Raw genomic sequence first — 57671 nt, forward strand, 5'->3', positions numbered from 1 at the left:
CTACGACGGGGTGTGCGACGTCGAGGACGCGGCGCACGCCTTCATCCGATTCGTCAGCGGCGCCACGCTCGCGCTCGACGTCGCCTGGGCCGGCAACTTTCCCGAAGCGTCGGTTCCGGCGTCCTCGATGGGATTTTTCGGCGATCGCGGGGGGATGGCCTTCGAACTGTTCGGCGACCACGTCGACCTGACTCGCGAGGTCGACGGCGCCGTCGCGGACGAGCGGATCGACGCCCCCGAGACTGACTTCTACTACGACCAACTCGTCGACTTCCTGGAAGCCGTTGCGACGCGCCGCGTCGCCGGCGCCAGCGGCGCCCACGGCGAGAGGGTTCAATCGATCGTCGAATCGATCTACGCCGACAGCATCGACCGCGGGTGACGTCCCGCCGAGCCGGGGCGCCGTGTCACGCTTCCGGTTCGTCGCCGGCCATGAGTTGCCTGAGGCGTCGCATTGCGCGCAGGTAGCGCATGCTCGCCGCTTGGGCCGAGAGGCCCAGGGCTTCGGCGGCCTCGCTGTTCGAAAGATGCTCGAAGTGCCGCATGACGACGATCTCCTGATCGTGATCGTCGAGTTGGCTGCACGCCTCCTCGAAGCGGCGCTGCAGTTCGTTCCAGGTCGCAGCCGCAGCGGGGGTCAGTTCGGCGTCGCTGAGTTGCGCGACCAGGTCGACCGACGAGTCGTCGCCAGCCGCGGCCACCAGCGGTTGCTCGCGATCCATGCTGCGCCGAGCCGTCTGGCGATGCCGTCGATGGGCGTCGATGAGCCGGTCCTTGGCCATTTGCCGCAGCCACAAGTGGAACGGCATGATCGGATTGGCCAGATAGTCGCTCAAGCGGCGACTCGCCTCGATCATCACTTCCTGCACGATGTCGCTGGCGTCGACGCGGCGTTTGAGCACGCGATCCATGCGCAGGTCGATGAGCCGACGCACGGCCTCGCGATGACGATCGAGCAGCCGGTTGACCGCGTCGTCGTCCCCATGCTGGGCGCCGGCGAGAAGCTGCTCGGTTTTTTCTTTTTCGGGCCACATGGCAGGCGAGCCGTTCAGAACAATCGACGGGATGCAAGCGTCGCTAGCTTCGTCAGGTCGCGGCGGCGCAAATTCCAGTATCGCCGTTCGCCAGCCGCCGGGCAACGCACGCCGGCAGCTTCCTGGGCGAAAGTCCAGCCCCAGGATGCGCTGGCCTACAGATCGACTGCTTTGGCGCATCTCTTGCCGATCGGTTGCGTCTCGTCCCGGGACGAACGGCGGCCGAAGCGGACCGCTCCCGATCTCCGGGGCGTTACCGCCCTGTGCGCCGCGCGGGATTGCCCTTGTGGGGCCGTTCTGCGGTTTGCTACAAGCCGCGCCGCCAGTCGGGATGACGCTGCGCACAGTGCGTGCGCGGCGGTTGCGTTCCTCCTTGCGGCGGCCCTGCGCGGGCTCCAGAAGGACCTTTCATGCTTCTCGATCGATTTGCCTCGTTACGCCTCGTTCGTCCCAGCCTCGCGCTGGCGATTCTCGCCTGCGCCGGGGTCGAGACGTTCGCCCAAACCAACGCCGGACGCGGCGCCGCGACCCCCTCGCGACGCGATCGAGTCCGCACGGCCGACGCCGCAATGACCGACGCCGACAAGGCCGCGGGCCGGGCGCTCGACTCGCTGTTCGCCGACCGCCCGCCGGCCGACCCCCTGGCCGACGCCGCCGCGGGGGCGATGGGAGTCAAGCAAAGTCAGGCGCTGCGCCGCAGCGGGTTCGAGGGGACGCTCGTCCACAACCCCGACCAGTCCGACGGCAATCCCCCCTACGCCCTGACCGATCGCTACGGCGGCATCGTGCGATACGTCGAGCCTGTCCCCGGGATCGAACTCGACCGGTACGTGGGGCAGACGGTCGGCGTGCTGCGCGACACGGGGCACACGCTCCTGGCCAGTCAACTCAATTTGCCGCGCACCGCAGGCTCGCGTCCCGCGGCGCTCGGCGGCGTGACGCTTGCGCAGCACGTCGAATCGGTCCCTCCCGGGATGGTCGTCGAAGAGGGCGCCGAAATGTTGTCCATGCCCGAGGGAGAGGATCCGCTCTACTTGGACGACGGACTCGACTTCCACTCGCATCGTATGCACATGGACGGGGGCTGTCCGCAGTGCGGCAGCATGATTTGCCCCCCGGGGGGCTGCGGATTCGGCGCCCGGCCGATCTTCTACGCCCGCGGCGACTACATGCTGATGTGGGCCAAGGGGATGCAGATCCCCCCGCTGGTGGTTCGCGGCGAAGTCAATGACAACAACACCCCCGCCGTTCCCGGCGACGACTTCTTCGACAACGCGTTCGTCGTCTACGGCAACGAGGAAATCCTCAAACGCGATCGGAGCGGCGGCCGAGTCATTCTCGGCTACTGGCTGGACGACTACGGCCAATTGGGGATCGAGGGCGAATACCTCGGCCTGGGCAACGTCTCCGAACGATTCACCGACGGCGGCAACGGAACCTTCCCCATCGTCGGCCGGCCGTTCATCGACGCCACGACCGGGTTCGACGCGGTCGAGGACGTGTCGTTCCCCGGCATCATGGGGACCGTCACCGTCGATTCGGAGAGCCAGTTTCAGTCGGCCGGCATTCGGCTGCGACGAAACCTGTGCTGCGTCTCCGGCTGCGGGCCCGATTGCGGCGACTGCGTCGGGTGCGGCAGCGCCGTCGGTCACGGCGGGCTACTGGCCGATCCGTTCTTCCCGATGTTCGCCCGCGGCTCGCGGCACGTCGATTTCCTGGCCGGCGTGCGATGGGTGCAGCTCAAGGAAAACCTGCGGATCGTCGAGGACCTGGAAGAAACAGCCACGCCCAACACGACTTTCTTGCTGACCGACAACTTTGCGACGAGCAACGAATTCTTTGGCGGCGAGCTGGGATTCATATGGGAATGGCGCGATCGCCGCTGGGCACTCGACGTGCTTACGAAGATGGCTCTGGGAAACAATCGGCAGCAGGTCGCCATCAGCGGCTCGACCTTGCGCGACCGCGGCACGACGATCGAAACGCTCAAGGAAGACAGCGGGTTGTTGGCTCAGCCATCGAACGTGGGAGTCTACGATCGCAACGTGTTCGCCGTGGTCCCCGAGATCGGCGTGACGCTGGGGTACGACATCACCCAACGGTTGAGGTTCAACGTCGGCTACTCGTTCATCTACTGGAGTCGCGTGGCCCGGCCCGGCGAGCAGATCGACCTGGAAGTGAACCCCGATTTCCTCGACTTCGACCCCGACGCGCCCCCGGTGATTCCGGCTCGGCCGCGGTTCGAGTGGCGAGATTCCGACTTCTGGGTCCAGGGCGTGACGCTCGGGTTCTTGTACCAGTATTGATCGACGCCGCTCGTCGACCGTCGGTCGCGACTGCCAAACGAACGAGGTCGCGGGGCACTGGGCGCCGCGACCTCGTGGTGTTGAATCGCTTTTGGGATTGCGCGTGCGCGCCGCTCACTCGGCCTTCTCGCCGTCCTTCTTTTCAGGCTCTTTGAGCAAATCCTCCAGCGCCCCTCCCGGCAGCTTGCCCGCGGCGATCAGTTCGGCATACGTGGGACTCTTCTCGTCCTTAGGGTTCGAGCGCATCTTGCCGACCTTCTCCAGCGTCGCGACGATCTTCTCGACGTCCTTGGCGTCCTTCTTGCGGTCGAGCAACTTGCCGAGCTCGACGCCGTATGCGTTCATGTTGTGCTTGTCTTTGAGCCCTTGGTGACAGACGCAGCACTTGGCTTTCTTCTTGACCAGTTCCTGAAATTCCTTGCTTTCGTGCTCGTCGACGTACTTCTTCAGGAACTCCTTCTGAAACTGCGGGACGGCCAGGGCGCGGTCGGTCGCCCCAGCGGCGACGACCAGCGCGACCAACGACAACATAAGCTTGCGCATCGTGAACATACCTTGCAGGAAAAACGGGCCGACCGGCTCGCGACTCTCGCAGAACCGCCCGGCAAGAGCGAAAAACCAGTAGAATCAGCCGACCGGGGGCTGTCAACGCGGGGGTCGCGGGGGGACGTTGAACCGGCAATTTGCGGAGAAATGCGGGCCCCCGCCCCACTCGCTGCAAGCAGGTTCGTGGACGACAATGCTACGTCATGTCCGACGCTGATCTTACGCAGCAACTCCCCGCCGAGTTCGTCGAGCGGTTGCAGAACATCGTGCCGCGCGAGCGGTTCGAGGCCGTGCTGCGCAGCTTCGCCGTCGCCAAGCGTCCCAGCGGCCGCGTGAACGCGTTGCGCGCGGATCCGCGCGCCGTTCTGGCGGAACTGCGCGCCGCGGGAATCGGGCTTGAGCCGGTCGCTTGGTTGCCCGAGGGGGCGACCCTGCCGGCGGAGCAAAAGCCGCTCCTCACCGCCTCGCCGGCCGTCCTCCAGGGGCGGTTCTATGTCCAGGGGCTCGCCAGCATGCTGGCCGCCCCGGCGCTCGCGCCGCAGCCGGGCGAGGAGGTGCTCGACTTGGCCGCGGCGCCGGGGGGGAAGACGCTCCACCTCGCCGCGCTCATGCAGGGCGTCGGGCGGCTGGCTGCCGTCGAGTCGGTGCGGGGACGGTTCTTCACGCTCCGCGAGAATCTGGCGCGAGCCGGCGCCGAGTTCGTCGACACCTATTGCGCCGACGGCCGGACGATCGGCCGCAAGACTCCCGAACGTTTCGACCGCGTGCTGCTCGACGCCCCGTGCAGCAGCGAGGCCCGGTTCCAATGTCGCGACCCGACAAGCTGGCAGTATTGGGGCCCGCGCAAGATCGCGGAGAACTCGCGCAAGCAGAAGGCGTTGTTGCGTTCAGCCCTCGAAGCGGTCAAAGTAGGGGGCGTCGTGCTGTACTGCACCTGTGCGCTGGCGCCCGAGGAGAACGAACTGGTCGTCGCCCACACGCTGCGGCGGTTGGCCGGAGCGGTCGAGTTGGCGCCGCTTGCCGTACCGGTCGACCACGTGCAACCGGGGCTCGCCGCGTGGCATGGCAAGTCGTTCCCCGCGGAGTTGGCCCGCTGCGTCCGCGTGCTGCCGACCGGCGACTGCGATGCGTTTTTTCTCGCCAAGCTCGTCAAACTCCGTTCGTTTGTTTGAGAGACCGACTCTCGCGGCGCGGCCGTCCCCTCGACCAACGATCGTCGCTCCAGGAGCGCACCTGCCATGTCTGACCGCATTTGTCTGTGGGCGGCCGCTGTAACGGCCGTTGCGATGATGACCCAGCTCGATCCCGCGTTTGCTCAGGCTCCCCAAGCGTCGCCGGAACTCGTCGCGGCCGCCGAAGCCCGCACGTTTGCCGACGGCGTCGGGGGGACGCTTCCCTATCGACTGTTGCGTCCGCTCGAGGTGACGGTGGGGGTCGAGTATCCCCTGTTGGTGTTTCTGCATGGAATGGGCGAGCGAGGGGACGACAACGTCCGGCAGCTCATTTGGCTGGAACCGCTGGCCGACGAGGGTCTTCGTGCTCGGCATCCGGCGTTCGTGGTCGTGCCGCAATGCCCGCTCGATACGGAGCCCGGTCCGCCCCGTTCGATGTGGACGCAGCGGCTGGATCTGAATCAGCCTCCTCAGGCCGCGCCCGAGCCGGCCCCCGCGATGAAGATGGTCATGGGGATCATGGACGCGGCGATCGAGGAACTGCCGATCGACGCTCGGCGGATCTACGTCGCCGGGCTGTCGATGGGGGGGTACGGCACGTGGGACCTTGCGTGGCGTCGCCACGAGCAACTTGCGGCGATCGTCCCCATCTGCGGCGGCGGCGACGTCGACAAGGCGAAGCTCATCGCCGACTTGCCGACTTGGGTCGTTCACGGCGGCGCCGACCCGGTGGTGCCGGCGGCCAATTCGCGTCGAATGGTCGCGGCGCTCGAGCAGGCCGGCGGCAGGCCGATCTACACCGAATTAGAAGGGGTCGGCCACGACAGTTGGTCGCCGGCGATGGAGAATCGCTTGCTGTGGGACTGGTTGTTCGCGCAGCGGCGCAAGTAGTTCGCCGGCGGCTTGTTGTCGCGGACGACTCAGAACTGCAAGAACCGCCAATCGACGTACAGCCCGAACCACACGACTGCGGAGATCACCAGAACGTTGATCGCCAGCGCCGCCGGCATGCGCCAATTGCGACTCTGTTCGGAGAAGAAATCGTTCTTGAACAGGAGCCACAGCGAGTAGAGGCTCAGCAGCGGAGGCAGCAGCCCGATGCCGATGACCGCAGCTCGCCAAGCGCGGATCAACTCGTCGGGCAGCGGGTCCGCAACGACTTCGTCCTCGTCGAGGTCGTCGTCGTCCCAGTCTTCAGAGAAATCGTCGTCGAGTTCATCGTCGGGGCCGCCGTCTCGCTCGTCGGCTTCCTCGGTTGGCCGCGATGCGTGCTGTTCAATCAGTTCGCGGGCTTCCTCGGCGACGTCGGCCGTGACAAGAAGGCGCACTCCCGCGACTCCCGGCCCCATGTGCCACAGCGTCCCGGCCGCGACTTCGCCGTGAGTGCGAACGACAAAGCCCTGCTCTTCCAGGAGTCCGCGCACCAGCGCCGCTTCGACGGGCGAAGCATAGCGGGCGACCTCGACAAGCGGTTGGGGCATGGGACGATCAGGCTGCGGTCGATTGACGTCCTGGGGGCTTCGCTGCGCTACGACCCCAGCCACCCTGCCACCCTGCCTGGGAACGCAACCGGCGTCACGGCCAGGCTGCGCGGGGACGGGTTGAATGCTGCGACTCATGGTATAGTAGCGGCATCGTCCTCGTCGATCGGCAAATCGAGTCGAGACCACCGATGCAGAAGCATTTCGTCGCCGGAATCGCCGTCTTGGCCTGTTGCATTTGGTCGTCGCCTCGCGTTCATGCCGCCCGGTGGTCGATCGCCTATCGCGGCACGTTCACGCTCGACAACAACGGTTTCAACGCCAGCGAGTTGAGCGGCATCGCCTTTCGCGGCCGGGTCGGCGGGCTGGAGTCGACCCCCTGCACGTCGTGCGGGTTCGTCGCCGTGCAGGATTCCAGCGCGAGCGTGCTGGCGATGAACTTGTCGTTCCACGCCAACGGGTCGATCGCATCGGCCGTCGTCGTCGGGCAGACGACGCTCACGGCCAATCTTGACTACGAGGGAATCGCCGTCACCGGGCTGTTCGAGCAATACGGCGGCGTCGCCTCGGCCGTCAATCGCGTGCTCGTCAGCGACGAAGCGACCCCCGGGATTCGCGAAGTGCGGCTCGACACCGGCGCGGTCGTCGCGACTGTGCCGATCCCCGCGGTCTATGCCCACGTTCGCAACAATCGCGGGTTCGAGGCGCTGACGACCTGGAACCGCTCGAGCGACGGTTTCCGCATGGCCGTGGCGAACGAGGAGGCGCTGACGATCGACGGCCCCGCGGCCGGACTTGCCGGCGGGACCGTCGTTCGGATTCAGACGTACGACGTGGTAGGCAACCCGACCTTCAATCTCAGCTACCAACCGCGGCAGCAGTGGGCCTACGTCGTCGACCCGATCCACGGCGGCGCATCCACCAGCAGTCAGACGCAAAGCGGACTCGTCGAGATGGCGGCGATGCCGGATCGTACGCTGCTCGCCTTGGAACGCTCGGCGGCGCTGACCGTGCCGGTGCTGCAGAATCGGCTCTACGAAATCGACCCGACCGGCGCCACCGACGTCGGCGGCGCGGCGTTTGAGGCCGGGCTCGTCGGCCAAAGCTACGCCCCGGTCGGCAAGGAATTGCTCTGGAGCGGGACGATTGGCGGGGTATTCGGCGAGAACCTCGAAGGGCTGACCCTGGGGCCGCAACTCGCCAACGGCAATTGGACGCTGGTCGGCGTGGTCGACAACGGCGGCAGCGGAGCGACGACTCTCGTTTCGTTCGAGGCGACGCCGATCGTCTCGGCCGACTTCGACGTCAGCGGCGCGGTCGACGGGAGCGATTTTCTTCTCTGGCAGCGCGACTATCGGGCAATTCCCCCGTGGCTTGCCGATCAGCGCCCCGGCGACGCAAACCGCGACGGCCAAGTCGACTCGGCCGACTTGGCCGTGTGGCATAGCGGCTTCGGCGCGGCTGCCAGCGTCATGAGCCGGCCCGTCCCCGAGCCGGGCGCCGCAGTGCTCGCGATTTTGGGAACGGCGCTCGTTGCGACGACATTGGAGAGTTCGGTCGGCTTCGTCATGCGGCGCGCGTGCGAGACGCGGGCGAAGTGAAGTCGAGCGTTGCAGGCCACTCGAGGAGCTCGGGCGCCGACGGCAGTTCCAATCGCTCGCGCAATCGCCGGGACCAGTGAGCGCCGAAGTTCGCGACTGAGTTGTACGCGACGAAGAAATCGCCGCGCGGGGTGAGACGGTAGGCGGTCGAAAGTTCCAACGCCTCCCGCAGGCCGCGGACCACGTCGTCGGGATTGTCGTGCCGGCAGACGACCCCGAGGTCGAATTGTCGGACCGACTCGCCGATCCAACCGGAGTCGATTCCCAGAACGGGCCGGCCTGCGGCGGCCGCGGCGACGACGATGCTCGACGAATGGGCGTGGCCGGGATAGAGCGCGGCGACGACGTCGGCCCCGTCGATTGCCGCGGCGAACTCGCGCGCGTCGAGATACCGATCGAGCGACTCGACCCGATCCGACTGCAGCAAATCGCGACCGTTGCGATGGAGCCAGTCGCGGACGGCCGGATCGGCCTTGCCGGCCAGGACGAGTCGCGTCCCTGTCGGAATGCGACGCAGCGCCTCGACCAGTTGCGGCACCCCTTTGCGAAGTTCGATCAGTCCCGCGACGACGATGATCTTGCCGTTCTCGCGCAGGCCGAGCAGTCGCCGTGCCGCGAGCTTCTCAAGCTTCGTCGCCGGGTCGACCGGGTCCGGCATGAGACGCACGCGCGCCCGCAGGCGGGGGTGAAGTCGCTGGATTTCGCCGACCGCGCGGCGATCAAGATGAAAGATCGTCGTCCACGGACTGCGAGCCAGTTGCATCACGTTCAGCCGCCGGCGGAGTCGTCCGCGCCAGCTTCCGTCCGGGAGGACGTAGCGTCCCCCGATCAGCAGCGTCTCGGCTTCGACTTGGGGCGCCGCCAGCCGCCGACGAATCTCGCCCGGCCACGACGCGAACCGAGCCAGCAGATTGCCGTACGGGACGTACACGTGCTGCGGTTCGGCGGCGCGAATCGCGGAACGCAGCCCGCCGTATGCAGCGGCGATCCCGCGGGGACCAGTCACCACCACGCGGCGCCGATTCCGATCCCACTCGAACTCGTCGAGCAGGTGCAGGCGAAACGCCGATTCAATCGCACCAAGCTGAACGGCAAATTCCAGCGACTCGGCGGCCTGACGACTGGTGGCCAGAGTCAGTTCGCAGGGGAGCTTCGCGAGTTCGCGCACCATGCGCGCGGCGTGGGCCAGGTTGTGACCCAAGAACTGCGGTTCGTAAATCAGCACCCGCATGGCCCGCCGCAGTGGCTGAAGATCGTGAGGTTTGAGCCGGACAAAAGCGCGGAACGATAGCACTTCGCCGCCGCACGCGAAAGGCGAGATTGCCTGCTTCGCAGGCATGAAGAGCATCCCCGGGCTCCTGCAAAATGGCTAGCCGATCTCGTCGCACGGAGCGGTAACACCCGCCCGCTTGCTAGCACCGGCGTGCCGAGAGCCGGGCATGGCCATGCCCTGGGCCGCCCTGGGCGAAACGTCGATGCGACCGCATCGAGTCGGCTACGTCAGTCGCGCTTCGACCCAGCAACTCGGGTCTTCTTCGTAGGGAAAGCTCGGCCCCGTGCTGAGCGTCTGCAGGCCCCGTTCACGGTCGAGCACCGCATAGGTGAAGCCGATCTGCGACTGCTGTTCGGGGTCGTACCCCCCGAGCGCGGCGGCCGCGGCGACGGCCGTGAGTTGGTATCCGACCGCCGACGACTTGGCGAGCGCCTGCAACTGACGCGGACGGACAGGCGCGGCGTTTTCCCGCGCGCGGTTGACGAGCAGTTGATCGGCAAGCGGCTGATCGCCGGCGCTTCCGCCGCCGCGCGGCAGGAAGACGAACCGATGGCAGTATCGGCTGGCGCGATGGATGTTGAGGGTGCAGCGGGTGTCGACCCACACCTGCAGCCCGTCGCTTTCCTCGAGTCGCGAGTCGCGACACCAGGGCAACTGCGTCTTGCCCGCGACGTGCACCTGCCACACAAGCCCCGCGGGGTTCCAGCCCATGCGAACCTCGGCGAACGGCTCATCGCCGTCGAGCCGCCCCAGCGCCGGCAGGGCGAACGATTCGTCGAGCACGAGCGAAGCGCCTTTGGTCGGCATCTCGAATCGCTTGACGTCGATCGAGAATCGAAAGATCTGCCGCGGGGGCAGGAGGGACGGGTCGAAAGGTTGAGACACGAGGGTTCGGAGTTCGGACGGCGGTTAGGGATTGGAGATCTGGGATGGTGCGTGTCGCTCTCTGCGGGCTCCTGCCTCGCGGACCATGGTTTGCATCTTACGCCCCGAGAATTCGAGCCTTCCTTACAATTGGCGCGAGATCAGACCAAAGTCAAGCGCCAGCACGAACGCCATGAGGGAGACGATGAACGCGAAGCCGATGGCGTGCAACGCGACGACGAACTTCTCGCTGGCTGGGCGGCCGCGGACTCCCTCATAGGCCAAAAACACCATGTGTCCGCCGTCAAGGATCGGGATCGGCAGGAAGTTGATAACGGCCAAGTTTGCGCTGAGCATCGTGAGGAAGGTGAGCAGTTTGCCCAGCCCGTCGAAGGCCGAGTACCCCGCCGCCTTGGCGATCGTGACCGGCCCCCCCAGCGCCGTGAGCGGCACCTGGCCGTCGCCGATTTTCTGCAGGAAGCGGTAAACCAGCCCCAACGAGCGAACCGTTTCGTCCCAGCCGCGCTGCAGTTGTTCGTCGAAGGTTGCGGCGATTCGCGTCCGAACCACCGGCGTGAAGCCCAAGCCGCGGTCGGGCAAGAATCGGGTCTGCGAGGCGACCGGGGTCATGTCGACGACGGCCTCGGTCTCGCCGCGCAGATAGGTCAGCTTGACGCCCGAACCCGGGGGAAGCAGTTGCATTTGGGCCATCAGCCCGGCCCACGAGTGTTGGGTCTTCTCATTGAAGTCGAACTTGATCTTGCCGATCTCTTTCGCTTCGGCTGCATCCTTGTGATCGGGAGGCGCCACGAACGCGGCCCGGACGAGGATGTCGCCGCTGCGGAGCCCGGCCTTGTCTGCGGGACTGCCGGGGGCGACCGAGTCGACCTTGTTCAAAACGCGATAGGCGATCCCCAACGCAGGCGCGGGGACCGGGTCGTCGCGCTCCAGCGGCTCCTCGATCCAAGCGACCGGCCGCAGCGGGACGACCTTCGAGGCGGTCGGCTCACGCCCCTCGGCGGCGCCCCGCGCGCTGCGGATCGTCAGCCGCACGTCGCGATTGTCGGCTGCCATTTGCCGCAGCACCTCGGGCAGCGCGATCGGGTCGGGATGCGTCAGCGGCGACGGGGCCGCGGGATCGGCCGCCGCGGGGTCGGCGATCTGGTCGAGGAAGTCGCCCGCTTTGATCCCGGCCTGCGCGGCCGGCGAACCGGATTGCACCGCGACGATCTGCCCCATCTCCATCGACAACCCGAACTCGACGGCCGCCTGCGGGGGAAGCGACGTCTCGACCTCGCGTGTCGACGATTCGCTCTCATCGCCCCTCGCATCGCCGGCCTTGTCCGCATCTTCTTTGCTCGGCTGGCGTCGCACGGTCAGGTGCAGCGTTTCGCCGGGCCGTTGCACCGCGATCGCGGCGAACGCGGCGAAGTCCGCAATAGGCTGACCGTCGACGGCGATTATTTCGTCCCCGCCGACGAGCGCGGGCGAAGCCTCGGAAGCGGCGCTCCCCGGGCGGGCCGGCATCTCGGCGGCCAGCTTGAGCGACCGCGGCGAAACGACGCCGATGCGAACCAACCCGCCCGAGACGCCCGCCTCGGGCTTGAGCGTCTCGGCAAACTCCTTCTCGCCGCGGCGGAGCACCATCGGCACTCCCGCGTCGAGATCGGCCAAGGTGACGGCGCCTTGCAGTTCGTTGTACGAGGGTTGCTCGATGTCTCCGATCCTGACGATCTCGTCGCCCGGCAGGATCCCCGCGCGCCATGCCGGCGAACCGGGCGCCGTTTGCGACACCTCGGCCGGCATGTACGGCACGCCCAAGCCGTAGGCGACCACCGCGAAGATGAACGCGAAAATCACGTTCATCACCACTCCGGCCGAGATGATCGCCATCCGCTGGGGAACGCTCTTGGCCATGTAGCTGCGACGGTCGACGAGAAACTTCTGTCCGTCGGGGCCGACGACTTCCTTGGCGTCGGCCGGGCTGCCATGGGCCTGCGACTCGCGGACCTGCTCGGCGTAGTTGGCCGGGTTGTCGTCCTGGCCGAGCATCTTCACGTAGCCTCCCAGGGGGAGGATGCCGATGCCGTACTCGGTTTCGCCCCACTTGCGGCTGATCTTGTAGCCGCCGATGTCGAAGCCGATGAAGAATTTCTCGCACTTGACGCCGCACATTTTGGCGACGGCGAAATGCCCCAGTTCGTGGACGAAGATGACGAATCCCAGGCCGATCGCGGCCTGGAGGATTCCCCACGCGTAGGGTCCGTACCCGCTGACGTCAAAGGCCGCGACGAGAGCCGCGCTCATGCACATACCCAACGTGATATCTCCTGGCGCGCCCACCGGTCGAGCTGGCAAAGCTGCTCGAGCGTGGGACGCGATTCAAATTGATGGGCCTTGAGCACGCTGCGGCAGGCCGGTACGATCTCGGTGAAGTGGAGATCCCCCTCCAAAAACTGAGCGACCGCGGCCTCGTTCGCCGCGTTGAGCACGGCGCCGGCCGAGCCCCCTGCCCGGGCCGCCTCCTCGCCCAGGGCAATCGCCGGAAACCGATCGCGGTCCGGGGGTTCGAACTCCAGCCGGAACGGCTGACGCCAGTCGATCCGCCGCGCGACCCCCGCCACGCGCTCGGGGTAGTGCAGCGCGTATTGAATCGGCAACCGCATGTCGGGGGGACTCATCTGGGCGACGACCGAGCCGTCGACGAACTCGACCAGCGAGTGGACGACCGACTGCGGGTGGATCACCACCTCGATCTTCTCGGCCGAGACGCCGAACAGCCAGCGGGCCTCGACGATCTCGAGCGCCTTGTTCATCATCGTGGCCGAGTCGATGGTGATCTTGGGGCCCATGGTCCAGGTGGGGTGGGCCAGGGCTTCGGCGACCGTGATCTGTTGCAGTTCGTGGAGGGGCCAGTTCTTGAACGGGCCGCCGCTGGCCGTGAGGACCAGCCGAGCGACTTCCTCGGTCGAGCCGGATTGCAGGGCTTGGAACAGCGCGCTGTGCTCGCTGTCGACCGGCAACAGTCGGCCCCCTTTCTCGGCCACGAGCCGGCTCACCAACTCCCCGGCCATGACCATGGTTTCCTTATTGGCCAGGGCGACCGTCTTCCCGTGTTCGAGGGCGGCCCAAGTGCTTTCGAGCCCCGCGCGGCCGACGATCCCGGCAAGCAGGACGTCGACGTCCGCGTGCTGGGCGACCTTGGTCAGGGCTTCGGGTCCGACGAGCAATTCGCAGTTGCGGGGGAGCTTCTTGCGATCGAGCCGGACGGCCGCCTCGGGGTTCGAGGCGATGATCCAGCGAGGGCGAAATCGCTTGGCCTGGGCCGCGAGCTCGTCGACCCGCGAGTGGGCCGACAGAGCGATCGCCTGCAGGGCGCCGCCGCTGGCTTCAATCACCTCCAGCGCGCTGGCGCCGATGCTGCCGGTGGATCCGAACACCGCAACGCGTTTGGCAGCAGTCGTCATGGCAGGTCGGCGTCCGTGCGAAGGGGGGATGGGTCGGTCGTGACCGCGCGGGGAGCCGTTGCGGTTCACGCCAGGGCGCCAGCGGGAGGGGCGTCGGTCTGTCGGGGCGGGCGTTCCGCGAAATCGGCAATATTGCCACAATCGAGCCCCCGCGGCGCACCAACTTCGCTGGGGCGACGTAGGAAGCGAGTCGCTCGCAATCGCATCCGTTCGTAAGCTGGAGGCAGGGGAGCAAGCAGGCCGACCGCCGACCGATCCCGTATTTTAGGGGTCTGTGCGGGGGGCGACAAGCGATCCTCTCCCCTGGGACGCCGCAGCGGCGCATGCTCGTTGTGACGCCGCAAGTGCTACCCTACCATTAAGATAGGTCGCTCTCGCCCGTGCGGCGAACCGTGCGACTGCCGTCCGCCTCGCCCTGACTCCCGCCGCTGCCATGGATCAACCGACCAAAGACCCGAAACGCTCGCCCGAGAAGAAGTCGGCTGCCCCGGGCAGCAATCTGCTGTGGTACCTGCTGGCGATCGGGGTCGTGGCGCTGTTGTTCGCCACTGCGTTCAACAACGTCGATACGCTCACCCTGTCGATGAGCGATCTGGAAAAGCTGATCGCGGCCAGCAAGCCGGGGCCGGACGGGGAACTCGACTACATCGTCGTCAAAGTCCAGTCCGAAGGAACGCCGGCGCAGCTCATGCTGCGCGATCCGCGCGAGATTCGCATCGCCTCGAACGTCGTTACCGGCACGGTGGAGCGTTCGGTGCAGTTGCTCGACAACGCCCAGGCGGTCGAGGCCGCGCGCGATCCGAACAAATCGGCTGAGGACGAGAACGGCAAGCGGAAGAAGTTCAGCGTCGATCGTTCGCCGACCGAGACGCGACTGGCCGATCTCTTGGCCGAAAATCAAGTCGCCGACTGGTCGTACGCCCCGCCGCCCAGCCCGCTGTTGTCGTACGTGCCGATCTTTCTGCTGACCGGCATGTTCGTGCTGTTGATGATCGTCATGCTGCGCCGCATGGGGGGGGCCGGTTCGCCGATGGCGTTCGGTCGCAGCCGCGGCAAGCTGTACGCCCAGGAAGACATCGAGGTCACCTTCGACGACGTCGCGGGGATCGACGAAGCGGTCGACGAGCTGCGCGAGGTGGTCGACTTTCTCAAGAACCCCGAGCGATATCACCGGCTCGGCGGACGGATCCCCAAGGGCGTGCTGCTGGTCGGACCTCCGGGAACGGGCAAGACGCTGCTTGCCAAGGCGGTCGCCGGCGAGGCGGGGGTGCCGTTCTTCAGCCTCAGCGGGTCGGACTTCGTCGAGATGTTCGTCGGGGTGGGCGCCGCGCGCGTGCGCGACATGTTCCAGCAGGCCGAGCAGCGCGCCCCGTGCATCGTGTTCATCGACGAGTTGGACGCGCTCGGCAAGACCCGGGGCAGCGGCCAGATCGGCGGGCATGACGAGCGCGAGCAGACCCTCAACGCTCTGCTCGTGGAGATGGACGGCTTCGGCACCAACAGCGGCATCATCATCATGGGCGCCACCAATCGGCCCGAGACGCTCGATCCCGCGTTGCTGCGGCCCGGACGGTTCGATCGACACGTGCTTGTGGATCGCCCCGACATCGCCGGGCGCGAGGAGATCCTCGAAGTTCACCTGCAGAAGATCAAGGTCGACGAGGACGTCAACGTGAAGCGGGTGGCCGCGATCACCAGCGGCTTCGTCGGAGCCGACCTGGCCAACATCGTCAACGAGGCGGCGCTGTTGGCGGCCCGCAACGGCAAGAAGGCGGTCGGCATGATCGAGCTCAACGAGGCGGTCGAACGTTCGGCGGCGGGGCTCGAGAAGAAAAGCCGGATCATGCACGAGGACGAAAAGGCCCGCGTCGCGTATCACGAGAGCGGCCATGCCTTGATGGCTTGGTCGCTGCCCAACACCGACCCGGTCCACAAAATCTCGATCATCCCCCGCGGCATCGGCGCCTTGGGGTACATGATGCAGCGGCCCGAGCACGACCGGTTCATGTGGACGAAGGATCAACTGCAATCGCAGATTCAGGTGGCCCTGGGGGGCACGGTGGCCGAGGAGATCGTCTACGACGGCGACATCGGCAACGGCGCCACGAGCGACCTGGAGCGAGCCACAGAGATCGCCCGCAGCATGGTCATGGACTACGGCATGAGCCCGCTGGGTCGGGTGAAGTACCGCGAGAACAGTCGCAACCAGTTCCTGGGGGGGGACTTTGGCGGCGCTCAGATGCACAGCGAGCACACCGCGCGCGAGATCGATCAGGAAGTCAAACGCATCATCGACGAGAATCTGGAACGCGTGCGGCACGTCCTCAGCGAGCGGCGCGAAATGCTCGAAGCGATCGGCGCCGAATTGATCAAACGCGAGACGATCGACGGCGACGTCTTCAAGCGGATCATGGAGGAAAACTCCCGCGGCGCCCGGATTGTGCCGGGGACCGACGCCGAGCCGAAACGCCCCCCCCGTGCAGCGTCGAGCGACGGCGCCGGCGAGAAAGAAGCGGCGACGTAACGCTCGCGCTCTAGGGCAGACTCCTTTCGGTTTACCTGAGAGATTGTCGAGGCCGCTCCCGGCAGAGGCGGGCACAGCATACAATACGCCGATGCCTGATACGATTCTCGACAAGATCGTCGCTGAGAAGGTCCGTGAGATCGCCGCGGCGCGGGTGCAGACGCCGGAGGACGAACTCGAACGCCGGCTCGCCGACGCGCCGCCGGTCCGCGATTTCTTTGCGGCTCTCGCGGGGCCCGGGCCGATCAAGCTGATCGCCGAGGTGAAAAAGGCGAGCCCGTCGGTCGGGTTGATCCGCGCCGACTTCGACCCCGTGGCAATCGCGCAGATCTACGAGCGGCACGGAGCGAGCTGTCTGAGCGTGCTGACCGACGAGCCGTTTTTTCAAGGGAGGCTCGAGTATCTCTCTGCCGTGCGGCAGGCGGCGGGGCTGCCGGCGTTACGGAAGGATTTCATTCTCGATCGGTATCAGTTGCTCGAAGCGCGGGTCGCCGGGGCGGACGCGGTGCTCTTGATCGCCGAGTGCCTCGACGACTGCCGGCTGCGGTCGCTCCACAACGGGGCGATCGAGCTGGGGATGACGCCGCTGGTGGAATTGTACGAACCGGCGAACTTGCCGCGGGTGCTGGAGGCGGGGGCGAAGCTCGTCGGCGTGAACAATCGCAACCTGCACACGTTCGAGGTCGACCTGCAGCATGTCGTTCGGCTCCGCGCGCAAGTGCCGGACGACTGCGTGTTGGTCGGCGAGAGCGGCATCCGCACCCATGCCGACGTCGAGATGCTCGCCGCCGCGGGGATCGACGCGATCCTCGTGGGCGAGTCGCTGATGCGCCAACCGGACATCGGAGCGGCGGTGGAGGAACTGCTGGGGGAAGGTTGACGCGGGATGGAGATAGTTTTTGCCGGATCGTCGACCTGAGGAGCGAATCCGGCCGTTGCTGCAAGGCCTGGATCCGGAGTCCCGATCGACAATCCCGACATCAACAATCAAGCGTCTCCCCTACTGTCTCTGCGTTTCGCCTGACGCGGCGGCTTGCGCGGGATTGTCGCCGGGGGTTGGCGCGCCGTCGTCGTGCACGACCTTCGTCCACCCCAGCGGGGTTCGCGGGGCGCTGAACAAACCGCCGAACAGACCTTCGAAGGTCCCGTTGATCGTCGGAGTCTGGAACGTGTAGACGTGCCGTTGCTGTCCGCCGGGAAGATGGACCTGCAGGGCTACGGGCTGCATCGTCTTGCGATCGAGCATGATGTCGCACCGCTGGTAGTTGGCCGCGTCGCTTTGCCGCCGCGGGTAGGCTTCGAGCAGAATTTGCGTGGCGCTGCTTTGCTGGGCGCGGATCCAGTACCGCTGCAGCATCTGGTTCGCCTTGGCGCTGAACAGGAACGGCAGCGGGCCGTTGGCGATCTCCTCGCCGCGCATCTGTTCGGGGATTGGGGTGACGCGCAACTGCTTGTTCGGGTGGTTGTATTCGTAGACCGCCTTGCCGTCGCAGACCCAGTGCTCGCCGATCTCTTCTTTCTGCACCTGCCAGTCGCCGGGGGCGTCGGGGCCGGCGACCTGGGGGTTCTTCGGCTTCCAGCGCTTGATCTCGTCGATCTTGAAGCTCCCCTTGTCGGGACGCGAGTAGGAGAGCTGTCCGGTCGAAACCAGCATCGGCGCATTGGGGCCGGGCCCGAACACGGCGTCGTACTCAAGTCGCTCGAACTTGGCGTTGTAGGTCTTGATCTCGGAGCTCTTCGTTTCCCACATTTGCAGCACTTGCTGGACGAACTGAAATTCGACCTCGCTCAGTTGAAACGGCGGCGCCGGGGGCTGCGGGGCCAACGCCGCGGCCGGGTTGTGTCCCGGCGTCGTCGGCCCGATCGGAGCGCCGGGACCGGGCTGCTGACCGGAATACCCGCCGGGGGCGCCGGGAGTCGGCGCAGTTTGCCCGGATTGCTGCTGATAGCCCGGGCCGTACGTGGGCTGCCCCAATTGCTGGGCGGACGCGGGGAGCGTCGTCGCGACGGCAAAAGCGGCGGCGAGGCGCAACGCGGTCGGAATGCGACGGGCGGTCGGCATGGCTCGGTTCTCGGACCCGGGACGGGCAAGCAGGAAGGCGGCGCGCGACGCGCCGATGCGGGGCGGAGAGTAGCAATGCCCCGCGGAAGCGACCAGAGGGATTTGGGCGGGGTCGAGGTTGGCTCGGGGTCGGGATTGCCAAATTCAGATTTCCGTTTCCGAGGCGGCGGCGGTCGAAGCAAACCGAAACGTCATCTGGGTTGACTGCCGGCGTGCAGGCGAGATGCGGCTCGCGTCGCTTCCTGGCCTTGCGGTACACTGGGCCGCGTCATGGCTTGCCGAATCTCTTGGAAACTCCGCCCGCGGACTTCGGGACTGCATGTTGCGGTCTGTCGCGCGGCGGGCATGCCGGCTGCCGATGCACTCCTGGCTGCGGCGGTCGGCGCGGCGGCTGACGAGTTGGTCGCCGAGGTCGATCGGGCCGGCTGGCCGATCGAACGGGCGCTCGGGTTGCTAGCAAGCCTGTCGGCCGAGATCGCCGGTCAACGCGAATTGGTCGAGGTCGCCGCGCGCCGCTTGGGACCGATCGCCGGCGATCGAATCGCCCGCATGGCGGGGGCACTGGCCGACCTCGAGGCGGCGCTGGTCGCCCATGCTCCGGAACTGGAGTCGGAACTGAAGCTGCGGCTGCGTCCGCTGCGCGAGCAGTGGGAGGCTCGCGGGCCCGGAATGCTGTTGCACGTCGCGCGGCAGACCGAGGAGCAACTCATCCCCGCGTCGGCCGAGGGGGTGCTGACGGCGCCGTATACGGGGGGATTCGGCCTCGCCCACGCGTCGACGAATCGGTTTCTGCTGGAAGCGGTTCTCGTGAACCCGCTGCCCGAGTTGCCCGAGGCGGTGCGTATCGCGTGGCTGGTTTGCCATCTCAATGCGGAGCTGCCCCGCTACGCCGAGGCGACGTCGACGTTGCCGGCGGCCGAGAGGATCGTGCCGCTGGCGGCGCTGCCCGCGGCGCTCGCCGCGGCCGAGTACGTGGAACTGGCCGCGTGCAACGAGGCGACGGTGGCAGCGGCGCTGGAAGCGTGGCGCGTCCCGGGGGCGTCCCCTGCCCTGGCTGCTACGCTTTGGCGATGGTGGTCGTTGTACCTGGACGGGGCCACGTCGTGGCCCGCGGCGACCGCGGCGCTGGAGCAGATGCTGGCGCCAGGAGAGTGACGTGCTCGCGCGGATTTCGTTTGGAATCGTCCCGCCGCAAGGGGCGGCTACGCGAACCCCAGTCGCCCGAACATTCCGCTCCGCCGCAATTTCGGCGATCGCCCTTGACCGGGGGGGCGACGGCGTTGATCATCCCGCCCCCATCTTCGGGCCGTTCTGTGCTGCACGGGAGTCGAGGCGATGCGCGTCGCGAGTTGTTTGTTTCTGACCGGAGCCGTCGGCGTCGCGGCGTGTAGTCGCTTGGCGCCCGCGCAGGCTCCTTCCGCCGGCGCACCGTCGTCCGGCGTCGCAGCGACCGAGCCGTTGTTGACGCCTCTCCCTCGCGTCGCGAGTCCGGGGGCAGTGCCGCAGCCGGCGCAGGTAGTGCGATTCGGTCGCCGCCCGGTGCGGGTCGGCGACGTGGCGGTGCAAAACGTGCAAGTGGGGCTCGAGCTGACCACCCGCTACACGCAAAGCGGCCAAATCGCCAACGAAGGCCAGGCGACGATGCAGCGGCAACAGCGGCGGCGGATCGAGACGCTGGCCGTTGAGGGAGATCGACTCAGCGAAGCGCGACTGACGTTCGAACTGAGCCGCAACCAATCGCCGGAGAACCCCGACCCTGCCGCGCTTGTCGTGCAGCCGGTCGAGGGGAAAACCTATTTCGTGTCCCGTCGCGGCGAGGAGGTGCGGATCACCGACGCTTCGGGAAGCATCCCCCCGCTCGACGAGTTCAAACTCGTCAGCGACGTGGCGGAGAACATCGGCAAGCCGAATCCGTTGGCGAAGCTGCTGTTGGAGCGGCCGATCGCGGTGGGAGAACGGTTGTTGGTGTCGCGCGAGATCGCCGCGACGCTGCTGGGCCTCCGCGATCAGGTGGGCACGGTGAAGCGGTTCGAGCTGACGCTCGAACGACTGGAACCGACGCCGTTGTTGGCCCCGCGGGCGAGCGCCGAACCGCCGAGCGACGTCGCGGTGTTCGCCGCGCGGATCGAGACGCTTCCCAACGACGCGACGCCGATGGAACTGACTCTGACGGGCCAAGTGAAAATCGAGGTCGACACCTGTCGGGCGGTTGCGGCCGAGTTCGACGGGCCGGTGCAGATGTCGACGATCGAGCGTACGCGGGCCGACGTGTTCCAATTCTCGGCTGCGGGAAAGTTGAGCCTCGCGATTCGGTCGGACTACGACTATCTTGGGGCGGAACGCCTCGCCCGGCGGGGAGCGCCCTTGCGGTAAGGCGCCGCGGAGGCGACGGCGCAGCTCCGGTCGGACTCCGCGCACGATGTCGACTCACTTCACCGCGCTCGACTGGGGAGTGCTCGTCGCGTACTTCGCGGGGATCATGGCGTTGGGTTTCGCCCTGTCGGGGCGAAGTCGGTCGGCCGAGCAATTCACCGTCGGGGGCCGATCGCTGCCCGGGTGGTTGTGCGGGTTGTCGATCTTCGCCACGTACCTGAGCAGCATCAGCTACTTGGCGCTCCCCGGCAAATCGTTCGCGGGCAATTGGAACCCGTTCGTCTTCTCGCTGGCGATCCCCGTGGCGACATGGATCGCGGTCACGTGGTTCCTGCCGTACTACCGGTCCTCGGGCGAGGTCTCGGCGTACGCGCTGCTGGAGCATCGCTTCGGCCCTTGGGCGCGGGTGTACGCCAGCTCGTTTTACCTGTTGTTTCAGATCGCGCGGATCGGGGTCGTGCTGTACCTGATGGCCCTGCCGATGGCGGTGATCTTCGGCTGGGACATTCGGGCGGTGATCGTCGGCACGGGGATTGCCGTGATCGTCTACTCGTTCGTGGGGGGGATCGTCGCGGTAATTTGGGCAGACGCGATCCAGGCGATCGTGCTGATGGTCGGGGCGGTCGTCGCCTTGGGAGTGATGCTGGTCGGCATGCCCGAGGGGCCGGGACAAGCCTTCGCCCTGGCCCGAGCGGACGACAAGTTTGCGCTGGGGAGCTACGACCTGCGGAGCGTCGCCGAGCCGACGGTGTGGATCGTTTTTCTGTACGGGCTGTTCGAGAATCTCAAGAACTTCGGCATCGATCAGAGCTACGTTCAGCGCTACGTCGCCTCGCGGAGCGACGCCGAGGCGCGCACCAGCGTCTGGCTCGGCGGGCTGTTGTACGTGCCGGTCAGCGCACTGTTCTTCCTCATCGGCACGACGTTGTTCGCATTTTACCACGCCCATGGCGACGACTTGGACGAGGTGCGAACGATCGTCGCTCGGCAGCGGTTGATGCAGCAGGGAGAGCCGCCGCGGTACGAGCCGGGCGCCGACGGCGAGCGGCGACTCGACCCAGCCTATCGAGTGAGACTCGAAGCGACGGCCGCGGGGCTCAAAGAGTCGGAGCTGGGGGACCGCGTGTTTCCCCACTTCATCGCCAAGCGGCTCCCCGCCGGGGTCACGGGCCTGTTGGTCGCGGCCGTGTTCGCCGCGGCGATGAGCACGATCTCCACGTCGGTGAACTCCTCGGCGACTTTGGTGCTGTCGGACTTCTATCTGCGATTCGCAAATCCGACCGCGGACGAGCGGCGGAAGATGGCAGTCCTGCGCGCGGCGACCGTGGCGTGGGGACTGCTCGGCGGGGGAGTGGCGCTGGCGCTCATTCGGCTGACCGAGAGCGCACTCGACGTCTGGTGGACCTTGTCGAGCGTGCTGAGCGGCGGGATCGTGGGGCTCTTCCTGCTGGGGCTCGTCAGTCGCAGCGCCCGCAACCCCGCAGCGATCGCCGGGGTGTTGACCGGCGTGCTGGCGATCGCCTGGATGGTCGTCTCGAGCACCCCGCTGTGGCCTGACGCTTGGGTCGCGTGGAAGAGCCCGTTCCACGCCTTCATGGTCACGATCGTGGGGACGCTCGTGATTCTGCTCGTGGGCTTGGCCGTGTCGCGCCTAGGCGTTTGGGCCAAAGGCATGCGCGACAGCCGCGAATAGACGCTGGCTTTGGTCCCAAACCGCTAGCGGCGCGAGCCAGCGCCCGCTCATCCATTTAATTCTCGAGATCCGCCAACTCGCGGCGGAGGCGCTCTTTCGTCTCGGGCGCGAGGTTGCGCCAATCGCGGTCGGCCAGCGCCGCTTCGAGCGCCCAGAGGAGGTTAAGCGACGCCCGCGGCTGTACGCGGCGCACGCGGGCAAAAGCGGCGACCGGGCCGATTCGCTCGAGATCCTCGCGCGACGAGACGCCCACGGCGGCCAGCCACGCGGCGGAGGCCGGACCGATGTTGCGGAGCTTGTCCGGGGGCGAGTCGTGCGGCGGATCGATGCGTGCGGTCATCGCCGGACCTCCCTCTGGGCGAGATGAACCACCCCCCCCGCGGCGAGCGCCAAGTCGATCGTCAGCACCAACCGCCACGCACCGAACGTACGCGTCGCCAGTTCCAATTGCGCCGCGACCGCCAGCAGGGCCAACATGCCGTAGACCGCCAGGACCGCGAGCAACCGGGTCCGTGCGGCTTGGTCGGATTGCGCGCGAGTCGCTCCCCAGGCGATGGCGACCGTCGCCGCGGCGATCGGCGCACCTCCCGCGAGTTGCGCAAGCGCGACCCCGACGACGCCGACGAGCATCGTCAGCGGACCAGTGCGATCGCCGGAATTGCGGGTCGTGACCATAGCTGCATCATGATTGGCGATCAGGGCGAAGTCCACCGTCTCGGCAGGCCAGCGCCCGGGGAGACAGTGCGAGCCGGCTCACGAGCGGTGCGCAATCGAGTGTGAAGAGTTCGCGAAGGATGCTGGTCGAGCCGGGCGATGTGGGGTAGCTTGCCGACGTACTTGTCCGCCCGTCCCCGACAGTCGGAGCTCGCCTTCCATGCGTCATCTCTCTTGCATCGCCGCGTTGCTCGCATGCTGCTTTTCCGCCGGGTTCGACGGCGGAAGCGCCCAACCTGCCCGCGCCGCCGAAACGGCGATCCTCTCCGCAGAGAACTTTGCCGAGCTGGCGCCCGCCGGCAAGGAGGTCGATTGCATCTACGGTGACGTCGTCCTGCGAAACGATCGGATCATTGCCGTGGTCGCCCGGGCCGGGGCCGATCGTCACGCAAACCTGCGGCATCGCAACATCGGCGGGTCGCTGATCGATCTCACCGAGCGAGACAAGCCGTCGGACCAGTTCGGGGTGCTCTATCCGCTGCCGAGTTGGAAGGTCGAGTTCGTCGCGATCCGCGTCGACGGGCGCGAAGTCGCCGACGCCGCGACGGAGATCGCCGCCGGGGAGCGAGTCGAACTGGAGTTCCGCGGCGTGCCCAGGAGTCCGGCCGATCCGAGCGTCGCCGTCCCTGCCGCGACCGCGACGCTCGTCTACGCGCTGGCCGACGGCGACGAAGCCCTGTCGATCGCCACGACGTTCTCCAACAAGGGGGACGCGCCGGTCGAGCTCCGCGGGTTGGAAGGGGATCCGGTGCGGCTCGACGGCGAGTTCGAACTGGGGATCGACAAGGACCTGCGGTTGTTCTGGGGGGTCGATCGCTTCTGGCGTCAGGCGTACGGCGTGTTGCCGGAGAGCGCAAACCCCTCGGTAAGCAAGCAGAGCATCGAGCGCGGACGCCCGTTCGTGCGGATCGCGCCGCGAGCCGCGGCGACGTTGGCGGCCGGCAAGTCGCGCACCGTGAAACGGGTCGTCTTTCCGGCGGCCGATCTGGTCGGCGTGAAGGCGCTCGCGGCGCGGCTGCAAGGAAAGCAACTCGCGGCGGCGACGGTCCGAGTCGTCGATCCGCAAGGGCCGGTCGCCGATGCCGAGCTTGTCGTCCGCGTCGCCGAGCGGAGCGACGTCTACGGGTACGCGAAGGCCGACGCCGCAGGGACGGCCCGGCTCTTGCTCCCCCCCGGAACGTATGACGTTGCTGCGCGGCACGACGCCCGCGGCGAAACGACCGTTCGGATTCACGCGGACGGCAATTCCCCGGTCGAGATGTCCGCTCAGCTCCCTGCCGCGGCGTACGTCGTCGGCGAGCTGACCGACGGACAGGGGGCGCCGATCGCGTGCAAGATCGATTTTGCGCGGGTCGACGGCGGCTCGGCGCCGAACTTCGGTCCCGACAGCGCGGTCTACGGCGTACGGAACCTCGTCTATACGCCCGACGGCAAGTTTCGCGTCGCGGTCCGGCCCGGCGAATACGACCTGCTGGCGAGCCACGGGCCCGAGTACGACGCCGAGAACGTACGAATCACGGCGACGGCCGGCGCAGAGACCCCCGTGGCGCTGAAGCTCGTACGCTCGGTCGACACGACCGGGTGGGTGAGCGCCGAGTTCCACAGCCACTCGTCCCCCTCGGGCGACAACACGTCGAGCCAGTTGGGACGAGTGCTCAACCTGCTGGCCGAACACCTGGAGTTCGCTCCCTGCACCGAGCATGCGCGGATTACCGCCTACGACGCGCACCTGGAGACGCTCGGGGCGACCGAGCGGATGGCGACCTGCCCCGGCATGGAACTGACCGGTCAGCCGTTGCCGCTCAATCACCAGAACGCATTCCCGCTGGTGCACCACGAGCACGCGCAAAACGGCGGCGGGCCGGAGACCCATCCCGATCCCGTGCAGCAAATCATGCGAATTGCGATGTGGGACGATGGCAGCGACAAGCTGGTGCAAACCAATCACCCGAACATTCCGCAGATGCTGGCTGACCGCGATCTCGACGGCAAGGGGGACGGGGGCTTCGCGGAGATGTTCAACTGGATGGACGTCATCGAGGTTCACCCGCCGTACGACATTTTCAAGCGTCCCGAGTCGCTCCCCACGCTGCCCCGCGAGCGGGGGAATACGATGTTCCACTGGTTGCAACTGCTCAACCAGGGGCGCCGCGTGCCGGGGGTCGTCAACACCGACGCCCACTGGAACTTCCACGGCTCGGGGTGGCTGCGAAACTTCGTGAAGAGTTCCCAGGACGACCCGGCCAATATCGACGTCATGGAGATGGTCCACGAGTCGGAACACGGGCACGTGGTCATGTCGAACGGCCCGTTCCTGCAAGTGACGGCGTCGGCCGCGAGGGCCGACGGGTCGCGGCGCCCTGTCGACGTCGGAGACGACCTCGACGCGCCTCAAGGCAAGGTGGAACTTGCGGTGCGCGTGCAATGCCCCAACTGGCACGACGTGAATCGCGTGCAGGTGTTCGTCAACGGACGGCCCGATCCCGAGCTGAACTTCACGCGGCGGACCCATCGCGAGATGTTCGGCGACGGACCGGTGAAGTTCGACCAGACGATCGAACTGCAATTGGAGTCCGATGCTCACGTCGTCGTGGCGACGATCGGCGAGGGGTTGCAGTTGGGGCGGGTTTACGGCCCGGATCAGGGACAGGCGCCGCCGACCGCGGTCGCCAATCCGGTGTTCGTCGACGTCGACGGCGACGGCTTCCGAGCCAACGGCGACCAACTGGGCCTGCCGCTCCCGCTGTCGGAGTCAGAACCGGGGGAGAACGAATCGGCCGGGCGCCGGCACTCGCACCCGCTTCGCCACGTTCATTCCCACCCGCATTAGGCGTTTCTCCAAGCTCGTCGCTTGCAGCTTCGCAGCGACCCGGCGAGGACCCGCCCGCGCTCCCGCTCATCCCAGCGCGTTCCGCACCCAGCGATGGAACTGGGCGAGCCCCTGTTCCATGGGCTCGTGGTACGGGCCCGGCGGATCGCCCGCGCCGCGGCGCCAGAGGGCGCTGCGCCCGCGATGAAGCGCGTAGCAGACGCCGAGGTCTTCGCCTGTGACCTCGTCGAGCATGGCGAGCGTCGCTGCGACCAAGTCCTGCCGCTCGCTGACGATGCGGCGGTCCATGTAGTACTCGGCCTGCACCAGCGTCGACTGCGGCGAGAGGGGCCAATAGGTGCTCGCCACGAACGTGTAGGGATACCACTCCAACAGCATGTGCGGGAAATACGCCAGCCACACGGCACCGTAGGGGGGCTTATCGCCGCGGCTGGCGTCGACCAGCAGCCTTTGGAACTCGGCGAACGCCGGGGAGCCCGCCTTGGCCAGCGGCCAGTCGACCCCCACCCGCTCGGCGAACAACCGCGGGCCGACGACGAAGTCGGGCTCGGCGTCCAATTCGCTCACGTCGACGAAGTTGCGGAACCCCGGGTGGACCACCCCGACGTGGTAGTCCTCGAGATAGACCTCCATGAACAGCTTCCAGTTGACGTCGATCGCTTCACTGTCGACGCGGGCGAGGACGTAGTCCGCGCTGGCGGCCAACTCGGGCCACTTGCCGACGGCAGCGAGTTCGGCCGCAGGATCGCCGGGGCCGGCGAACAGCAGGTTGTTCCATCGCGTCACGGGCCGCGCCGCCAGATCCAGACACGGCAGCCGATCGAAGCGCGGGGCCGCAACCTGCTTGCCGGTCAGGTCGTACGCCCAGTTATGCATCGGGCAGACGAGGCGCTTCACGTGACCGCGGCCGGTGACGAGTTCGGCTTGCCGATGCCGGCAGACGTTCGCGACGAGCCGGGCGACGCCATCGGCGCTGCGGACGAGCGCTTCGCCGGCGTACTGCCCGTCGAGGGCCGCGTAATCGCCCTCCTGCGGGACGAGCGCATCGTGCCCGACGTAACCGGGCGCCGCGGCGAACAGGCGCCGCCGCTCCAGCGCGAGCGTCTCCTCGTCGAAATACCACGACGCGGGCAGCGCACTGGCGGGCGTGCTGCGGGCCTTTGCCTGGGAATGGCGAACGAAGGGGGACATGGCGGGAGGGGGGGAGGCTTGCGGGGGGAGGCGACGAAAGACTGACGACGGGGGACTTCCGAGCTCGCGGATTCGCCTCAATCCTTGGCACTCAAGCCTTGTCTCTCACCACCCGAATCGTCGCACAGGTCGGGTCGCTGGCGTACACCGAGGCGCCGGCGGCGGCGAGATCGCGACAGACGCCTGCCAGCTCCGATTGTATCAACTCGCCCGGCATCAAGAACGGGATTCCCGGGGGATAGATCATCACCATCTCCGCCGCGGCGCGGCCGACGGCCTGCTCCAGCGGGACGACCTCCTTGGGGCCCAGCGCCGCTTCGCGCGGCGTCATTGCCGCCGGCGGGATCGGCGGCTGGACGAGCTCTTCGGCGCGCGCGGCCGAGACGCGGGCCGGTTGAGGACGCTCGCTCACGTGGCGAAATGCGCCGACCAGCCGCTCGCACGCGTCGGCCGGATCGTTCGGGCTGAACAACAGCACGACGTTGAACCAGTCGGCCATCTCGTCTTCGACCTGAAAGTCGCGCAGCGTCGCCTCGACGTCGAACCCCGTCCAGCCCGTAGCCGCCACGTTGACCGTCACGCGCAGCGGATCGCGACCATGGCCGGCGAGCCGCGGGTCGCGCTCGGGGCGCAGCACGCGCACGCCGGGAAGGGCGTCGAGCCGGCGCTCGATCTCGGCGACTCGCGGCAGCAGTTCGGCGAACAACGCGCGTCCCTCGACGGCGAGCCGCTGCCGAGCCAAGTCGAGCGACACGAGCTGCAAGTAATTGGGGCTGGTCGTTTGGAGCAGGTTGAGCGCGTCGCGAACCCGTTCGCCCGGCACGAGCGAATCGCGGCCGACGTGCAGCATCGCCGAGCCCACCAGCGAGCCGAGCGTCTTGTGCCACGACTGGATCGCAAGGTCGGCCCCGGCGCGGAGGGCGGGACTCGCCGCCCCCGGGGGGAGGAATTCGAGATGCGCCCCGTGGGCCTCGTCGACGATCAGCGGCACGCCGCGGCGTCGGCACTCGGCCGCCAGGGGAGCGAGATCACCGGCCAGGCCGTAGTAGCTGGGCCGCGTTACGAGCACGGCCGCGGGGCGCGGCTCGGCATCCAAGGCTTCGGTCAGATCGGCGACCTCGACGGCCAGCGCCCCGCATTCGGCCAGGGCCCGTTGGCGGATGAACCGCGGCTGGGCGCCGGAGAGAACCAGCGCGGCGCCGACGCTGCGATGGACGTTGCGCGGCATCGCGATCACGGCGCCCGGGGGCGCGCACGCCAGCACCGCGGCCGCCACGCCGAGCGACGAGCCGTTGGTCAGGAAGAACGTTTCGCCGGCGCCGAGGAGTTCCGCCGCGAGTTCCTGCGCCGCCTTGACGCAGGTCGTCGGGTGGAGCGTGTTGTCGGTCGCCGTCATCGCCGGCAGATCGAACAGCACGGCCCGGGGGCCGAGGAGTTCGACGAGCCGGGGGGGCGCGAATGCGCCCCCCTTGTGGCCCGGCGTGTGAAACGGAAAGATCCCGCGATCGAGATGGCTCACGAGCGCGTGCGCAAGCGGGGCGCTCGTTTGGTCGCCTGGGGGGGACGCTCCTGCGGGAGCGCGACTCGCCGCGGTCACGACTTGTCGCCGTCCAGCACGGCGTGCACGCCGCTCAAGACCGCGCCGTTGGCGGCCGCCCCGCCGACCGAGGCGTGGGGAGCGTCCTTGCGGGCGCGACCGTTGCCGTTGGCGTGGGCGACGACCGGCTCCTCCGCGGTGCGAATGATCCGGATCGGCTGCATCGGCCGAGCCAGCGTGCTGGCGGCGACTCCGGCCTTCATGGCCGCGATCATGCCGGCCGCCTCGTAGTAGTTGGCGGCATAGTGCAATTGTCCCGGGGCGAACGGCAGGGCCTTGAGGTCGTTCTTCATCAGGTTCGTGTTGTTGCGAACCGCGATGACGGGAATCCCCTGCTCGACCGCCGCCAACGTGGGCAACCCGACGCAGCCGTCGGGGATCACCAGGCACGACAGGTCCTCGACCGTCAACAGCGACGGATCGAACGCGATCGGCGGGTTGACGACCACCCGCGGCGCCTTGTTAAGCCCCTTCAGCACGCAGAACAGGTAGGTCGTCGAGATGATCTCGGCCGCCTTGCGCGGTTCGACGACGCCCCAGCTTTCGGTCCGCAGGGCCTCGCTCGACATGGTCGGGGCATGAGCCGTGGGGACGTCCAACAGCGTGCTGAGGCAGTGGGTGAGGACCGCCTCGACGCCGCCCCAGGGGTTGGCCCCTCCTTCGCCGAAGTAATTGCGGTGGAGCTGCACTGTGTCGATGTGGGGGGTGATCTTCGTCGCCAACGCGACCGCGTCGTACGAGCCCGCCTTGGCGTGCAGGACGTCGATCAGGTGCTCCATCCGCTCGATGCACCCCGTCACGCGCCCGCTCTCGGTGAAGCCGGTCTTCATCGACAATCCGCGATCAAGGACGACCACCTCGCTGATGTCCATGCCTAGCGTGGCGCGGGCGCCCTCGGCGCAGTTGATCGTCTGGTCGACGACGTTGGGGGCGTCGGGGCGCTCTTCGGTGATCAAGAGCACGCGGTTCTGCCGGGCCTTGCGGAGACCGATCGAACCCATCATCAACCGGCAGATGAGCGAACCCTCGGCGTAGAGGCAGTTCTCGGTCTGCTCGTTGACGTCGCTGGCGTTCACCACGTTGGGATGGAGGATCAGGTTGTCGCTCACCGAGGCCAGCAGCCGCGCCGCGGGGGTCGCGTCGCCGGCGTGCCCGCCAATGTTGCAGTCGACCCCCGTCGGGATGAGCATGACCGTGTTGAACTGTCCCGTGCGGGCCTGGGTCCGCTTGCGGAACTCGAAGATCGACTTGTCGGCGAGCGGATGGTCGGCCAAGCCGTACTCGACGGCCTCGACCTCGCAGACGTTCCCCTTTCGGGTCTTCTCGACGACGGCGGCCCGCAACGGAGCGACGGTCGCCGGGCAGGCGTCGGCGACGGCCCGTTCAAGCTGGGCCAGGGGCGAGCCCCCCTTGAGCCACGATCCGAAAGCAATGCGATGGGAAGCAATTTTCATGGGAAGGGCCTCCTTGGCCGAGAGCGCCGTAAGCGGCGCGAGGTGAATATGCGAATTGACGCCGTGAGGCCGTGCAACGGCGCTCGAGGCGATCCAAGAACTGCAGGCGATTCGAGCGAGTCAGCTCAAATGAAGTGCGACAACCGGGGTCGAATCGGACCCGAGACGTCGGCAAGAGCGAGCCGAGCAGATTCCCTAGACCGCCGGGCGGCGAAGGGAAACGGGCTCGCGCACGAGCGACTCAAATACGGATGCGCAGGCGCCAACTGGCAAGAAACCGATCGTGGAGCATCCGCAAGCTGAGAGCGTCGACCACGCAGCGCACCGAGGGCCAGCGGGACCGACCGGCCCGGCGACACTGCGGCAACTTGGCGGAGACGACGATGTTCAACTCAGGAGAGGTCCGATCGGTTCGGCGTGAGGTAGAAGGTCGGGGAGGACCAAGAAGCTCCCGGCGAGAATCGCCGAAAGCGGTGATTACTCTATGCGGTATAAGTCAATTCGACAATCGGCACAATCCGAGAATCGGAAGATTCCGCCCAGCGAGCTTGCCCGTCGGGGGGGATCGTGCCGTGTAATTCCTGCGGAGCGGGTGTAAGGGTTGCAATCGTCGGCCGGCGCTGCCGGCGCCGAGGGGGCGGGTGAGGCAAACCTGGCGGGGTCGAACGACCGCACCGCGGCGATTTGGTCGGCTGAAGCCGCTTTGGCGCCGGATTCGCTCTACCCTGCTGCGACGCGTCCCACGACGGGCCGCGCGTGCCACGTCCCACGGACTCGGGAGACCCCAGCCATGTTCAGCCCCGCCATCCTCATCGCCCTGGCCGCCTGCGTCGGCTACGCCATACTCGATAGCTTCGGCCGCGAAACGAGCCGGGCCAACAGCGACTTCCTGCGAAACAACCTGGCGGGGTGATTCGCCTCCAACAGGCAGTACGCGAGCCGGCGGCCAGTGGTTCGGCTTGGCGACCGTCGGCGCGGGGATCGGCGGCCCTCTCCGGGCGAGCGACAACTCACGCCTGTTGGACCACAGGGTCGGGGAGCGCTTCGGCGAGTTCCGACGGCAGTCGGACGGGGACGGCCGGATCAGGCGTTTCGTCGCGGGGGCGGATTTCTTCCAGCGGGCCCAGGCGCCAGAGGCTTGGCCACGTGCGGGCGATCGCTGCGACGGTGACCAGGGTCAGCACGCCTCCGCCGCAGACGGCCAGCACCGGCCCGAACAGGTGGGCGGCGATTCCCGATTCGAATTCGCCGATCTCGTTACTCGTATTGATGAAGATCGCGTTGACCGCCGCGACACGCCCGCGCAATTCGTCGGGGGTGAGCAGTTGCAGCAGCGTCGAGCGGATGACCACCGACACGTTGTCGACCGCCCCCAGCATGAACAGGGCCAACAGCGAGACGGCGTAGTTCCGCGAGGCCCCGAACACGATCGTCCAAACGCCGAAGGCGAAGACCGCGCCGATGAGAGCCGGTCCTGCGCGACGGATCGAGATCCGCCACGCGAGCAGCAGCCCCATGGCGATCGAACCGATCGCCGGCATCGCCCGCAGCCAGCCGTACCCCGTGGCGCCGACGTCGAGGACGTCCTCGGCGTACATGGGGATCAGCGCCGTCGCCCCGCCGAACATCACGGCGACCATGTCGAGCGTGATTGTCGACAGAATCAGCGGTTCGCGGCGGACGAACCGCACGCCGTCGAGCACGCTTTGCCACGAGGCGAGCCCCGTCGCGATTCGCTTCTGCGGGGCGAGCTTGATCCCCCCGATGCAAACCAGGAAGACCGCGCTCGTGGCCGCGTCGACCAAATAGGCGGCGGCGGGGCTGGCCAGCGCCAGCACGGCGCCCCCCAAGAGCGGGCCGAGCGTCGCGGCGGTTTGAAACGCCATGCTGCGCCAGGTGGCCGCGTTGGCGAACAGCCGCGCAGGGACCATTTGCGTCAGGATCGCCGACATCGCGGGCCAGCCGATCGCCCGGCTAATTCCGGTGAACAGCAGCAGCACGTACGTCCACGCCAACGGCCCGTGGACCGCCGCGTTCCAGGCGAGCCCCAGCCCGCAAACCAAGAGCCCGACATGGGCCAGGATCAGAATCGTCTTGCGCGAGTACCGATCGGCCGCCACTCCCGCGGGCATCGCCAGCAGCAGCACCGGCGCGGCGAGCACCAGCCCGATGAGTCCCAGGCTGAGCGCCTCGCCGGTCCGCTGGTACACCTCCCATCCGACCGTGGCGGTCCGCATCTGGTTGCCGATGTTCGACACCAAGCTTCCCAACACGAACCAGCGGAAGTCCGGCAGCCGCAGCGACGCGAACGGGTCGGGGCGATGCGGCCGCTCAGGGGGCGCCTCGGGGCCGGTGACGGATTTCCAGCGTGACCACATGGACGGCACGGCGGGGGAGCGAGGCGGGAGCGACAGGCGGGGCGGCGCGAGTGCATCCGCGCCGCGGCGGGCGACGTATCTGTTCCGTGGCCGGCGACCCTTGATTATGCTGCGCCCTGACCGCCGTCGCTAGCGCCACCAGAGTCGGCAACGGTGCTCCCGGGGGCGTTGCGGGACGAGAGCTCCTCAACGCCTTGTTGCTTGCGCCGGTTCGTCGTCGGGCGGCGGCCGAGCAGCGATTCAAGATTGCGGCGAGACTGCTGCCAATTGCGGTAAATCGGCCGTCGTGCAACCGTGCTGATAAGCGTCCATCGGGAAGTCTCAATTCGTGTTTTCCTGGCGCTCTTGTATGTTTCCAGAGCCCAAAAATCGGTCCTCCTTACGACAGCCGTCCCCGCCGCGGCTCAGCGTCGCGGTCCGGACGGGCGTCGAGTAAACTGGGGGGACCCCCTGGTCTCCCTGAACTCTCCTCGATCCGGCACGCGCGATGGTTCTGCGGCGGTCCCGTTTTTTCTGGCTGACGATCACGGCGGCGTCCTGGTGCGCGGCCGCGCGGGCGGATGAGTCGGCGGTCGATTTCAATCGCGAGGTCCGGCCGATCCTGTCGGACAAGTGCTTCTTCTGTCATGGTCCCGACGTCTCGTCGCGCGAGGCGGACCTGCGGCTTGACGAATCGGCAAGTGCGCTGGAGGACCGGGGGGGCTACGCGGCGGTCGTTCCGGGGCGGCCGGAGGAGAGCGAGCTACTGCGGCGCATCCTCAGCGACGACGAGCACGAGCGGATGCCCCCTGCCGAAACGGGCAAGTCGCTCGTGCCCGCAGAAATCGAGACGTTGCGGAGGTGGATTGCGGAGGGGGCCGAGTGGGCGCTTCCCTGGGCGTACGTCCCGCCGCGACGCGACGCCCCGCTTCCTGCGAAACGCGAGGGCTCGGCCAACTGGATCGACGACTTCCTCGCCGAGCGATGGGAGCGCGAAAGGATCGCTCCGCAACCGGAGACCGACCGCGTGACGCTGCTCCGGCGCGCGTCGTTCGATCTCACGGGCCTTCCCCCGACGCCTGCGGAGGTCGACGCGTTCGTCGCCGACGATTCGCCCCGTGCGTGGGAGAAGGTCGTCGAAAGGTTGCTCGCGTCGCCGCGGTACGGCGAGCGGATGGCCGTGTTCTGGCTCGACTTGGTGCGGTTCGCCGACACGGTGGGCTACCACGGCGATCAGGACCACAGCGTCTGGCCGTATCGCGACTACGTCATCCATGCGTTCAACACGAACAAGCCGTTCGACGAGTTCACGCGCGAGCAACTCGCGGGGGACCTGATCGACGGCGCCGGGATCGATGCGACGATTGCGTCGGCGTACAACCGGTTGCTGCAGACCACGCATGAGGGGGGCGCCCAGCTCAAGGAGTATCGCGCCATCTACATGGCCGACCGCGTGCGGAACGTGTCGCAGACGTGGATGGGCGCCACGGTCGGGTGCGCGCAGTGTCACGATCACAAGTACGACCCGTACACGACGGCCGATTTCCACGCGCTGGGGGCGTTTTTCGCCGACGTCGACGACGAGCATCACCTTGAGAACCAGTACGACAATCTCAATTCGCTGCCGACCCCGCGCCGGCCGGAGCTGACGGTGCTGAGCGTGTACCAGCGCGAGCGGATCGCAGAGCTGCGGGCCGAGTTGGCGCCGCTGGACGCCGACCGCGACGCGGAGCGGATCGCCGCGACCGCGGGCGAGATCGCGGCGATCGCGGGGGCGCCGGGACGGGTGATGATCACCAAGCGACTTCCCGAGCCGCGCGAGGTGCGCGTGCTGCCGCGGGGGAACTGGCTCGACGAGTCGGGCCCGATCGTCCTGCCGGCCGTGCCGCAGTTCTTGCAGGAGATTCCTGCCGAGGGGCTGCGCACCGTGGCGACGGCGCGGGTCGTCGGACGAGCGGGGGAGTCGACGCAGGGGGGCGCGAGCGACGCGGAACTCCGCGGGCTGACGCCTCGCGGCTCGGATCGGAAGGAGCGGCTTTCGCGGCTTGATTTGGCGAACTGGCTTGTCGACGACGAGCATGGCGCCGGGCTGCTCACGGCGCGGGTCATGGCCAACCGCTTGTGGGCCTTGCTGTTCGGCCGGGGGATCGCGATGACGCTCGACGACTTCGGCGGCCAGGGACACGCCCCCGATCACCCCGAGCTGCTCGATCGACTGGCGGTTGAACTGGTCGACAGCGGTTGGGACGTCAAGCACATGCTGCGGCTGATCGTTCTGTCACGGGCCTATCGGCAGTCCTCGGCGGCGCCGGCCGAACTGCTCCGGCAGGATCCGCTGAACGCCCTGTTCGCCCGGCAGGCGCGGTATCGCGTGCCGGCCGAAATGGTGCGCGACACGGCCCTGGCGCACGGGGGGCTGCTCGTCGAGAAGTTGGGGGGACCGAGCGCCAAGCCCTATCAGCCGGCCAAGTACTATCGGCACCTCAACTTCCCGGAGCGCGAGTATCGGGCCGACAAGGACGCCAACCAGTGGCGCCGCGGGGCGTACGTTCACTGGCAGCGGCAGTTTCTGCATCCCGCGATGAAGGCGCTCGACGCCCCCACGCGCGAGGAGTGCACGGCCCAACGACCGCAGTCGAACACGCCGGTGGCGTCGCTGACGCTCTTGAACGACCCCGAGTTCGTCGAGGCGGCCCGCGGGTTGGCGATGCGGGCGATCGCCGAGGGGGGCACGGAGTTCGACCAGCGGTTGACTCGGGCGTTTCGCATCTGCCTGTCGCGCGCGCCGACTGCCGACGAGCGCGCGGTCATGGAGCGGCTGCTTGCCGAGCATCGGACCCACTACGAAGCGAACCCCGCCGACGCCGAGGCGGCGCTGGCCGTGGGATTGTGGAAACGCGACGAGAAACGCGAGCCGGCCGCGACGATCGAATTGGCATCCTGGGCCGGCGTCGCCCGGGCGGTGCTGAATGCGAGCGAGACGTTCACGCGCAACTAAGGCGCCCTCTGCGGCGAATCCTCCCAATCACGACAGGTTCCCTGATGTTTCGTGACGCCGCGCTGAACGCGATCAACCGCCGTGCGTTTCTCTCCGGCGGGGGGGTGGCTCTGGGGTCGCTTGCGCTCGGGTCGCTGTTGGCGCGGGACGGGGTCGCCGGCGGCGGGCTCACGGGGGGCGGCGGCGCGGGGGGCGGCGTGCCGGGGCTTCCCGGGTTGCCCCACTTTCCGCCGCGAGTGAAGCGGGTGATCTTTCTCTGCATGGCCGGCGGGCCGTCGCAGCTCGAGACGTTCGACGAAAAACCCGCACTGGCCAAGCTGTCGGGCCAGCCGATGCCCGCGTCGGTGACCGCCGGCCAGCCGATCGCCCAGTTGCAGGGGAAGGAGCTGCGCGCCCTGGGCCCGTTGTGCAAGTTCGGCCGGTACGGTCGCAACGGGCAGACGATCAGCGATTTTCTCCCCTGGCAGCAACGAATCGCCGACGACATCTGCATCATCCGCTCGATGGTCGCCGAGCAGATCAATCACGACCCGGCCCACACCTTCATGAACACCGGAACCGCGATCAGCGGCCGGCCGTCGATGGGCGCCTGGATCAATTACGGCCTGGGGTGCGAGACGAGCGATCTGCCCGGGTTCGTCGTCATGACGAGCGTCGGGGGGCGCAACCCCCAACCGATCGCCTCACGGCAGTGGTCGGCCGGGTTCCTGCCGAGTCGGTTCCAGGGGGTCGAGTTCAACGCCGCCGGGGCCCCGGTCCACTACGTCGACTCCCCTCCCGGCGTGCCGCCGCATCTGCAGCAGGGCGTCGTCGAGGCGGCCACGGCGCTCGATCGGGCGCGGCTTGGCGTGACCGGCAACCCAGAGATCGAGACCCGCATCGCCGCGTACGAGACGGCGTTTCGGATGCAAACCTCGGTCCCGCAGTTGATGGACGTCTCCGACGAGCCGCAACACGTGCTCGACCTGTACGGCGCCACGCCGGGGGACGGATCGTTCGCGTCGAACTGCCTGCTGGCCCGGCGATTGGCCGAGCGCGGCGTGCGGTTCATCCATCTCTACCACCGCGGTTGGGACCATCACGACGGCATCCGCAAGCACATGACCACCTGCTGCGGTCTGACCGACCGGGCGACCTACGCCCTTGTCGCCGATCTCAAGCAGCGCGGCATGCTGGACGACACGCTGGTGATCTGGGGGGGCGAGTTCGGCCGCACGCCGATGTCGCAGGGGACGACCGACCCCGACGCGGTCGGCCGCGACCACCACATCGCCGGCTTCACGATGTGGATCGCCGGCGGCGGCGTGCGGGCCGGGACCACGTTCGGGGCCACCGACGACCTGGGCTATCACGCCGTCCAAGACCCCGTGCCCGTGCGCAACCTGCACGCGACGATGCTCCACCTGTTGGGCGTCGACCACCGCCGGTTCACGTACCCATTCCAGGGGCTCGACATGAAGCTGACCGGGGTGAAGGAAGCCGAGGTGGTCCGCGGCGTGCTGGCGTAGCGCCGGCGGGCCCGGCGCTGTCATCTCGCCCCGCCCGGCCCCCAAGTGCGGCTCGAAGCGTTCGTACTGGACGATGCGGCCGCCTAGTTTCCAGCCGAATCCCGCGGGGCGAGTGGTGCAATTCGAGCCGCCGCAGAGAAACAGCCGCGGGTCAGGGCGGGTTTGCAGGACGACGTTCTCTTTGCGCAGCGGTCGTTTCTCTCCGAGGCACGACCGCGGGGTCACTCGATCCAGCCGCCCCCCAGTACGCGATCGTCGGCGTAGCAGACGACCGCTTGGCCCGGGGCGACGTGGTGTTGCGGGGCGGGGAACTCGACATGGAGGCGCCCGGCGGCGTCGAGGTTGATGGCGGCGGGGGCCGGGGGCGAGTTGTAGCGGACTTGCACCAGCCCGTGCGCCGGGAGGGCGGCCGGGTCGAGGAGCCAGTTGCAGTCGCGGGCCGTGAGACGCGTGCGGCCGAGGTCGACGCGGTCGCCCAGGACGACGCGCTGCGTGTCGGGTTCGATGCGGACGACGAACTTCGGTTCGCCCAGGGCGATTCCCAGACCTTTGCGCTGACCGACGGTGAAGCTCTCGATGCCTGCGTGCCGGCCGACGACGGAGCCGTCGGTGAGGACGAATTCGCCGCCGGAGGCGGGGGGGGGCGGGAGTGCGTCGCGGGCGGGACGCTGCGGCTCGCTCGGCGGGTAGTCTTGCTTGTCGGCGTGGCGCTGCTTGTAACTGCGGACGAAATCGTCGTAGCGGCCCGAGGTGACGAAGCAGATTTCTTGGCTGTCGCGCTTGGTCGCGACGTCGAATCCCAGGTCCGCGGCGATGCTGCGGATCGCGGGCTTGTCGTACTCGCCCACGGGGAGCAGCATCCGGGGGAGCAGCTCGCGGCGGATGCCGAACAGGACGTACGATTGATCCTTCGCGGCGTCGCGTCCGCGGAGCAGGGTCGCTGCGCCCAATTGCGGGTCGCGCACCAGCCGCGCGTAGTGCCCCGTGGCGACGAACTCGGCCCCGACGGCGTCGGCGTACTCGAACAGTTTGCCGAACTTGATCCAGTTGTTGCACTGGACGCACGGGTTAGGGGTCCGCCCGGCGGCGTACTCGGCGACGAAGTAGTCGATGATTCGAGCGAACTCGCGATCAAGGTTGAGCGCGTAAAACGGGATGCCCAAGCGATCGGCGACGCGACGGGCGTCAGCGGCGTCGGCGGCGGTGCAGCAACCTTGTTTGTGGTCGAGGCGGTCGACGATCGGGAGTTGCGCCGCGGGCGAGTCGCCGCGGCTGGCGTCCGGGGTTGCGCAGGCGACGGGGGACTCGACGCCGTGGCGCATGAAGACCCCCAGCACGTCGTGCCCCTGCTCGAGGAGCAAGTGGGCGGCGACGCTCGAATCGACTCCCCCCGACATGGCCAAGACGACGCGCGACATAGCCGTCGAGTCTAGCAGATCCGAGGGGATTCACCACGGAAGCGCGGCGGGAGGGTTCACGGCGTCTCGAGCGCGTTCAGCGCCGCGTGAATCGCCGCGACGCCGACGGCCGGTTCGCGGCAGGTGAAGTCTTCGCAGACGTACAGGGTCGGCTGGCCGTCGAGCGGCGACTTGCCGGCCAGGAGGTCGGCCAGCGGCGCGGGGGGCGGGGCTCCGTCGGCAGGCGTCGCGGCCAGAACGACATGGGGCAAGTAGCGGCGGCGCAGGTCGGCGAGCGCGGCGGCCGCGGCGCTGGCGTTTCCGCCGTCGGCGAAGACCAGTTCGTAGGTCGGCCCCAGGCGGAGATCGAGCGCCAGGAGCGTTTGCCCCATCGCGGTCGGGGCTCGGTCGAGCATCGCAGCGGCGGCGAGCAGCGCCCGCTCGGCTTGCCGGGCGTAGGCGTCGCGACCGGTGAGCTTGGCCAGCCGCACGAGCGCCGTGGCCGCCATGCCGTTGGCCGCGGGAACGCTGCTGTCGGTGACGTCCTTGGTGCGGGCGATCAGTTGCTCGTGGTCGTCGGCGGTGAAGTAGAAGCCGCCCGCTTGCGGATCGGCGAACCGGTCGATCATCACGTCGGCCAGCGCGAGCGCCTCCTCGACGTACCGCGGCGCGAACGTCGTTTCGTAGAGCGTAATGAGGGCGTTGGCAAGATAGGCGTAGTCGTCGAGGTACGCGTCGAGTTTGGCCCGGCCTTGGCGCCAGGCGTGGAGGAGGCGGCCATCGGGGCGGCGGAGTTCGCGGAGCAGAAAGTCGGCGGCGTGCTGCGCGGCCGCGGCGAATCGCGGTTCGCCGAGCGCGGCGCCGGCGCGGGCCAGCGCGTCGATCGCCAGGGCGTTCCACGAGACGAGCACTTTGTCGTCCTTGCCGGGACGCACGCGCCGCTCGCGAGCGGCGAACAGCTTGGCGCGGCTCGCGGCGAGTTCGGCGGCGAGCGAGTCCGCGTCGCGGTTCATCAGCTTGGCGGCCTGCTCGATCGATCTGGGGAGGTGGAGAATGTTGCGCCCCTCGAAGTTCCCCGCGTCGGAGACGTCGTAGACTCGGCCGAATGTTTCCGCGGCGTCGTCGCCGAGCACGGCGGCGAGTTCGGCGGGTGTCCAGGTGGAGAACAGTCCCTCGTGCCCCTCGCTGTCGGCGTCCTCGGTGCTGTGGAACCCGCCGGCGGGGTCGGTCATGTCGCGGAGGACGTAGTCGAGCGTTTCGCGGACGATGCGTTCGTACCCGGGATCGCCGGTCGCTTGGAACGCCTCGAGGAAGACGCCGGCCAGCAGGGCGTTGTCGTACAGCATCTTCTCGAAGTGAGGGACCAGCCACCGCTCGTCGACCGAGTAGCGGGCGAACCCGCCGCCGAGGTGGTCGTAGATCCCTCCCGCGGCCATGCGGTCGAGCGTGAGGCGGACCATGGCGAGCGACTGCTCGGCGCCGGTCCGCCGCCAGTGCCGCAGGCAGAGTTGCAGGTCCATGGGGTGGGGAAATTTCGGCGCTCGGCCGAAGCCGCCCCAGGTCGGATCGAACGCGCGGCTCAGTTGCACGATCGCCGCGTTGAGTTGCCCGCGGCCGAGTTCGGCGTCGTCGGCCGACGCGCCGCCGGCGGTTTGCAGCTCGGCCGTGATTTGGTCGGCCATCGCCTGGGCCTGCTCGCGACGGTTGTCCCAGGCGTCGGCCACGGCGCGCAGCACGTCGTCGAACCCCGGCATCCCCCCGCGGGCAGTCGGCGGGAAGTAGGTCCCCGCGTAGAACGGTTTGAGATCGGGGGTGAGGAACACCGACATCGGCCAGCCGCCGCGGCCGGTCATCATCTGCACGGCGTTCATGTAGATCTGGTCGAGATCGGGCCGTTCCTCGCGGTCGACCTTCACGGCGACGAAGTGCTCGTTGACGATCGCCGCGATTCGCTCGTCCTCGAAGCTCTCGTGCTCCATGACGTGGCACCAGTGGCACGCCGCGTAGCCGATCGAGAGGAAGATCGGCTTTTGTTCGGTGCGGGCGCGTGCGAGCGCTTCGGGCCCCCAGGGTCGCCAGTCGACCGGATTGTGCTGGTGCTGGAGCAGGTAGGGTGACGACTCGTCGGCAAGACGGTTGGGCATGGCGAGGGGGGAGAGGTCAGGGGACGGAGATCGGAGGATCAGACGTCAGTTTAGAGGGGATGGGGAGCGAGTTGGGACAGGCTTCCGTGAAAGTGCCCTGGTATTTTGCAAATCGGCGCGAATCGGCGGGGGAACATCGCTTTTCGGCGCCCTGCAGCCGTTGGTCGGCGAGCGGGCCTTGCGCCGGCAGAGGTGCGTACGCACAATCGCGCACATTCACGGGCAGTTCTGTTGGCGATCCTCGGCACGGTCCGCGGCTCAAGTTTGTTGGCGGGGCGAGTCGATACCGAGCGATGTCCGGTGCGCCGTGCGCGCTTGGACGCGGGCTTTTCATCGCTTCTCACTTCCCCTCGCGGCGCCGGCGGTGCTGTCATGCTCGACTTTTTCTTGCGGCCGCTCAGGCAACTTGTCCAGACGCTCGTCGGCGACGACTCGCCGCGGCAGGTGGCGTGGGGGTTTGCGCTGGGAATGCTCGTGGGCTGCCTGCCCAAGGGGAACCTGTTGGTGCTGACGCTGGGGATCCTTCTGTGGTCGCTGCGCGTGAGCATTCCTGCGGCGCTCTTGGCCGGGGGGGTGTTCTCGCTGCTGGCGCCGCTGTGGGACGGCGCGGCGCATGCAATTGGTTCGGCGATCATCTCCTCGGAGACGCTGCGGCCCTGGTTCGCCGCGCTGTACCAGGCGCCGCTGGGGCGGTTCACGGGGCTCACGAACACGGCGGTCGTGGGGCAGTTGGCGATCGGGCTGTACTGTCTCTACCCCGCTTACTGGGCCGCCCGGCTGGCGGCGACACGGATTCGACCAAGGATGGCGAAATGGCTGCTCAGCTACCGGGTGATACGCTGGCTCAAGGGAGCGGAGATCGGGGCCCAATTGGGGCTCGAGGCCTAGGCCCCACGTTCGTCGCCGGCGAAGCGGTCGAAGCGGTCGCGATTGCGCTGGCCGAGGCCGCGCGGAAGACCTCCGCAAAACCGAAGCGGCAGGGGCTGCTCCGCTGGGGCTACGTCTTGCCGCGACTGGCGGTTGCGCTCGTCTTGGTCGGGCTGGTTCGGTACGGGCTCGACCCTGCGCTCAAGTGGGGGATCACGGCCAGCGGCGAGGCGGCCTTGGGCGCCAAGGTCGAGATCGGCGAGTTACGGACGACCTTGCGCGGAGGACGGCTGGAGATCCGCGACTTCGCGGCGGCTCATCCGGCGAAGGAGATGCGCAACCTCGTCGAGGCTGGCGCGGGGACCTTTGCGGTCGATGTGGCCGAACTGTGCCGCGGGCGGCTGCGGGTCGTCGACGGGCGCGTCACGGGGATCGCTTTCGACGGCGAACGGACCGTTTCAGGCGCGCTGCCGGCACGCGACAAGTCGGACGCCGACGCCGGGCCGTCGATGTTCGATCCCCTGGTCGACGCCGCGGTCGAGCACGGCGGCGCGTGGTTCGACGACGTGAGCAGCCGGCTGGAAAGCGACCTCGAATCGCAACTGCAGACCCCCGCGGTCGCGCGCGATCTGGAAGCCCGCTGGCCGCAGGAATACGCCGAGCTGCGCGGAGCGGTCGACGACCTGCAGGTACGCGGCAAGCGGCTTGAAACGGCGGCGCGGGAGCTTAAGAAGAATCCGCTGCGGAATCTGGCCGCGACCGAGCGACTGGCGGCCGACGTCGCGGCGATCGATCGCCAAGTGAAGGAGCTCCACGCACGGCTTGAGACGCTGCCCAAGCAGGCCGAGGCGGATCGCAAGGCGATCGACGCGGCCCGCAAACATGACCAGCAGTTCTTGCGCGAGCAAGCCGCCGCGCTCAAGAAGCTCGACGGCGACCAGTTGTCGCGGTACTTGCTGGGGGACGAGGCGCACGGCTACGTAGGGACGACGCTGGCCTGGGTCGAGACGGCCCGGGCGCTTGTGCCCAAGAAACGCCCAAGCGCCAAACCGCCGAAGCAACGGGGCGTGACGGTCGTGTTCGCCGATCGCCCGCGCCCGGCGGTGCTGGTGGAACGGGTCGAGCTGCTGGGATCGGCTCGACTCGACGGCCGGACGCTGGAGCTTGCCGGGCTGCTGACCCACGCGGCGAGCCAGCCGGAGCTGCATCCCGAGCCGGCGCGTTTGGCGCTGCGCGGTTCCGGGGCACAGGAATTTACGCTGGAAGCGACGCTCGATCGGCGCGGCGACGTGGCGCACGACACGCTTGTGTTCCATTGCCCGCAACTGCCGCTGCCGGGGCGCACCCTCGGCAAGGCGGAGAAGATCGCCGTCGAGGTGGCGCCGGGGACGGCGTCGCTGGCGGCGCACATCGAACTGGTCGGCGACCGGATCGAGGGGACGGTCGAGTACCTGCAGGGAACGACCCGGTTGACCGCGTCGACCCCCGCGGTGCGCGACGCGGGGCTGGGGGAGGCGCTCAACGAGTCGCTCGCCAACCTGGCTCGCGTTGAGGCGAAGCTGGTGCTGTCGGGCACGACGCGGCGGCCGCGGGTCGAGCTGACGTCGAACCTGGGTCCCGATCTGGCCGCAGGGTTCGATCGGGCGTTTCGCGCCTACCTGACGGACAAGTCGAACCGGATCGTCGCCAAGGCGCAGGCCAAGGTCGACGAGCAGGTCGCCAAGCTCGACGGCAAACGGCGGGCCGCGCAGGACGAGCTCTTGGCGAAGCTGGGAGACAACCAGGAACTGCTGGCGCAACTGGGGGGTCTCGCCGGGGGCGAACTGCCCTCGATCGTGACGTTGCCGGGAGGCAAGACGGTGTCGACCGACGTGAACGCCGCGGCGGCGGGCGCTCAAGCCAAGGCGACCAAGGCCGCGACCGCGAAGCTGGGCGAGCTGCAACAGAAGCTGCTGAAGTAGCCGTCGTGCGGTGTTGGTTTCAAGACTCGCTACGGGGCAAAGCGCACAGGCGAGGGCGTTCGCGACGCCGGCGGCGACTTTCCTGGGTCTGGCTTCGCGTCCGTTCCGAGTCGCCCTTGCCCAGGGCATGGCAATCGTCGGACGTTGCGACTATTCTGCGGGTCGCATCGTCGTCCTGCTCGTTCGGTTGATCGTCGCCGTGAACCTCAACATCCGCGCCGCCGCCGTTTGTCGTGAGATTGTCGCCGATGCCGAGCGGCTCGGGGTCGCGACCAGCACGCTTCCCGGCGGGACAACGGTGATCGATTGCGGCGTGGAGGCGCCCGGCGGGCTGGCCGCGGGGGCGGCGCTTGCGCGGGTTTGTGCGGCGGACCTTGCGCGGGTCGAGATCGAACCGCTGCGGCGCGGCCCGGCGTCGGCGCCGTTCGTGATGGTGCAAACCGACCATCCGTGGCTGGCGTGCATGGCGTCGCAGTATGCCGGGTGGGAGATCAAGGGCGACGGGTTTTTCGCGATGGGCTCGGGCCCGATGCGGGCCGCGGCGGCGCGCGAGCCGCTGTTCGCCGAGCTTGAGTATCGCGAGTCCGCCGCCGCGTGCGTCGGGGCGCTCGAAACGGACGCGCTGCCGACCGACGAGGTCGCGTGCATGATCGCCGAGAAATGCGGCGTGGCGCCGGCGGGGCTGACGCTGCTCGCGGCCCCCACGCGCAGCTTGGCCGGCACGGTGCAGGTCGTCGCCCGCAGCGTCGAGACCGCGCTCCACAAGCTCCACGAACTGAAGTTCGACTTGAAATCGATCGCCAGCGGCTGGGGCTGCGCTCCCCTGCCCCCGCCGGCGGCTGACAAGCTCGCGGCGATCGGCCGCACCAACGACGCGATCCTGTACGGCGGGGGGGTGACGCTGTACGTGCACGGCGGGGACGACGAACTCGCGGCGATCGGGGCGCAACTCCCCAGCAGCGCGTCGCGCGACTACGGCCGGCCGTTCGCCGAGGTGCTGGCGTCGTACCGGGGCGACTTCTACCAAGTCGATCCCCTGCTGTTCAGCCCGGCGGTCGTGACGCTGGTGAATCTCGCCACGGGGCGATCGTTCACCTTCGGCGAGTTGAACAGCGAGGTGCTGGCGAACTCGTTCGGCGAGACGGCGTAACTTGCGGGAACGCCGCTGCCATGAAGATTGCCGTTTTCACGTCGCCGGAGAGTTGGCACTACCGCGATCTCGTGCGAGCCGCTGGAGAGCGGCATGACCTGGCGACGCTCGATCAGGCTCGCCTGTTGGCGGGGGTCGGCGCGGCGGGGCTGATCATTCGTTGCGGCGATATGTCGCTCCTGGACTTTGACGCCGCGATCGTCCGCGCGATGACCCCCGCGGGGCTGGAACCGGTCGTGCTGCGGATGGACGCCCTTGCGCGGCTCGAGGCGGCAGGGATCCCGGTGATCAACTCGGCCAAGGCGATCGAGGCGTCGATCGACAAGTACCTCGCCACCGCCAAGCTCGCCGCGGCGGGGCTGCTGGTCCCCGAGACGATCGCCTGTCAGACGGTCGACGACGCGCGGGTTGCGTTCGAGGAGTTGGGGGGCGACGTCGTCGTGAAGCCGCTGTTCGGCGGCGAAGGGCGCGGGCTGGTGCGGGTGACCGATCCCGTTTTGGCCTTGCGGGCGTTCACCTCGCTGGCGCGGTTCGAGTCGGCGATCTATCTGCAACGGTTCGTGCCGCACGAGGGGCGCGACTGGCGGCTGTTCGTCGTCGGCGACGAGGTGCTCGGGATGGAGCGCACCAACCCGGACGACTGGCGGACGAACATCAGCCGCGGGGGGACGGGGGCGCCGCTGGTCGTATCGGCGGAGTTGGCCGAGTCGGCCCGTCGTGCGGCGGCGGCGGTTGGCGCCACGGTTGCGGGGATCGATTTCCTGCCGGGCCGCGACGGGCGGGTCTACGCGCTCGAGGTGAACGCCTCGCCAGGGTGGCGAGCGCTGGCCGCGGCGACCGGGAGCGACGTCGCGGCGCGGGTGCTTGCGCATGTTGCGGCGGCGGGGCGCTGAGCCGCAAGCGTCTGAGGACGGGGCTTTCGAGCGGGAGCTTGCGCGGGGAGAATAGGAGGATGAGCGTTGCCGCTGAAACTGAACCTCCCGCCGCGTTGCCGCACGTGAACGTCGCCGATCGGTTGACGCGCATCGCCGCACTGTTGCCGGAGGGAGTCGCCGTGGCTTGCCCCGGGCGCGGCGACGTCGCGGGACGGCGCGAGTATGCGACCTGCACGTTTCGCGAGCTCGACGCCGACGCGACCGCGCTGGCTCGCGGGCTGGTCGACATGGGCGTGACGCCGGGGATGCGACTTGTGCTGCTGGTGCGACCGGGGATCGAGTTCGTGAAGCTGGTGTTCGCCCTGCTGCGATCCGGGGCGACGATGGTGCTGATCGATCCGGGGATGGGGCGAAATCATCTGCTGGAATGCCTCGCCGCGACCGAGCCGCAGGGGTTCGTGGCGATCAGCCCGGCCCAGGCCGTGCGGCGGGTCTACGCTCGGCGATTTCCGCGAGCGCGGCTCAACGTGACCGTCGGCCGACGGTGGTTTTGGGGCGGAGCGACGTATCGCGGGCTGCTGGCCGCGGGTCGGCGGAGTCGAGCCGCGTTGCCGACGACGGCGACCGACGACTGCGCGGCGATCATTTTCACCTCGGGGAGCACCGGCCCGCCGAAGGGGGTGCTGTCGACGCACGGCATGTTCGAGGCCCAGGTGCGCGACATCGCCGCGCGGTACGCCCTGACTCCCGGCGGGGCGGATCTGGCGTGTTTTCCGTTGTTCGGGTTGTTCAACTCGGCGCTGGGGGTGACGACCGTCTTTCCGCGGATGGACTTTTCGCGCCCCGCGACGGCCGACTGCGGCGAGTTGCTGGCGGCGGCCAGCGATTGGCGCGTCACGCAGGCGTTCGCCTCGCCGGCGGTGTGGGACAAGCTGAGCCGGCACTGCGCGGCGACGGGCGAGCGAATGCCGACGTTGCGAAAGGTCTTCTCGTGCGGGGCGCCTGTCCCCGCAGCCGTGTTGCGGCGGACGCTGGGGTGCGTTGCCGAGGGCGCCGAGATGCACACGCCGTACGGGGCGACTGAGGCACTGCCCGTGGCGACGATCGCCGCGAGCGAGGTGCTTGGCGAAACGGCGGAGCGGACCGACCAGGGCCGCGGAGTGTGCGTCGGGCGCCGATTCGACTCGATTGCTTGGAGAGTCGTTCGCATCGCCGACGAGTCGTTCGCGACGCTCGCCGAGACGGACGAGTTGCCCGCCGGCGAAATCGGCGAGCTCGTCGTCCGCGGCGAGCAAGTCTCGCCCGCCTACGTCGTGGCGCCGGGGCGATCGGTCGACGAGGCGAACGCGACGGCGAAGATCCGCACTGGCGCCGCCGTGTGGCACCGCCTGGGGGACGTCGGCTATTTCGACGACGAGGAGCGGTTTTGGTACTGCGGCCGCAAGACGCACCGCGTCGAAACGGCCGCGGGGACGCTGTTCACCGAGTGCGTCGAGGGGGTGTTCAACGTCCATCCGCACGTGCGGCGAACTGCGCTCGTGGGGATCGGGCTGCGCGGCGAGCAGACGCCCGTGTTGTGCGTCGAGCCGACGGCCGCATTTCTCGCAGAGCACGGGACTCGCTATCATGAGGAACCGTATCGACGGCTCGCCGATGAGTTGCGCGCCGTCGGTCGAACCGAACCGTCGCTGGCCGCGATCGAGATAATTCTGTTCCGCGACCGCTTTCCCGTCGACGTGCGGCATAACGCGAAGATCCGCCGCGAGGAGTTGGCGACATGGGCGGCCCGGCGATGCGCCGCGGGCGGGGACGCAGCGGCTCGCGCTGGAATGTTGTCGAACGGTTTCTGAATTCTGACTGCTTGTTGGCGGACCTCTGCCCTCTTGCCTTCCTGCCATGCTCTCTCTCGTCACCGGCGGCGGCGGTTTTTTGGGGGGGGCGATCGTGCGGCGCTTGCTCGCGCGCGGCGACCGGGTGCGGGTTCTGGCGCGGGGAGAGTATCCCGACCTCGCAGCCGCGGGGGTCGAGCTCGTCCGCGGCGACGTCGCCAATCCGCTGTCGGTCGACGCGGCGTGCACGGGGGTCGATTGCGTCTACCACGTCGCGGCGCTCGCGGGGGTGCAGCAGGACCGCCGGCCGTTCGAGCGCGTCAACCTCTACGGTACGCACAACGTGATCGAAGCGTGTCGGCATCGCGGGGCGACGCGGCTGGTTTACGCCAGCAGTCCAAGCGTGACGTTCGCGGGAGAGGATCAGTGCGGCGTCGACGAGTCGGCGCCGCTGGCCATCGAATGGCTCGAAGCGCATCGCAGTTGGTACTCGGCCTCCAAAGCGCGGGCCGAGGAGGCGGTGCTGGCGGCCAGCGACTCGCAATTGCGAACCTGCGCGTTGCGGCCGCACCTCATCTGGGGACCGGGGGACAATCACCTCGTGCCGCGGCTCGTGGCGCGGGCGCGCAAGGGGCGGCTCGCGCGGATCGGCGATGGCGCCAATGCGGTCGATACGATTTACGTCGACAACGCGGCGGCGGCGCATCTGGCGGCGGCCGACGCGCTCGCTGAAGCGGACTCGCCCGTCGCGGGGCGGGCTTACTTCCTCAGCCAAGGGGAGCCGGTGAACTGCTGGGCGTGGATTGACGAGATCCTGGCCGCGGCCGAACTGCCGCCGGTGCGGCGGACGGTCTCTTACTCGGCGGCATGGCGAATCGGGGCGGCCTGCGAACAGCTGTTTCGACTCGCTCCCCGTCGCGAGCCGCCGTTGACGCGGTTCGTGGCCGCCCAGCTCGCCAAGAGCCATTGGTTCGACATTTCTGCGGCGCGGCGCGATTTGGGATACGCTCCGGGGGTCTCGACGGCCCACGGAATGGAGCGGCTGGGAGAGTGGCTGCGGCTAGGCACTCGCGGGGCGGGCCACTAAAATCGGGCGTTTTGGCATGCTCCGCGGGCTGACGCCGCGCGGCTCGTGCGAGCGAAGTTGTCGCCTTGCGAGCGGCGAGCGCCCCGTCCCCCTGTCCGCCTTCCCCCTTCGATCGGTTTCCCCGTGCTACGCACTCACACTTGCGGCGAACTCGACGCGTCTCACATTGGCCAAACCGTCACCTTGTGCGGTTGGGTCGACTCGTATCGCGACCACGGCGGGGGGCTGTTCGTCGACCTCCGCGATCGGTACGGCATGACGCAGGTCGTGTTCAACCCGCCGGACACCTCGCCCGTGGAGATCGAGGCCTCGAAGCAGTTGCGGGCCGAGTACGTCATCAAGGTCGTCGGCAAGGTGGCCGCCCGGCCCGAGGGGATGGCGAACCCCAAGCTGCCGACCGGCGAAATTGAACTGCGGGTCACCCGGCTCACCCTGCTCAACAAAGCGCTCACCCCGCCGGTGTCGCCCAGCGCGATGAAGCAGGACCTGCCGGGCGAGGACTTGCGACTCAAGCACCGGTACCTCGACCTGCGGCGTCCGGAAATGCAAAAGGTGCTGCTGCTCCGCGACCGAGTCGTCAAAGGAATGCGCGATTACTTCGCCGACGGCGGATTCATCGACGTCGAGACGCCGTGCCTGGGGCGCAGCACCCCCGAGGGCGCCCGCGACTATCTCGTCCCCAGTCGCGTCCATCAGGGGAGCTTCTACGCCCTGCCGCAGTCGCCGCAGTTGTACAAGCAGATCCTGATGATCGCCGGGTACGACCGCTACGTGCAGGTCGCCCGGTGCTTTCGCGACGAGGACCTGCGGGCCGATCGGCAGCCGGAGTTCACGCAGCTCGATCTCGAGATGTCGTTCGTCGACGCCGACGACGTCATGGGCCAGATCGACGGCCTGTGCGCGAAACTCGCCAAGCAGGAGTTGGGGATCGACCTTGCGCTCCCCCTGCCGCGGATGACCTACGACCAAGCGATGGAGCGGTACGGCCACGACGCTCCCGATTTGCGGTTCGGACTGGAGATCGTCGACTGCACCGATCTGGCGCCCGAGAGCGACTTCGGCGTGTTCAAGAACGTCGTCGAGGCGGGGGGCAAAGTCCGGGCGATCAACGCCAAGAAGGGGGCCGAGCATTACAGTCGTCGCGGCATCGACGCCCTGACCGAGTTCGTGAAGGGCTTCGGCGCCAAGGGGCTCGCGTGGTTCCGCTGCGAGGAGGACGGCAAACTGGGCTCGACGATCGCCAAGTTCTTCAGCGAGGAGTTGCTGGCCAAGTTCGCCAAGCGTCTCGACGCCGAACCGGGGGACCTGATCCTGTTCTCCGCGGATCAGTGGGCCGGCACTTGCAAGGTGCTGCACGCCCTGCGCACCAAGATCGGCCGGGAGATGCAACTGTACGACCCGCAGGCGATGCACTTCTCGTGGGTCGTCGAGTTTCCGATGTTCGCGTACGACGAGGAACAAGGGAACTGGGCGGCGATGCACCACCCGTTCACCGCCCCGCTGGACGAGCACGTGCCGCTGCTCTCCGCCGACCCCGGCAAGTGCCGGGCCAAGGCGTACGATCTGGTGATCAACGGCAGCGAAGCGGGCGGGGGGACGATCCGGATCCACGACGCCGAGACGCAGTCCAAGGTGTTCGGCCTGCTGGGGATCGACGCCGAGACGGCGAAGGATCGATTCGGGTTTCTCCTGGACGCCCTGCAGTACGGGGCCCCGCCCCACGGCGGGATTGCCCTGGGGATCGATCGGTGGGTCATGCTGTTCGGCCGCCTGGAGAGTATTCGAGACTGCATCGCCTTCCCCAAGACCCAGAAGGCGACTGACCTGATGACCGAGGCCCCCGGCACGGTCGACGCGAAGCAGCTCAAGGAACTGGCCCTGAAGATCAATCGATGACAAAAATTCGCCGAAGCATTGTAGTCAGCGCTCTCCGCGGAGTCGCGAAGGCTTGGTGTCTGCTGGGAGCCGCCGTTGCCGCTCCCGCGATCGCGGCGGAGTACCCCGAGGTGCTGCTGACCGAGGATCACGCGAAACATTGCCGGGTGCGCCAGGGGGACTCGTTCCCGGCGGTGGAACTGCCGCTGCTCGGGGGCGCCGCGACCCCGCTGGCGAAGCTGCAGGGGGCCAAGGGGACGGTCGTCGTCATCTGGGCGCCCGACCGCTGGATGGCTCGGGCGGCCTTGGCGGATTTGGCGAAGTTGCTGGGGGAGAAGAAGCTCCCCGCGGGGATCGCCGTGGCAGGGATCGCCGTCGGTCAACCGGCCGGCGCCGTGCAGGCCGAGGTCGCCAAGGCGAAGGCCGCGTTTCCGCAACTGCTTGACGAGCGCCGCGAAGTCCTCGCGGCGGTCGGCGAACGACTCCTCCCGCGGATCTACGTCCTCGACGCGAAAGGGCGCATCGTCTGGTTCGACGTCGAGTACGGCGAAGCGACGCGAAGGGAACTGCGGCAGTCGCTGAAGGCGCTGCAGGGTCCGTAGGCGAGTTTCTCCGAAACTCGCCTACGTCGGCGCCTTGGCGCCGTCGAGTTGCTCCCGCCACCGGCTCACGAGTTCCAACGCCTCGCGCGGCGTGAGGCCGTCGGGATCAACGCTGCGGATTTCGTCGAGCAGCGGATGGTCGGCCAGTTCGAACAGGGTGAGCTGGAATTGGCCGTTGCGATGCGCCCGAGTCGGGCCGGCGTGAGGGGCGTCGATGCGACGGTTCCGCAAGGGCGATGAATCGACCCCGCCGGCGTCTGCTTCGCGTCCCCCTGCGGCCTGCCGCCTTTTGCCCTCTTCCAACGTCGCCAGCACCTCCTCCGCCCGGGCGTTGACGCTCCGCGGGACCCCGGCCAGTTTGGCGACGTGGATGCCGTAGCTCTTGTCCGCGGCGCCGGCGACGATTTGGTGCAGAAACACGACTTCGTCCATCCACTCCTTGACCGCGACGTTGAAATTGGCGAGCCCCGGCAGGTCGTCGGCCAGTTGCGTGAGCTCGTGGTAGTGCGTAGCGAACAGCGTTCGGCAACCAACGACGTCGTGCAGGTGCTCGACCACCGCCCACGCCAGCGACAGCCCGTCGTAGGTGCTCGTGCCGCGGCCGATCTCGTCGAGGATCACGAGGCTCCGGGCCGAGGCCGTGTTGAGGATCCGAGCCGTCTCGGTCATCTCGACCATGAACGTGCTGCGGCCGCGGGCGAGGTCGTCGCTGGCCCCCACGCGGGCGAAAATGCGGTCGGCGACTCCGATCGTCGCGGCCCGCGCCGGGACGAAGCTCCCCACCTGCGCCATCAGCGCGAGGAGCGCCGTCTGGCGAATGTACGTGCTCTTGCCCGCCATGTTGGGGCCGGTGATGAGCAGCAGCGAGGGACGGGGGACCAAGCGCGAGCCGGCAGCCGACGGATCGCCGCTGCCGGTTCCTTCTCGCTGCTCGTCCTTGGCGGCGCGTCCCTCGCACCGGCAATCGTTCGGCACGAACGTCCCGTCCGGCTCAGTGACGTCGAGCACCGGGTGGCGGCCCGCGTCGATCTCGAGTATCGGCTCGGCGACGATCGTCGGCCGGCAGTAGTTGCGACTGCGGGCCAACTCGGCGAGCCCGACCAACACGTCGACCTCGGCCAACGCCTCGCTGGTCGCTTGCAGCCGTCGCGCCGCGGCCGCGGTCAGTTCGCGCAGCTCGACGAACAGGTCGTACTCGAGGTCGATCGCTCGCTCCTGCGCGGCGAGCACCTTCTCCTCGTGCTCCTTGAGTTCGGGGGTGACGTAACGCTCGGCGTTCTTGAGCGTTTGCTTGCGGATGAAATCGGCGGGGATCTTGTCGCGGTGGGCGTGGGTCACCTCCAGGTAGTACCCGAACACGTTGTTGAAGCCGACCTTGAGCGACGGGATGCCGGACCGCTCGATCGCCTCGACTTGGTATCGGGCGATCCACTGTTTGCCCCCTTTGGTCAGCTCGCGCTGTTGGTCCAGCTCGGCGTGGCAGCCGGGGCGAATGAAGCCCCCCTCGCGGCTGGTGAGCGGGCAGTCGTCCTCGAGGGCCGCGTCGAGCTTGGCGCGAAGGTCCCCGCACAGATCGATCCGCGACTCAAGCTGAACGAGTCGCGCCGCGGTGCGGCCCGTGAGCTTCGCCTTGAGCTTGGGGAGGGCGCGCAGCGTGCGGGCGACGAACGCCAGATCGCGCGGGGTCGCCCGACCGGTCGTCACGCGGGCGAGCAACCGCTGCATGTCGTAGATCGAGCGAAGCGATTCGCGCAAGTCGTCGGTTAGCGGGGCGTCGGCGACGAACTCGCCGACCGCGTCGAGCCGGGCGTCGATCGCCGCGGGGTCGGTCAGCGGGCTGGCGAGCCAGTCCCCCAGCATCCGCGCGCCCATTGAGGTCGCCGTGCGGTCCATCACTCCCCACAGCGATCCCTCGCGGCGGCCGTCGCGAATCGTGGCGGTGAGCTCCAGGCTGCGGCGGGTCGCTTCGTCGATCTCGAGCCGCGCGGTCGAACGATGGGGGACGAGCCGGTCGACGTGGGCGAGGGACGATTTCTGCGTCTCGACAAGGTACTCGAGCACCGCCCCCGCGGCGGCGAGCGCCGGCTCGTCCCCGGCGCCGAAGCCGAACCCGTCGAGCGAATGCGTGCCGAAGTGCTTGGCCAGCGCGGCCGCGGCCGTCTGCCGGCCGAAGGCCCACGCCGGGCGTTTGGTGAGCAACCGGCCTTCGGTCCAGGCGAGGGGGAGTTCCGCGGCGTCGTCGCGGACCACGAGTTCGACGGGGGCGATCCGCGCGAGCTCGTCCCCCAGTTTGTCGCCGGGGACGACCGCGGCTTCGAACCGGCCGGTCGAGACGTCGATCCACGCCAGTCCGACGGGATCGCTCGCCAAGCCGCACGCGCGAGCCAAATTCGCCGCGTCGCCCGACGCATGCGGCTTAGCTCCCCCGGCGCCCGCGATAGCCAGCAAATAGTTCGCCGCGCACGGGTCCAACAGCGCATCATCGGTGACGGTGCCGCGGCTGACGATTCGCGTCACCTCGCGTTTGACGATCCCCTTGGCGTGCCGAGGGTCCTCCATCTGCTCGCACACGGCGGCCCGCAGCCCGGCGGCGATGATCTTGGCCAGGTACCCGTCGAGCTGATGATGCGGAAACCCCGCCATGGGGATCGGGTTGTCCCCCTTGTCGCGGCTGGTGAGCGACAGGCCCAGCACGCGGGCCGCGATCCGCGCGTCCTCGTGAAACAGTTCGTAAAAGTCCCCCATCCGGAACAACAGCAGCGCATCGCCGGCGGCCGCCTTGGCCTCGGCGTATTGCTGCATCATGGGGGAAAGGGGAGCGGACATACGGAAGGCGGAGCGAGGAATTGCGGGGGGAACTGCCGGAGTCTCGAAGCGCACCGATTCTCGCCCCTTGTCCCTCGACTCTCAACCCTCCTGCGCAACAACCGAGCCGCGCCCCTGGCGGGACGCGGCTCGCTCGAAGTGCTTGGCTTTGACGAACTGACGGCTTACATCTTGCCGATCTTGGCGATCAGGTCGGCGGTGCGGCAGCTGTAGCCCCATTCGTTGTCGTACCACGACACGATCTTGGCCATCGTCCCGTCGATGACCTGGGTCCAATCGGCCGCGAAGATGCTGCTATGCGAGTCGCCGATGATGTCGGTCGACACGATCGGGTCCTCGGTGTAGGCGAGGATCCCCTTCATCGGCCCTTCAGCGGCCGCCTTGATCGAGGCGTTGATTTCCTCGGCGGTCGTCTTCTTGCCGAGATTCACGGTGAGGTCCACCACGCTGCCGGTGACGACCGGCACCCGCAGGGCGATGCCGGTCAGCTTCCCCTTGAGTTCGGGAATCACGAGCCCGACCGCCGACGCGGCGCCGGTGCTCGTGGGGATGATGTTCATCGCCGCGGCCCGGGCTCGATACGGATCGGCGTGGGGCAGGTCCTGCACGTTCTGGTCGTTCGTGTAGGCGTGGACCGTGGTCATCAGGCCCGTGACGATGCCGAACTTGTCGTTCAACACCTTGGCGACCGGGGCCAGACAGTTGGTTGTGCAACTGGCGTTGGAGATGCACTTCAGTTCCGGGGTCAGCTTGTCGTCGTTGACCCCCAGCACGCACGTCAGGTCGGCGCCGTCCTTGGCCGGGGCGCTCAGGACGACCTTCTTGGCGCCGGCGTCGAGGTGGGTGTCGTACCCCGGCTTGCCGTTGCCGGCGCGGGCGGCGAACACCCCCGTCGACTCGACGACCACGTCCACGCCCAGGTCGCCCCAGGGGCACTCGGCCGGATTGCGGATGGCGGTCGCCTTGATCGCCTTGCCGTTGACGTACAAATTCTCGGCGTCGTGGCTCACCTCGCCCGGGAACCGGCCGTGCGTGCTGTCGTACTTCAGCAGCGTGGCGAGCATCTTGTTGTCGGTGAGGTCGTTGATCGCGACCACCTCGAACTCGCTGCCGCGGGCGATCAGGTTGCGGAAGGTCAGACGCCCAATGCGACCAAATCCGTTGATACCGACGCGAATTGCCACGACAGAACTCCTTCGACTTGCAGAAAAATGGCTGGCAGAAAATACGGTTGTTAGCGGGAGCGCGACGTCGCCGCCGACGGGCGAGACGCTCGTCGCCGAGGCGGGACCCGCGGGACTGCCACGGCCGGGCGGAGAGCCCGGCCGGAGCCGCGGGCGGCGACAGGCCGCGACCCCGACAGGGCGATCGCGGCGGAGCGTTTCGCGGTCCAGCAACGGCGATTTCGGAGCGCCGGCGCCAGTGCCGGCCTGCTGGAGAAGGCGCCCGAGCCGCCGATTATACTGCCGGCCCGAGCCCCCGCCAACCGGCCGAAAACGGGGGGAGAACGGCCCGAACAACGCCCCGGAACAGCGGACTTCGAACCCGTCGGGCCGCGCCCCTCTGCCAGTCCGGCGTGTCCTGACCTTGATTTCCCTCGCCGATGCTCGTGGCGATGACCGCTGTTCGTCCCGCGCGGATCACCCAGCGCCGCGGTCGGGCGTTCCGAGCCAGAGGGTGGTGCGCGTCCATGACGGCTCGTGCTGCACCCGGGGTGCGTCGCCATGGCAAGTTCGTCGCCCGCAGGCTAGTCTGTCTTCCCGCACGCGCCGCACCCACGGAGCCGCCGAAGCCCCGCCGCGGCCCGCCGCGACAACGCCGGCCGAGTGGCGGAATAGGCAGACGCTCTGGACTTAAAATCCAGTGGGGGGCAACCCCCGTGCGGGTTCGAATCCCGCCTCGGCTAATGACTTACGTCGATTCGGGAGGCCCCTCTAACGGGGGGCTGTAACCTAAAATGTAACCTTGGCGCGCCTCCGCGCCCGCCGAATTCGCCTCGAAAATGCTCCGCGCCACGGTGAGCGCGTTCCTGCCGACGTAGTACCGCATCGTCGTCTCGATCGAGGCGTGCCGCATCAGCTCCTTGAGGACGTGCGGCATGACCCGCAGCGCCCACCGCTCGCCGAACGAGCGGCGGAGATCGTGGGCGGACGCGAACTTCTCGCGTTTCCCCTGTCCCCCCCCGCTCACGCGGACGTCCGCGGCCTTGCCAATGGCCGAGATCATCCGCCCCGCCCAGTTGACGTCGACCGGCCGCGAGATCCTGCGGCCCCGGGCGTGAAAGACGTGGCCCGTTCGCCGCTCGGGGGGCGTCTCCAGGAGAAACGCCCCGAAGTCGGGCGTGATCGGCAGCAATCGATCCTGGTTACCCTTTTCGAGCGCCGCCGGGATGTGCAGGAGGGGAAACTCGTGGGTCAGATCGACGCGGAGCAGGTCGTCGTCCGTCCAGCTCAGGTTGAGCGCCTCGGAAAGCCTTAGCCCCGACAGCCACAGTCCCTGCAGGAGTCTCCGCCAATCGGCCGCGGCGGCCTCGCCGACGATCTCGGGCGTTTCTCGCAGCATGCGGTCGAACTCAGCCGCCGTGATCGGGCGGCCCTTCATGACAATGTTGTTTCTGGATCGCGGCGGTTTCTCGATCACCGGTGCGGCGACCAAGAGGTCCATGCGGACCGCCCACCTCAAGGCCGCTTTGAGGTGGGCTAGGTTGCTCTTAATCGTCGCCTCTTGCTGCGATTTGCGCATTTCGGCTTGCAGTTTCGAGATCGCCGACGATGTCACATCGCTTAATCGCCGAGGGCGAAGCACGCGTTCAATGAGATTGAAGAGGGCCTGGATCTTACCGAACGTGCCGTCCGCCAAGCCGGGGAGATACTCCTGTTCGTAGCGTTCGCGAAACTCGTCCCAGGAGATCTTGACCGCGGGGCGGAACCGACCCTCCCGCAATTCGGCCTCCCAGCGCGCCGCTGCTCGCTCGGCTTTACGGCGGTTGGACGTCTCTGCAGACTTCGTGACATGCTTCCCAGTCACGGGATCGACGTACCGCAGGACAAGATTCCTGCGATCGCACGCCTTGACGACGATTACTTTGAAAGATGTTTCATCCATTGGTACTAACGGGACTGCGACCAATATCGGTCGCGGAATGGGAATGCGGGGGAATACTCGAATCCCCGATGGGGCGACGCGGGCGCCAATCTCACTCCTGCGGACTGCCCGCGGCGCCCGACTCGGCGGCGAGGAACCGCATGATTTCGCGGCCGTGCAGGTACCGGCGCTTGCCGGAAGCGAGGACTTGAAGCCCCCGCCGACGCGCGGCCCGGTAGGCCGAAAGCGACCACCCAAGGCGGAGGAGCGCCTCGTCGAGCCGATACACCTCGAGACGCGAGATGACGCCGGGAACAGGCTTCCCGGGGTGGTCTGGGGCAATGGAAGGGCTTGGGGGCGTGCGGGACATCGCGGCGGACTCCGTTCGGAATTGGGTCTCCAATCCAGAAGGGAATGCCGGATAGCCGTTCGTCAGAATTTTCTTGCCTGCGATCCCGAGGCCCCGATCCGCAGGTCCTCGGCGATCTAGTCAGGTCAGCCGAGCAAGTCGAACTCAACTTGCCGAGGCCGCGGAGGACTCGGCCGGATCAAGAGGGGACGATTCAACCGTCGGGGCGAGGGCGGCAGCTCGTCCGGTGAGACCTAGACGCACGGGATTGGCCGCGATGGTTGGGACGGAGACTCCGCGCCCAGCCATGGGGGTCTCAAGATCCGCCAGGGGGACCGCTTCCCGGCCGGCCGGGCGGGTCTGCAATTGGCCGGAGCCGGACTCTGCCGGACCAGCGGGGCAGGCTGAGGGCATCGCTTCGAATCAGTTTACGGCAATCAATCGCTCGATTTCAGCTTCACTCACGAAGCCAGGGTCGAACTCTGCCTGACACGACCTGCACGCGATCAAAATCTGCGGTAGTCCCTCGTCGCTCCTTACAGGAACGATCGTCAAGTCGGGCTCGGAACACCCGCAGCGC

The 57671-nt window shown here is 68.0% G+C and carries 42 protein-coding genes and 1 tRNA gene (2 of these 43 running past the window's edge); 22 read left to right on the plus strand and 21 right to left on the minus strand.

Annotated elements, in window-relative coordinates:
• On the plus strand, positions 1 to 382 hold the end of the coding sequence (locus KF688_16350) for a Gfo/Idh/MocA family oxidoreductase (protein MBX3427251.1). Its footprint begins 668 nt before the window's first position; the window shows 382 of its 1050 coding nt (coding positions 669-1050); its start codon lies beyond the left edge, outside the window; it ends in the stop codon at positions 380 to 382.
• 25 nt (positions 383 to 407) lie between these two features.
• On the opposite strand, the gene KF688_16355 is transcribed toward KF688_16350, so the two are convergent.
• Entirely contained in the window at positions 408 to 1034 is a 627-nt protein-coding gene (locus KF688_16355) for a sigma-70 family RNA polymerase sigma factor (GenBank protein MBX3427252.1), read from the minus strand.
• Between the two features lie 410 nt (positions 1035 to 1444).
• Between KF688_16355 and KF688_16360 the strand changes: the two genes are divergently transcribed.
• Complete coding sequence (locus tag KF688_16360) at positions 1445 to 3340, plus strand: BBP7 family outer membrane beta-barrel protein (protein MBX3427253.1); 1896 nt, start codon at positions 1445 to 1447, stop codon at positions 3338 to 3340.
• Between the two features lie 114 nt (positions 3341 to 3454).
• Here KF688_16360 and KF688_16365 read toward each other — a convergent pair whose 3' ends face one another.
• On the minus strand, positions 3455 to 3883 hold the full coding sequence (locus KF688_16365) for a hypothetical protein (GenBank protein MBX3427254.1): 429 nt from the start codon (positions 3881 to 3883) through the stop codon (positions 3455 to 3457).
• A 206-nt stretch (positions 3884 to 4089) separates the two neighbouring features.
• Here KF688_16365 and KF688_16370 point away from each other — a divergent pair, with 206 nt between their 5' ends.
• Positions 4090 to 5058: an RsmB/NOP family class I SAM-dependent RNA methyltransferase gene (locus KF688_16370; GenBank protein MBX3427255.1), complete on the plus strand. Its 969-nt coding sequence runs from the start codon at positions 4090 to 4092 to the stop codon at positions 5056 to 5058.
• Positions 5059 to 5124: 66 nt separating this feature from the next.
• Positions 5125 to 5949 (plus strand): phospholipase, encoded by an 825-nt coding sequence (locus tag KF688_16375; GenBank protein MBX3427256.1) that lies wholly within the window; start codon positions 5125 to 5127, stop codon positions 5947 to 5949.
• 29 nt (positions 5950 to 5978) lie between these two features.
• Here KF688_16375 and KF688_16380 read toward each other — a convergent pair whose 3' ends face one another.
• Positions 5979 to 6539, minus strand: coding sequence for a DUF2007 domain-containing protein (locus KF688_16380; GenBank protein ID MBX3427257.1), 561 nt, complete (start codon positions 6537 to 6539; stop codon positions 5979 to 5981).
• Between the two features lie 191 nt (positions 6540 to 6730).
• Between KF688_16380 and KF688_16385 the strand changes: the two genes are divergently transcribed.
• Entirely contained in the window at positions 6731 to 8140 is a 1410-nt protein-coding gene (locus tag KF688_16385) for an esterase-like activity of phytase family protein (GenBank protein ID MBX3427258.1), read from the plus strand.
• Here KF688_16385 and KF688_16390 read toward each other — a convergent pair.
• The 4 genes from KF688_16390 to dxr all read right to left on the minus strand — a co-directional run bounded on the left by KF688_16390 (position 8106) and on the right by dxr (position 13744).
• On the minus strand, positions 8106 to 9371 hold the full coding sequence (locus KF688_16390; protein MBX3427259.1) for a glycosyltransferase: 1266 nt from the start codon (positions 9369 to 9371) through the stop codon (positions 8106 to 8108). The two genes, KF688_16385 and KF688_16390, sit on opposite strands and share 35 nt — an antisense overlap.
• Positions 9372 to 9635: 264 nt before the next feature.
• Positions 9636 to 10124 (minus strand): hypothetical protein, encoded by a 489-nt coding sequence (locus tag KF688_16395; protein MBX3427260.1) that lies wholly within the window; start codon positions 10122 to 10124, stop codon positions 9636 to 9638.
• A gap of 297 nt (positions 10125 to 10421) precedes the next feature.
• Positions 10422 to 12584, minus strand: a complete 2163-nt coding sequence (locus tag KF688_16400) for a site-2 protease family protein (GenBank protein MBX3427261.1) — start codon at positions 12582 to 12584, stop codon at positions 10422 to 10424.
• Positions 12581 to 13744 (minus strand): 1-deoxy-D-xylulose-5-phosphate reductoisomerase, encoded by a 1164-nt coding sequence (gene dxr / locus KF688_16405; protein ID MBX3427262.1) that lies wholly within the window; start codon positions 13742 to 13744, stop codon positions 12581 to 12583. Before dxr ends, KF688_16400 begins: the two co-directional genes overlap by 4 nt.
• Positions 13745 to 14177: 433 nt before the next feature.
• Between dxr and ftsH the strand changes: the two genes are divergently transcribed.
• Both ftsH and trpC read left to right on the plus strand, forming a co-directional pair.
• A complete protein-coding gene (gene ftsH, locus KF688_16410; GenBank protein MBX3427263.1) occupies positions 14178 to 16268 on the plus strand; it encodes an ATP-dependent zinc metalloprotease FtsH in 2091 nt (696 codons plus the stop codon).
• A 91-nt stretch (positions 16269 to 16359) separates the two neighbouring features.
• Positions 16360 to 17148 (plus strand): indole-3-glycerol phosphate synthase TrpC, encoded by a 789-nt coding sequence (gene trpC, locus KF688_16415; protein ID MBX3427264.1) that lies wholly within the window; start codon positions 16360 to 16362, stop codon positions 17146 to 17148.
• Positions 17149 to 17268: 120 nt separating this feature from the next.
• Here trpC and KF688_16420 read toward each other — a convergent pair whose 3' ends face one another.
• Entirely contained in the window at positions 17269 to 18330 is a 1062-nt protein-coding gene (locus KF688_16420; protein MBX3427265.1) for a TIGR03009 domain-containing protein, read from the minus strand.
• A gap of 345 nt (positions 18331 to 18675) precedes the next feature.
• Here KF688_16420 and KF688_16425 point away from each other — a divergent pair, with 345 nt between their 5' ends.
• The 3 genes from KF688_16425 to KF688_16435 all read left to right on the plus strand — a co-directional run bounded on the left by KF688_16425 (position 18676) and on the right by KF688_16435 (position 22396).
• Positions 18676 to 19485, plus strand: a complete 810-nt coding sequence (locus tag KF688_16425; protein ID MBX3427266.1) for a hypothetical protein — start codon at positions 18676 to 18678, stop codon at positions 19483 to 19485.
• A gap of 363 nt (positions 19486 to 19848) precedes the next feature.
• On the plus strand, positions 19849 to 20703 hold the full coding sequence (locus KF688_16430) for a hypothetical protein (GenBank protein MBX3427267.1): 855 nt from the start codon (positions 19849 to 19851) through the stop codon (positions 20701 to 20703).
• Between the two features lie 46 nt (positions 20704 to 20749).
• Positions 20750 to 22396 (plus strand): sodium:solute symporter, encoded by a 1647-nt coding sequence (locus tag KF688_16435; GenBank protein ID MBX3427268.1) that lies wholly within the window; start codon positions 20750 to 20752, stop codon positions 22394 to 22396.
• Positions 22397 to 22451: 55 nt separating this feature from the next.
• Here the strand turns inward: KF688_16435 and KF688_16440 are convergent, their stop codons facing one another.
• Positions 22452 to 22736, minus strand: a complete 285-nt coding sequence (locus KF688_16440; protein ID MBX3427269.1) for a TfoX/Sxy family DNA transformation protein — start codon at positions 22734 to 22736, stop codon at positions 22452 to 22454.
• Complete coding sequence (locus KF688_16445) at positions 22733 to 23071, minus strand: hypothetical protein (GenBank protein MBX3427270.1); 339 nt, start codon at positions 23069 to 23071, stop codon at positions 22733 to 22735. The genes KF688_16440 and KF688_16445 overlap by 4 nt, the downstream gene beginning before the upstream one ends.
• Before the next feature lie 199 nt (positions 23072 to 23270).
• Here KF688_16445 and KF688_16450 point away from each other — a divergent pair, with 199 nt between their 5' ends.
• Positions 23271 to 25940, plus strand: coding sequence for a carboxypeptidase regulatory-like domain-containing protein (locus tag KF688_16450; GenBank protein MBX3427271.1), 2670 nt, complete (start codon positions 23271 to 23273; stop codon positions 25938 to 25940).
• A 66-nt stretch (positions 25941 to 26006) separates the two neighbouring features.
• On the opposite strand, the gene KF688_16455 is transcribed toward KF688_16450, so the two are convergent.
• From KF688_16455 to KF688_16470, 4 genes are all read right to left on the minus strand, one after another.
• Positions 26007 to 27131 carry an aromatic ring-hydroxylating dioxygenase subunit alpha gene (locus KF688_16455; GenBank protein MBX3427272.1) on the minus strand — a complete coding sequence of 375 codons (1125 nt, stop codon included), beginning with the start codon at positions 27129 to 27131 and terminating at the stop codon, positions 26007 to 26009.
• Positions 27132 to 27222: 91 nt separating this feature from the next.
• Positions 27223 to 28650 (minus strand): aminotransferase class I/II-fold pyridoxal phosphate-dependent enzyme, encoded by a 1428-nt coding sequence (locus KF688_16460; protein ID MBX3427273.1) that lies wholly within the window; start codon positions 28648 to 28650, stop codon positions 27223 to 27225.
• A 74-nt stretch (positions 28651 to 28724) separates the two neighbouring features.
• Positions 28725 to 30182: a DUF3326 domain-containing protein gene (locus tag KF688_16465; GenBank protein ID MBX3427274.1), complete on the minus strand. Its 1458-nt coding sequence runs from the start codon at positions 30180 to 30182 to the stop codon at positions 28725 to 28727.
• Positions 30183 to 31192: 1010 nt separating this feature from the next.
• Positions 31193 to 32560 (minus strand): MFS transporter, encoded by a 1368-nt coding sequence (locus tag KF688_16470; protein ID MBX3427275.1) that lies wholly within the window; start codon positions 32558 to 32560, stop codon positions 31193 to 31195.
• A 487-nt stretch (positions 32561 to 33047) separates the two neighbouring features.
• On the opposite strand from KF688_16470, the gene KF688_16475 reads away from it, so the two are divergent.
• Positions 33048 to 35537, plus strand: coding sequence for a PSD1 domain-containing protein (locus KF688_16475; GenBank protein MBX3427276.1), 2490 nt, complete (start codon positions 33048 to 33050; stop codon positions 35535 to 35537).
• 44 nt (positions 35538 to 35581) lie between these two features.
• Positions 35582 to 37045, plus strand: coding sequence for a DUF1501 domain-containing protein (locus tag KF688_16480; protein MBX3427277.1), 1464 nt, complete (start codon positions 35582 to 35584; stop codon positions 37043 to 37045).
• Positions 37046 to 37266: 221 nt separating this feature from the next.
• Here KF688_16480 and mnmA read toward each other — a convergent pair whose 3' ends face one another.
• Positions 37267 to 38463, minus strand: coding sequence for a tRNA 2-thiouridine(34) synthase MnmA (gene mnmA / locus KF688_16485; GenBank protein ID MBX3427278.1), 1197 nt, complete (start codon positions 38461 to 38463; stop codon positions 37267 to 37269).
• 56 nt (positions 38464 to 38519) lie between these two features.
• Positions 38520 to 40586 (minus strand): thioredoxin domain-containing protein, encoded by a 2067-nt coding sequence (locus KF688_16490; GenBank protein ID MBX3427279.1) that lies wholly within the window; start codon positions 40584 to 40586, stop codon positions 38520 to 38522.
• A gap of 372 nt (positions 40587 to 40958) precedes the next feature.
• Between KF688_16490 and KF688_16495 the strand changes: the two genes are divergently transcribed.
• From KF688_16495 to KF688_16530, 8 genes are all read left to right on the plus strand, one after another.
• The gene (locus KF688_16495; GenBank protein MBX3427280.1) at positions 40959 to 41474 is read left to right on the plus strand and encodes a TIGR03546 family protein; all 516 of its coding nucleotides are present in this window, start codon (positions 40959 to 40961) and stop codon (positions 41472 to 41474) included.
• Positions 41399 to 43414, plus strand: coding sequence for a TIGR03545 family protein (locus KF688_16500; GenBank protein ID MBX3427281.1), 2016 nt, complete (start codon positions 41399 to 41401; stop codon positions 43412 to 43414). Before KF688_16495 ends, KF688_16500 begins: the two co-directional genes overlap by 76 nt.
• Before the next feature lie 127 nt (positions 43415 to 43541).
• Entirely contained in the window at positions 43542 to 44564 is a 1023-nt protein-coding gene (gene mch / locus KF688_16505) for a methenyltetrahydromethanopterin cyclohydrolase (GenBank protein MBX3427282.1), read from the plus strand.
• 20 nt (positions 44565 to 44584) lie between these two features.
• The gene (locus tag KF688_16510) at positions 44585 to 45457 is read left to right on the plus strand and encodes a RimK family alpha-L-glutamate ligase (GenBank protein ID MBX3427283.1); all 873 of its coding nucleotides are present in this window, start codon (positions 44585 to 44587) and stop codon (positions 45455 to 45457) included.
• Between the two features lie 59 nt (positions 45458 to 45516).
• Positions 45517 to 47289, plus strand: coding sequence for an AMP-binding protein (locus KF688_16515; protein MBX3427284.1), 1773 nt, complete (start codon positions 45517 to 45519; stop codon positions 47287 to 47289).
• Between the two features lie 46 nt (positions 47290 to 47335).
• Positions 47336 to 48355, plus strand: a complete 1020-nt coding sequence (locus KF688_16520; protein ID MBX3427285.1) for an NAD-dependent epimerase/dehydratase family protein — start codon at positions 47336 to 47338, stop codon at positions 48353 to 48355.
• A gap of 123 nt (positions 48356 to 48478) precedes the next feature.
• Positions 48479 to 50251 carry an aspartate--tRNA ligase gene (gene aspS / locus KF688_16525; GenBank protein MBX3427286.1) on the plus strand — a complete coding sequence of 591 codons (1773 nt, stop codon included), beginning with the start codon at positions 48479 to 48481 and terminating at the stop codon, positions 50249 to 50251.
• Positions 50248 to 50832 carry a redoxin family protein gene (locus KF688_16530; protein ID MBX3427287.1) on the plus strand — a complete coding sequence of 195 codons (585 nt, stop codon included), beginning with the start codon at positions 50248 to 50250 and terminating at the stop codon, positions 50830 to 50832. Before aspS ends, KF688_16530 begins: the two co-directional genes overlap by 4 nt.
• Positions 50833 to 50853: 21 nt before the next feature.
• Here the strand turns inward: KF688_16530 and mutS are convergent, their stop codons facing one another.
• Positions 50854 to 53637, minus strand: coding sequence for a DNA mismatch repair protein MutS (gene mutS / locus KF688_16535; GenBank protein MBX3427288.1), 2784 nt, complete (start codon positions 53635 to 53637; stop codon positions 50854 to 50856).
• Between the two features lie 185 nt (positions 53638 to 53822).
• A complete protein-coding gene (gene gap / locus KF688_16540; protein ID MBX3427289.1) occupies positions 53823 to 54842 on the minus strand; it encodes a type I glyceraldehyde-3-phosphate dehydrogenase in 1020 nt (339 codons plus the stop codon).
• A gap of 636 nt (positions 54843 to 55478) precedes the next feature.
• On the opposite strand from gap, the gene KF688_16545 reads away from it, so the two are divergent.
• Positions 55479 to 55564, plus strand: a tRNA-Leu gene (locus KF688_16545).
• Between the two features lie 5 nt (positions 55565 to 55569).
• Here the strand turns inward: KF688_16545 and KF688_16550 are convergent.
• The 3 genes from KF688_16550 to KF688_16560 all read right to left on the minus strand — a co-directional run.
• Positions 55570 to 56763, minus strand: a complete 1194-nt coding sequence (locus KF688_16550; protein ID MBX3427290.1) for a site-specific integrase — start codon at positions 56761 to 56763, stop codon at positions 55570 to 55572.
• A 91-nt stretch (positions 56764 to 56854) separates the two neighbouring features.
• Positions 56855 to 57112: a hypothetical protein gene (locus tag KF688_16555; protein MBX3427291.1), complete on the minus strand. Its 258-nt coding sequence runs from the start codon at positions 57110 to 57112 to the stop codon at positions 56855 to 56857.
• Positions 57113 to 57514: 402 nt separating this feature from the next.
• Positions 57515 to 57671: the final stretch of a hypothetical protein gene (locus tag KF688_16560; GenBank protein ID MBX3427292.1), read on the minus strand. Its footprint extends 233 nt past the window's final position; only the last 157 of its 390 coding nucleotides appear in the window; its start codon lies off the right edge, out of view — the gene reads right to left on this strand; it ends in the stop codon at positions 57515 to 57517.

Source organism: Pirellulales bacterium, assembly GCA_019636345.1.
GTDB lineage: Bacteria > Planctomycetota > Planctomycetia > Pirellulales > Lacipirellulaceae.

Excerpts from the sequence above, each read along its gene's own strand:
- KF688_16370 (MBX3427255.1), top strand. The coding sequence starts at position 4,090 with ATGTCCGACGCTGATCTTACGCAGCAACTCCCCGCCGAGTTCGTCGAG.
- KF688_16490 (MBX3427279.1), bottom strand. The coding sequence starts at position 40,586 with ATGCCCAACCGTCTTGCCGACGAGTCGTCACCCTACCTGCTCCAGCAC.
- KF688_16365 (MBX3427254.1), bottom strand. The coding sequence starts at position 3,883 with ATGCGCAAGCTTATGTTGTCGTTGGTCGCGCTGGTCGTCGCCGCTGGG.
- KF688_16375 (MBX3427256.1), top strand. The coding sequence starts at position 5,125 with ATGTCTGACCGCATTTGTCTGTGGGCGGCCGCTGTAACGGCCGTTGCG.
- KF688_16385 (MBX3427258.1), top strand. The coding sequence starts at position 6,731 with ATGCAGAAGCATTTCGTCGCCGGAATCGCCGTCTTGGCCTGTTGCATT.
- trpC (MBX3427264.1), top strand. The coding sequence starts at position 16,360 with ATGCCTGATACGATTCTCGACAAGATCGTCGCTGAGAAGGTCCGTGAG.
- KF688_16355 (MBX3427252.1), bottom strand. The coding sequence starts at position 1,034 with ATGTGGCCCGAAAAAGAAAAAACCGAGCAGCTTCTCGCCGGCGCCCAG.
- KF688_16480 (MBX3427277.1), top strand. The coding sequence starts at position 35,582 with ATGTTTCGTGACGCCGCGCTGAACGCGATCAACCGCCGTGCGTTTCTC.
- KF688_16380 (MBX3427257.1), bottom strand. The coding sequence starts at position 6,539 with ATGCCCCAACCGCTTGTCGAGGTCGCCCGCTATGCTTCGCCCGTCGAA.
- KF688_16515 (MBX3427284.1), top strand. The coding sequence starts at position 45,517 with ATGAGCGTTGCCGCTGAAACTGAACCTCCCGCCGCGTTGCCGCACGTG.
- KF688_16395 (MBX3427260.1), bottom strand. The coding sequence starts at position 10,124 with ATGGGCTGGAACCCCGCGGGGCTTGTGTGGCAGGTGCACGTCGCGGGC.
- KF688_16495 (MBX3427280.1), top strand. The coding sequence starts at position 40,959 with ATGCTCGACTTTTTCTTGCGGCCGCTCAGGCAACTTGTCCAGACGCTC.
- mch (MBX3427282.1), top strand. The coding sequence starts at position 43,542 with ATGGCAATCGTCGGACGTTGCGACTATTCTGCGGGTCGCATCGTCGTC.
- KF688_16445 (MBX3427270.1), bottom strand. The coding sequence starts at position 23,071 with ATGGTCACGACCCGCAATTCCGGCGATCGCACTGGTCCGCTGACGATG.
- KF688_16470 (MBX3427275.1), bottom strand. The coding sequence starts at position 32,560 with ATGTGGTCACGCTGGAAATCCGTCACCGGCCCCGAGGCGCCCCCTGAG.
- KF688_16425 (MBX3427266.1), top strand. The coding sequence starts at position 18,676 with ATGCCGGCTGCCGATGCACTCCTGGCTGCGGCGGTCGGCGCGGCGGCT.
- mutS (MBX3427288.1), bottom strand. The coding sequence starts at position 53,637 with ATGATGCAGCAATACGCCGAGGCCAAGGCGGCCGCCGGCGATGCGCTG.
- KF688_16510 (MBX3427283.1), top strand. The coding sequence starts at position 44,585 with ATGAAGATTGCCGTTTTCACGTCGCCGGAGAGTTGGCACTACCGCGAT.
- KF688_16400 (MBX3427261.1), bottom strand. The coding sequence starts at position 12,584 with ATGAGCGCGGCTCTCGTCGCGGCCTTTGACGTCAGCGGGTACGGACCC.
- KF688_16500 (MBX3427281.1), top strand. The coding sequence starts at position 41,399 with ATGGCTGCTCAGCTACCGGGTGATACGCTGGCTCAAGGGAGCGGAGAT.
- KF688_16530 (MBX3427287.1), top strand. The coding sequence starts at position 50,248 with ATGACAAAAATTCGCCGAAGCATTGTAGTCAGCGCTCTCCGCGGAGTC.
- KF688_16440 (MBX3427269.1), bottom strand. The coding sequence starts at position 22,736 with ATGACCGCACGCATCGATCCGCCGCACGACTCGCCCCCGGACAAGCTC.
- KF688_16550 (MBX3427290.1), bottom strand. The coding sequence starts at position 56,763 with ATGGATGAAACATCTTTCAAAGTAATCGTCGTCAAGGCGTGCGATCGC.
- mnmA (MBX3427278.1), bottom strand. The coding sequence starts at position 38,463 with ATGTCGCGCGTCGTCTTGGCCATGTCGGGGGGAGTCGATTCGAGCGTC.
- KF688_16420 (MBX3427265.1), bottom strand. The coding sequence starts at position 18,330 with ATGCCGACCGCCCGTCGCATTCCGACCGCGTTGCGCCTCGCCGCCGCT.
- dxr (MBX3427262.1), bottom strand. The coding sequence starts at position 13,744 with ATGACGACTGCTGCCAAACGCGTTGCGGTGTTCGGATCCACCGGCAGC.
- KF688_16475 (MBX3427276.1), top strand. The coding sequence starts at position 33,048 with ATGGTTCTGCGGCGGTCCCGTTTTTTCTGGCTGACGATCACGGCGGCG.
- KF688_16450 (MBX3427271.1), top strand. The coding sequence starts at position 23,271 with ATGCGTCATCTCTCTTGCATCGCCGCGTTGCTCGCATGCTGCTTTTCC.
- KF688_16435 (MBX3427268.1), top strand. The coding sequence starts at position 20,750 with ATGTCGACTCACTTCACCGCGCTCGACTGGGGAGTGCTCGTCGCGTAC.
- KF688_16390 (MBX3427259.1), bottom strand. The coding sequence starts at position 9,371 with ATGCGGGTGCTGATTTACGAACCGCAGTTCTTGGGTCACAACCTGGCC.
- KF688_16520 (MBX3427285.1), top strand. The coding sequence starts at position 47,336 with ATGCTCTCTCTCGTCACCGGCGGCGGCGGTTTTTTGGGGGGGGCGATC.
- KF688_16465 (MBX3427274.1), bottom strand. The coding sequence starts at position 30,182 with ATGAAAATTGCTTCCCATCGCATTGCTTTCGGATCGTGGCTCAAGGGG.
- KF688_16455 (MBX3427272.1), bottom strand. The coding sequence starts at position 27,131 with ATGTCCCCCTTCGTTCGCCATTCCCAGGCAAAGGCCCGCAGCACGCCC.
- ftsH (MBX3427263.1), top strand. The coding sequence starts at position 14,178 with ATGGATCAACCGACCAAAGACCCGAAACGCTCGCCCGAGAAGAAGTCG.
- KF688_16360 (MBX3427253.1), top strand. The coding sequence starts at position 1,445 with ATGCTTCTCGATCGATTTGCCTCGTTACGCCTCGTTCGTCCCAGCCTC.
- KF688_16555 (MBX3427291.1), bottom strand. The coding sequence starts at position 57,112 with ATGTCCCGCACGCCCCCAAGCCCTTCCATTGCCCCAGACCACCCCGGG.